The 55,733-nt window shown below is 65.3% G+C and carries 54 protein-coding genes and 1 pseudogene (1 of these 55 running past the window's edge); 31 read left to right on the forward strand and 24 right to left on the reverse strand.

The genetic code is table 11. From position 1 onward, the window contains the following. A partial coding sequence (locus B5X69_RS12205; RefSeq protein WP_139375771.1) for a transposase occupies positions 1-358 on the forward strand: 358 nt, incomplete at its 5' end. A gap of 82 nt (positions 359-440) precedes the next feature. Here B5X69_RS12205 and B5X69_RS12210 read toward each other — a convergent pair. From B5X69_RS12210 to B5X69_RS12230, 5 genes are all read right to left on the reverse strand, one after another. Beyond that, positions 441-1,874, reverse strand: a complete 1,434-nt coding sequence (locus tag B5X69_RS12210) for an aldehyde dehydrogenase family protein (RefSeq protein WP_079638986.1) — start codon at positions 1,872-1,874, stop codon at positions 441-443. Positions 1,875-1,984: 110 nt separating this feature from the next. Beyond that, positions 1,985-3,631: an acetolactate synthase large subunit gene (locus tag B5X69_RS12215; protein ID WP_079638987.1), complete on the reverse strand. Its 1,647-nt coding sequence runs from the start codon at positions 3,629-3,631 to the stop codon at positions 1,985-1,987. Positions 3,632-3,819: 188 nt separating this feature from the next. Beyond that, on the reverse strand, positions 3,820-4,113 hold the full coding sequence (locus tag B5X69_RS21980; RefSeq protein WP_079638988.1) for an OmpA family protein: 294 nt from the start codon (positions 4,111-4,113) through the stop codon (positions 3,820-3,822). 355 nt (positions 4,114-4,468) lie between these two features. Next, positions 4,469-5,020: a peptide-methionine (S)-S-oxide reductase MsrA gene (gene msrA / locus B5X69_RS12225; protein WP_079638989.1), complete on the reverse strand. Its 552-nt coding sequence runs from the start codon at positions 5,018-5,020 to the stop codon at positions 4,469-4,471. A gap of 53 nt (positions 5,021-5,073) precedes the next feature. After that, positions 5,074-6,009, reverse strand: a complete 936-nt coding sequence (locus B5X69_RS12230) for a M48 family metallopeptidase (protein ID WP_079638990.1) — start codon at positions 6,007-6,009, stop codon at positions 5,074-5,076. Between the two features lie 104 nt (positions 6,010-6,113). Between B5X69_RS12230 and B5X69_RS12235 the strand changes: the two genes are divergently transcribed. The 3 genes from B5X69_RS12235 to rpsI all read left to right on the forward strand — a co-directional run bounded on the left by B5X69_RS12235 (position 6,114) and on the right by rpsI (position 8,333). Beyond that, positions 6,114-7,145 (forward strand): COX15/CtaA family protein, encoded by a 1,032-nt coding sequence (locus B5X69_RS12235; protein ID WP_079638991.1) that lies wholly within the window; start codon positions 6,114-6,116, stop codon positions 7,143-7,145. Positions 7,146-7,356: 211 nt separating this feature from the next. Beyond that, a complete protein-coding gene (gene rplM / locus B5X69_RS12240) occupies positions 7,357-7,836 on the forward strand; it encodes a 50S ribosomal protein L13 (RefSeq protein ID WP_079639084.1) in 480 nt (159 codons plus the stop codon). Further along, positions 7,836-8,333 carry a 30S ribosomal protein S9 gene (gene rpsI, locus B5X69_RS12245; RefSeq protein WP_079638992.1) on the forward strand — a complete coding sequence of 166 codons (498 nt, stop codon included), beginning with the start codon at positions 7,836-7,838 and terminating at the stop codon, positions 8,331-8,333. The genes rplM and rpsI overlap by 1 nt, the downstream gene beginning before the upstream one ends. A gap of 163 nt (positions 8,334-8,496) precedes the next feature. Here rpsI and B5X69_RS12250 read toward each other — a convergent pair whose 3' ends face one another. Genes B5X69_RS12250 through B5X69_RS12265 form a run of 4 tightly spaced genes read right to left on the reverse strand, consistent with a single transcriptional unit; the run spans position 8,497 to position 12,359 of the window. After that, positions 8,497-9,540 (reverse strand): phosphotransferase family protein, encoded by a 1,044-nt coding sequence (locus B5X69_RS12250; protein WP_079638993.1) that lies wholly within the window; start codon positions 9,538-9,540, stop codon positions 8,497-8,499. Continuing rightward, entirely contained in the window at positions 9,537-10,628 is a 1,092-nt protein-coding gene (locus B5X69_RS12255; RefSeq protein ID WP_079638994.1) for an Rv3169 family protein, read from the reverse strand. The genes B5X69_RS12250 and B5X69_RS12255 overlap by 4 nt, the downstream gene beginning before the upstream one ends. Positions 10,629-10,677: 49 nt before the next feature. Then, positions 10,678-11,532, reverse strand: coding sequence for a metallophosphoesterase family protein (locus B5X69_RS12260; protein WP_079638995.1), 855 nt, complete (start codon positions 11,530-11,532; stop codon positions 10,678-10,680). Next, positions 11,529-12,359: a diacylglycerol kinase family protein gene (locus B5X69_RS12265; protein WP_079638996.1), complete on the reverse strand. Its 831-nt coding sequence runs from the start codon at positions 12,357-12,359 to the stop codon at positions 11,529-11,531. Before B5X69_RS12265 ends, B5X69_RS12260 begins: the two co-directional genes overlap by 4 nt. A 113-nt stretch (positions 12,360-12,472) precedes the next feature. On the opposite strand from B5X69_RS12265, the gene B5X69_RS12270 reads away from it, so the two are divergent. Together B5X69_RS12270 and B5X69_RS12275 are read left to right on the forward strand one after the other, a co-directional pair. Continuing rightward, on the forward strand, positions 12,473-13,396 hold the full coding sequence (locus B5X69_RS12270; RefSeq protein WP_079638997.1) for an alpha/beta hydrolase: 924 nt from the start codon (positions 12,473-12,475) through the stop codon (positions 13,394-13,396). 17 nt (positions 13,397-13,413) lie between these two features. Further along, positions 13,414-14,157 (forward strand): nucleotidyltransferase family protein, encoded by a 744-nt coding sequence (locus B5X69_RS12275; RefSeq protein WP_079638998.1) that lies wholly within the window; start codon positions 13,414-13,416, stop codon positions 14,155-14,157. Between the two features lie 97 nt (positions 14,158-14,254). Here the strand turns inward: B5X69_RS12275 and B5X69_RS12280 are convergent, their stop codons facing one another. The 3 genes from B5X69_RS12280 to B5X69_RS12290 all read right to left on the reverse strand — a co-directional run bounded on the left by B5X69_RS12280 (position 14,255) and on the right by B5X69_RS12290 (position 17,432). Beyond that, positions 14,255-14,944, reverse strand: a complete 690-nt coding sequence (locus B5X69_RS12280) for a nucleoside/nucleotide kinase family protein (RefSeq protein WP_079638999.1) — start codon at positions 14,942-14,944, stop codon at positions 14,255-14,257. A gap of 4 nt (positions 14,945-14,948) precedes the next feature. After that, entirely contained in the window at positions 14,949-15,689 is a 741-nt protein-coding gene (locus B5X69_RS12285) for a methyltransferase family protein (protein WP_079639000.1), read from the reverse strand. Between the two features lie 207 nt (positions 15,690-15,896). Further along, complete coding sequence (locus B5X69_RS12290) at positions 15,897-17,432, reverse strand: lipopolysaccharide biosynthesis protein (protein WP_079639001.1); 1,536 nt, start codon at positions 17,430-17,432, stop codon at positions 15,897-15,899. A gap of 117 nt (positions 17,433-17,549) precedes the next feature. Between B5X69_RS12290 and B5X69_RS12295 the strand changes: the two genes are divergently transcribed. The 3 genes from B5X69_RS12295 to zapE are packed head-to-tail and all read left to right on the forward strand — an operon-like array spanning position 17,550 to position 19,956. Continuing rightward, complete coding sequence (locus tag B5X69_RS12295) at positions 17,550-18,332, forward strand: succinate dehydrogenase iron-sulfur subunit (RefSeq protein WP_079639002.1); 783 nt, start codon at positions 17,550-17,552, stop codon at positions 18,330-18,332. Next, positions 18,329-18,820 (forward strand): PaaI family thioesterase, encoded by a 492-nt coding sequence (locus B5X69_RS12300; protein ID WP_079639003.1) that lies wholly within the window; start codon positions 18,329-18,331, stop codon positions 18,818-18,820. The genes B5X69_RS12295 and B5X69_RS12300 overlap by 4 nt, the downstream gene beginning before the upstream one ends. After that, on the forward strand, positions 18,817-19,956 hold the full coding sequence (gene zapE / locus B5X69_RS12305) for a cell division protein ZapE (RefSeq protein ID WP_079639004.1): 1,140 nt from the start codon (positions 18,817-18,819) through the stop codon (positions 19,954-19,956). Before B5X69_RS12300 ends, zapE begins: the two co-directional genes overlap by 4 nt. Here the strand turns inward: zapE and B5X69_RS12310 are convergent. After that, positions 19,909-20,952, reverse strand: coding sequence for a polysaccharide deacetylase family protein (locus tag B5X69_RS12310; protein ID WP_079639086.1), 1,044 nt, complete (start codon positions 20,950-20,952; stop codon positions 19,909-19,911). The two genes, zapE and B5X69_RS12310, sit on opposite strands and share 48 nt — an antisense overlap. Before the next feature lie 53 nt (positions 20,953-21,005). Then, positions 21,006-21,548 carry a phosphatase PAP2 family protein gene (locus B5X69_RS12315; protein ID WP_079639005.1) on the reverse strand — a complete coding sequence of 181 codons (543 nt, stop codon included), beginning with the start codon at positions 21,546-21,548 and terminating at the stop codon, positions 21,006-21,008. 307 nt (positions 21,549-21,855) lie between these two features. Between B5X69_RS12315 and mdh the strand changes: the two genes are divergently transcribed. From mdh to B5X69_RS12360, 9 genes are all read left to right on the forward strand, one after another. Continuing rightward, on the forward strand, positions 21,856-22,818 hold the full coding sequence (mdh, locus tag B5X69_RS12320; protein WP_079639006.1) for a malate dehydrogenase: 963 nt from the start codon (positions 21,856-21,858) through the stop codon (positions 22,816-22,818). Between the two features lie 81 nt (positions 22,819-22,899). Beyond that, positions 22,900-23,790, forward strand: a complete 891-nt coding sequence (sucD, locus tag B5X69_RS12325) for a succinate--CoA ligase subunit alpha (RefSeq protein ID WP_079639007.1) — start codon at positions 22,900-22,902, stop codon at positions 23,788-23,790. A 91-nt stretch (positions 23,791-23,881) separates the two neighbouring features. Beyond that, positions 23,882-26,695, forward strand: a complete 2,814-nt coding sequence (locus tag B5X69_RS12330) for a 2-oxoglutarate dehydrogenase E1 component (protein ID WP_079639087.1) — start codon at positions 23,882-23,884, stop codon at positions 26,693-26,695. A gap of 21 nt (positions 26,696-26,716) precedes the next feature. Next, entirely contained in the window at positions 26,717-27,952 is a 1,236-nt protein-coding gene (gene odhB / locus B5X69_RS12335) for a 2-oxoglutarate dehydrogenase complex dihydrolipoyllysine-residue succinyltransferase (protein ID WP_079639008.1), read from the forward strand. 96 nt (positions 27,953-28,048) lie between these two features. Continuing rightward, positions 28,049-29,446 (forward strand): dihydrolipoyl dehydrogenase, encoded by a 1,398-nt coding sequence (gene lpdA / locus B5X69_RS12340; RefSeq protein WP_079639009.1) that lies wholly within the window; start codon positions 28,049-28,051, stop codon positions 29,444-29,446. Positions 29,447-29,470: 24 nt separating this feature from the next. Continuing rightward, positions 29,471-30,808 (forward strand): amidohydrolase, encoded by a 1,338-nt coding sequence (locus B5X69_RS12345; RefSeq protein ID WP_079639010.1) that lies wholly within the window; start codon positions 29,471-29,473, stop codon positions 30,806-30,808. A gap of 8 nt (positions 30,809-30,816) precedes the next feature. After that, positions 30,817-31,446 carry a trimeric intracellular cation channel family protein gene (locus B5X69_RS12350; RefSeq protein ID WP_139375772.1) on the forward strand — a complete coding sequence of 210 codons (630 nt, stop codon included), beginning with the start codon at positions 30,817-30,819 and terminating at the stop codon, positions 31,444-31,446. A gap of 36 nt (positions 31,447-31,482) precedes the next feature. Beyond that, positions 31,483-32,811, forward strand: coding sequence for an oxygenase MpaB family protein (locus B5X69_RS12355; RefSeq protein WP_079639012.1), 1,329 nt, complete (start codon positions 31,483-31,485; stop codon positions 32,809-32,811). A gap of 13 nt (positions 32,812-32,824) precedes the next feature. After that, a complete protein-coding gene (locus B5X69_RS12360) occupies positions 32,825-33,727 on the forward strand; it encodes an alpha/beta fold hydrolase (RefSeq protein WP_079639013.1) in 903 nt (300 codons plus the stop codon). Positions 33,728-33,757: 30 nt separating this feature from the next. Here B5X69_RS12360 and sppA read toward each other — a convergent pair whose 3' ends face one another. The 3 genes from sppA to proB all read right to left on the reverse strand — a co-directional run bounded on the left by sppA (position 33,758) and on the right by proB (position 37,858). Further along, entirely contained in the window at positions 33,758-35,743 is a 1,986-nt protein-coding gene (gene sppA / locus B5X69_RS12365; RefSeq protein WP_079639014.1) for a signal peptide peptidase SppA, read from the reverse strand. Positions 35,744-35,834: 91 nt separating this feature from the next. Further along, positions 35,835-36,749: an SDR family oxidoreductase gene (locus B5X69_RS12370; RefSeq protein ID WP_245798727.1), complete on the reverse strand. Its 915-nt coding sequence runs from the start codon at positions 36,747-36,749 to the stop codon at positions 35,835-35,837. A gap of 2 nt (positions 36,750-36,751) precedes the next feature. Beyond that, positions 36,752-37,858 carry a glutamate 5-kinase gene (gene proB, locus B5X69_RS12375; protein ID WP_079639089.1) on the reverse strand — a complete coding sequence of 369 codons (1,107 nt, stop codon included), beginning with the start codon at positions 37,856-37,858 and terminating at the stop codon, positions 36,752-36,754. Positions 37,859-38,001: 143 nt separating this feature from the next. On the opposite strand from proB, the gene B5X69_RS12380 reads away from it, so the two are divergent. Beyond that, a complete protein-coding gene (locus tag B5X69_RS12380; protein ID WP_079639015.1) occupies positions 38,002-39,063 on the forward strand; it encodes a class I SAM-dependent methyltransferase in 1,062 nt (353 codons plus the stop codon). Here the strand turns inward: B5X69_RS12380 and obgE are convergent, their stop codons facing one another. Beyond that, entirely contained in the window at positions 39,064-40,107 is a 1,044-nt protein-coding gene (gene obgE / locus B5X69_RS12385; RefSeq protein WP_079639016.1) for a GTPase ObgE, read from the reverse strand. It abuts the gene before it with no gap. Positions 40,108-40,273: 166 nt separating this feature from the next. Beyond that, a complete protein-coding gene (locus tag B5X69_RS12390) occupies positions 40,274-40,882 on the reverse strand; it encodes a TetR family transcriptional regulator (protein WP_079639090.1) in 609 nt (202 codons plus the stop codon). Positions 40,883-40,957: 75 nt separating this feature from the next. Between B5X69_RS12390 and B5X69_RS12395 the strand changes: the two genes are divergently transcribed. After that, positions 40,958-41,833 (forward strand): metal-dependent hydrolase, encoded by an 876-nt coding sequence (locus B5X69_RS12395; RefSeq protein WP_079639017.1) that lies wholly within the window; start codon positions 40,958-40,960, stop codon positions 41,831-41,833. A gap of 80 nt (positions 41,834-41,913) precedes the next feature. Then, positions 41,914-42,444: a GNAT family N-acetyltransferase gene (locus B5X69_RS12400; protein ID WP_079639018.1), complete on the forward strand. Its 531-nt coding sequence runs from the start codon at positions 41,914-41,916 to the stop codon at positions 42,442-42,444. Positions 42,445-42,509: 65 nt separating this feature from the next. On the opposite strand, the gene B5X69_RS12405 is transcribed toward B5X69_RS12400, so the two are convergent. Together B5X69_RS12405 and B5X69_RS12410 are read right to left on the reverse strand one after the other, a co-directional pair. Next, positions 42,510-42,956: an NfeD family protein gene (locus tag B5X69_RS12405; RefSeq protein ID WP_079639019.1), complete on the reverse strand. Its 447-nt coding sequence runs from the start codon at positions 42,954-42,956 to the stop codon at positions 42,510-42,512. Position 42,957: 1 nt separating this feature from the next. After that, the gene (locus B5X69_RS12410; protein WP_079639020.1) at positions 42,958-43,875 is read right to left on the reverse strand and encodes an SPFH domain-containing protein; all 918 of its coding nucleotides are present in this window, start codon (positions 43,873-43,875) and stop codon (positions 42,958-42,960) included. An 81-nt stretch (positions 43,876-43,956) separates the two neighbouring features. Here B5X69_RS12410 and B5X69_RS12415 point away from each other — a divergent pair, with 81 nt between their 5' ends. Together B5X69_RS12415 and B5X69_RS12420 are read left to right on the forward strand one after the other, a co-directional pair. Next, complete coding sequence (locus tag B5X69_RS12415) at positions 43,957-44,769, forward strand: HpcH/HpaI aldolase/citrate lyase family protein (RefSeq protein ID WP_079639021.1); 813 nt, start codon at positions 43,957-43,959, stop codon at positions 44,767-44,769. 91 nt (positions 44,770-44,860) lie between these two features. Then, on the forward strand, positions 44,861-46,369 hold the full coding sequence (locus tag B5X69_RS12420; RefSeq protein ID WP_245798723.1) for a M28 family peptidase: 1,509 nt from the start codon (positions 44,861-44,863) through the stop codon (positions 46,367-46,369). 54 nt (positions 46,370-46,423) lie between these two features. Here the strand turns inward: B5X69_RS12420 and B5X69_RS12425 are convergent, their stop codons facing one another. Beyond that, positions 46,424-47,797, reverse strand: coding sequence for a class II 3-deoxy-7-phosphoheptulonate synthase (locus B5X69_RS12425; RefSeq protein WP_079639091.1), 1,374 nt, complete (start codon positions 47,795-47,797; stop codon positions 46,424-46,426). A gap of 262 nt (positions 47,798-48,059) precedes the next feature. Here B5X69_RS12425 and B5X69_RS12430 point away from each other — a divergent pair, with 262 nt between their 5' ends. From B5X69_RS12430 to B5X69_RS12445, 4 genes and pseudogenes are all read left to right on the forward strand, one after another. Beyond that, a complete protein-coding gene (locus tag B5X69_RS12430; protein ID WP_079639023.1) occupies positions 48,060-48,734 on the forward strand; it encodes a Crp/Fnr family transcriptional regulator in 675 nt (224 codons plus the stop codon). 9 nt (positions 48,735-48,743) lie between these two features. Next, positions 48,744-49,094, forward strand: a complete 351-nt coding sequence (locus B5X69_RS12435) for an ArsC family reductase (RefSeq protein WP_079639024.1) — start codon at positions 48,744-48,746, stop codon at positions 49,092-49,094. After that, entirely contained in the window at positions 49,091-50,167 is a 1,077-nt protein-coding gene (locus B5X69_RS12440) for a glycerophosphodiester phosphodiesterase (RefSeq protein WP_079639025.1), read from the forward strand. The genes B5X69_RS12435 and B5X69_RS12440 overlap by 4 nt, the downstream gene beginning before the upstream one ends. 68 nt (positions 50,168-50,235) lie before the next feature. Then, positions 50,236-51,095 (forward strand): annotated as a pseudogene (locus tag B5X69_RS12445) (aldo/keto reductase). Here B5X69_RS12445 and B5X69_RS12450 read toward each other — a convergent pair. Next, positions 51,092-51,877 carry a dienelactone hydrolase family protein gene (locus B5X69_RS12450; RefSeq protein WP_079639026.1) on the reverse strand — a complete coding sequence of 262 codons (786 nt, stop codon included), beginning with the start codon at positions 51,875-51,877 and terminating at the stop codon, positions 51,092-51,094. The pseudogene B5X69_RS12445 and the gene B5X69_RS12450 overlap by 4 nt on opposite strands. Before the next feature lie 62 nt (positions 51,878-51,939). Continuing rightward, entirely contained in the window at positions 51,940-52,155 is a 216-nt protein-coding gene (locus B5X69_RS12455; RefSeq protein ID WP_079639027.1) for a helix-turn-helix transcriptional regulator, read from the reverse strand. A gap of 121 nt (positions 52,156-52,276) precedes the next feature. Here B5X69_RS12455 and panB point away from each other — a divergent pair, with 121 nt between their 5' ends. From panB to der, 4 genes are all read left to right on the forward strand, one after another. Further along, entirely contained in the window at positions 52,277-53,140 is an 864-nt protein-coding gene (gene panB / locus B5X69_RS12460) for a 3-methyl-2-oxobutanoate hydroxymethyltransferase (protein ID WP_079639028.1), read from the forward strand. A 120-nt stretch (positions 53,141-53,260) separates the two neighbouring features. Next, positions 53,261-54,025, forward strand: a complete 765-nt coding sequence (locus B5X69_RS12465) for a tetratricopeptide repeat protein (protein ID WP_079639029.1) — start codon at positions 53,261-53,263, stop codon at positions 54,023-54,025. A 1-nt stretch (position 54,026) separates the two neighbouring features. Beyond that, positions 54,027-55,358: an outer membrane protein assembly factor BamB family protein gene (locus tag B5X69_RS12470; RefSeq protein WP_079639030.1), complete on the forward strand. Its 1,332-nt coding sequence runs from the start codon at positions 54,027-54,029 to the stop codon at positions 55,356-55,358. A 47-nt stretch (positions 55,359-55,405) separates the two neighbouring features. After that, a protein-coding gene (gene der, locus B5X69_RS12475; protein ID WP_079639031.1) for a ribosome biogenesis GTPase Der crosses the window boundary here: on the forward strand, positions 55,406-55,733 show its 5' portion. It continues 1,040 nt past the right edge of the window; only the first 328 of its 1,368 coding nucleotides appear in the window; it begins with the start codon at positions 55,406-55,408; its stop codon lies beyond the right edge, outside the window.

A 55,733-nucleotide genomic window follows, 5' to 3' on the forward strand; every position in this document is an offset into this window, starting at 1 on the left:
GCCAGCGACAATCAAACACACCAAAACGGAACTGTCGCGGTCAGAATCTTCTCATCCTGATTGCCGCAACTTCTCATCCAGTTTGTCGCGCTACAATCTGGTCGCCGACAAGGGCTATGACAGCAATGCCTTGCGCTCCTGGCTGATCGAGCGCGGTACCACGCCAGTCATCCCGGCAAAGTCCAACCGTAAGGTCCATATCGAACACGACCGCCAGATTTACAGACAGCGCAACGTCGTCGAGCGCATGTTCTGCCGCTTCAAGGACTGGCGGCGCGTAGCCACACGCTTCGACCGCCATATCAAGACCTTCATGGCCACCATCGCCATCGCCGCCTTCGTCACATGGTGGCTCTAATGAGTCCGGACCCTAATATGCTTGCCCGAAAAGGGGGGTGATTACCCGCAGAAACAAGCGAAGGCGCTTGCGGGCGGGTGGATCAAACCCGCCGGATCACCAGGTTGCGGATTTCGCTCATATCTTCCATCGCAAAGCGGATGCCTTCGCGTCCGAGACCCGAATCCTTCACTCCGCCATAGGGCATGTTGTCGACGCGGTAGGAGGAGATGTCGTTGACGACCACCCCGCCGACATCGAGTCGGTCCCACGCTTCGAGCACCTGGTTGATGTCGCGCGTGAACAGCCCGGCCTGAAGCCCGAACTTGCTGTCGTTGATCTCGGCGAGCGCGTCGTTCCAGTCGGTGAATTTCGACAGGATTGCGAGCGGGCCGAAGGCTTCTTCGCGATAGGCTTTGGCGCTGCGGTCAACCTCTTCGAGCAGAGTGGCCTCCAGCATCGCGCCCTCGCGCTTGCCGCCGACGAGCAGCGTGGCGCCGTTCGCCACCGCTTCCTCGATCCAGCCCCCTAAGCGCGCGGCTTCCTTTTCGGAGATCATCGGGCCGATGAAGGTCTTGCGGTCCTTGGGATCGCCCGCGACCAGCGTCTTGGTTTTGGCGACCAGCATGTCGCGGAACCTGTCGTAGATATCGGCGTGGATGATGATCCGCTGCACCCCGATGCACGACTGGCCCGACTGGTAGAAGGCGCCGAAGATGATCCGCGCGAGCGCATGGTCAAGGTCGGCGTCCTTGTCGACGATCACCGCTGCATTGCCGCCGAGTTCGAGGATGACCTTCTTCTTCCCCGCCTTCGCTTTCAGATCCCAGCCGACGCCGGGGGAGCCGGTGAAGCTCAGCAGTTTCAACCGCTCGTCGGTAGTGAAGAGGTCTGCGCCATCGCGGGTGGCGGGCAGGATGCTGAACGCGCCCTCGGGCAATATGTCGCATTCGGCGAGCACTTCGCCCATGATGATCGCGCCGAGCGGCGTCATCGAGGCCGGCTTCATCACAAAGGGGCAGCCCATCGCAATCGCGGGCGCAATCTTGTGCGCGGCGAGGTTGAGCGGGAAGTTGAACGGCGAGATGAAGCTGCACGGTCCGATCGGTACGCGCTTCCACATGCCCATATAGCCTTTCGCGCGTGGGCTGATATCGAGCGGCTGGACCTCGCCATAGTTGCGTACGGCTTCTTCTGCGGCGATGCGAAAGGTGTCGATCAGCCGTGTGACCTCGCCCTCGGCATCTGCAATGGGCTTTCCCGCCTCGACGCACAGCGCATAGGCAAGCTCGTCGAAGCGTTCCCGGAACCGCCCGACGCAATGTTGGAGTACGTCCTGCTTTTCGAAGCTTGCGAGCCGCGCCATCGGTTCGGCCGCGTGCACCGCGCCCGCAATCGCCTTGTCGATGACCTCCGGGGTTGCAAGCGCAGTGCGGAAGGCGACCTTGCCTGTGAACTTGTCGGTGACGGCAAGGTCGGTGTTGGGCTGCACCGCCTTGTTATTGAGGTAGAGCGGGTAGACGTCCTTGAGTTTCATATCAAATCTCTCCGTATCCCGGCGAAGGCCGGGATCCAGGCTGGGTCGCGCTATGGTGGCGCAGGGACGCTCTGGGCCCCGGCCTTCGCCGGGAAGCAGCGAGCTATAATTTAAAGCTCCTTCGACAGCTTCTTGATGTCGATGTTCAAAATCTGGTCATTCTCCGAATAATCGACCGGGCAGTCGATGAGGTGCACACCCGGCGTATCGCGCGTGTGGGCGAGAAGTTCCTTCAGATGCGCCGCGCTTTCGACCCGGTAACCCTTTGCGCCATAGCTTTCGGCATATTTGACGAAATCGGGATTGCCATAGGTCAGCCCCCAATCCTTGAATCCCATGTTCGCCTGCTTCCAGCGGATCATGCCATAGCTGTTGTCGTTCAATATCAGCACGGTGAAATTGAGGCCGAGGCGCACCGCGGTCTCCATTTCCTGGCTGTTCATCATGAATCCGCCGTCGCCGCAGATCGCCATGACCTTGCGGTCGGGATAGAGCATCGACGACATCATCGCCGAGGGCAGGCCAGCGCCCATCGTCGCCAGCGCATTGTCGAGCAGCACGGTGTTGGGCCGGCACGCGGTATAGCCGCGCGCGAACCAGATTTTATAGACGCCGTTGTCGAGGCAGATGATTCCGTCGTCGGGCATCGCGTCGCGGACCTGCTGCACCAGATGCGGCGGAAATATGGGGAAGCGCTCGTCCTTCGCCAGCGGCGCATTATGCTCGACCTCGGCCTTGCGATAGGCAAGCAGGTGGTCGAATTTCCAGCCGCCGTTGGGAACAATGTCTTCCTTCATCTGCCAGATCGCGTTGGCGATATCGCCGATGACCTCGATGTCGGGGAAATAAACGGGGTCTACCTCGGCGGTCTTGGTTGACACATGGATTACCGTCGGGCCGCCGCGCTGCATGAAGAAGGGCGGTTTTTCGATCACGTCGTGCCCGATGTTGACGATGCAGTCCGACGCCTCGACCGCGCGGTGGACGAAGTCGCCCGCGCTGAGCGCTGCGCAGCCCAGGAACTTGGGATGCCGTTCGTCGATGACGCCCTTGCCGAGCTGAGTGGTCAGAAAGGGAATGCCCGTCTTCTCGATGAATTGCAGCAGCATGCGGCTGGTCATCGTGCGGTTCGCGCCCGCGCCGATGACGAGGACCGGCGATTTCGCATTTTCCAGCGCCTTCACCGCCTCGCGAATCGATTTGACGTCGGCGGTCGGGCGCCGCGAATGGCTGCGCTTCAGCGGCGTGCTCTCGGTATGCTCATCGGCAATATCCTCGGGCAGCTCGATATGCACCGCGCCGGGCTTCTCCTCTTCGGCGAGGCGAAAGGCCTCGCGCACCCGGCTCGGGATATTATCCGCCGAGGCCATCTGATGCGTATATTTGGTGATCGGCGACATCATCGAACAGACGTCGAGGATCTGGAAACGGCCCTGTTTCGATTTCTTGATCGGCTTCTGGCCCGTGATCATCATCATCGGCATCCCGCCGAGCTGGGCGTAGGCGGCCGCGGTGACGAAATTGGTCGCGCCCGGTCCTAATGTCGCGAGGCAGACGCCTGTCTTGCCCGTATGGCGGCCATAGGTTGCAGCCATGAAGCCGGCGCCCTGTTCGTGCCGGGTCAGGATCAGCTTGATCTTTTTCGACCGAGATAGGCTGTCGAGAAAGTCCAGATTTTCTTCGCCCGGCACGCCGAAAATATACTCGACGCCCTCTTCCTCAAGACATTCGATGAACAGGTCGGATGCTTTATTCATGCGCCGTCGCCCCCTCCTTGCAACGCACCCTTGGGGTGCAGCCAAAGCCCGTGCCGACGACCCGGCAGCACCTGCTGCGGTGCGGCGGCTCTCGTCATTGGTCGCGAGTCCCTGCTGCACCGAGCCAAGTTGTAACGATGGGCGAGGGGGTTGTCACCCGCGCCGGCGCACTGCCGGGTTCAGCGGATTCAGGGCGTTACGATCACTATGACACGGCGATTGTCCTGGTGTCCCACGGCGGTCGCGTTAATCGACTGGGGGCCTGCTTCGCCGCGGCCCACAATCTGATCGGGCGTGAACTGCATGCCGCTCGCCCGCATCGGCTCGGCGACCGCCTCGGCGCGCGCCTGCGACAGCTTCGGATTATGGGCGGCGGTCTCCGTCGAGTCGCTATGCCCCTCGAGGCGCGCGGTGGTGATGCCGACCGAAACCCGGCCATAGCGCCGCCAGGCGCACCCATGCCTGGCCAGTCCCCGGCATATCGGGCGCGATTGATCCGGTGAGGCGCGGGTGTGCCCACGAGGTACATGTTATGCGGAGCGGTGCTCCGCCCGTTCGGCCAGCGGACATAGGCGATGATGCCGCCGACCATTGGGTTCACGGCCCGTGCGAGGCCCGCTTCGCCATTTCTCGACGATTGCCTGGCTTGCGGTCTGGACCGACACCTGCGGCGTCGCAAATATCGCCCGGAACAGGAAATAACGACGCCGACAATCCGGCGATCCCTACCTCGCTGCGGGGATCACGCTGCCCCAATACGGCCGGGTCCGCTAGTCAAAACCGCTTGAAAGTCAATGAAAAGTGACGTCATGGGGGCCAATAGGAAACACCGGCTGTTCAGGAGGCCGCCGCCTCGTCGCTGCGCAGCCGGTCGGCAAATCCTTTGCGCAGCTTGGCGAGCTTCGGAGGAATCGTGGCGAGGCAATATGGGTTGCGCTGGCCTTCGCCTTCCCAATAGGCCTGATGATAATCTTCGGCCGGATACCAGTCCGACAGCGGTTCGATCGCGGTCACGATCGGGTCGGCGCGGTCCTCCTGCGCGCGCTTAATCGCGGCGCGCGCCGCGGCCTCCTGCGTGTCGTCGAGCGGGAAAATCGCGCTGCGATACTGCGTGCCGATATCGTTGCCCTGGCGGTTGAGCTGCGTCGGGTCGTGCGTTGCGAAGAAAACGTCGAGTAGATCGTCATAGGAAATGACCGCCCTATCATAGCCAATGCGGATCGCCTCGGCATGACCGGTGTCGCCGGAGCAGACCTGCTTGTAGGTCGGATTGACGGCGTGGCCGCCCGTGTAGCCGCTTTCGACGCTCTCGACGCCGGCGAGCGACTGGAACACCGCCTCGGTGCACCAGAAGCAACCCCCGGCGAAAATGGCGGTCTCTTTGGTCATGGCGTCGATCCTTCGCAAAAGGGGAGGGGCTCCCAAGATAGGCGGGCGCGCCGCTATTCCAAGGGTGGTGGCGCGACCGCAAGAGGGGGGCGTGCGCTGGGATCGGCGGCGCGTGCCGACGCCATCGCCGTCATTTCCGCTTCGATCGCGGCAATGCGTTCCTTGCGCGGCGGATGCGTCGCGGCACGAATCAGCGGCCGCTTGTGCCGCGTCCAGAAGCGCACCGCCGCCGCCGGGTCATAGCCTGCATCGGCCATGAGCCACACCGAGAGCCGGTCGGCCTCGAGTTCGGTGGCGCGGACAAGACGCGCCGAGCGACCATCGGACGCAGCTGCGAGCCGCGCCCGGTGCCGCAAAATATTGTGGGCAAGCTCATGCGCAACCACTGCCGCCAGCTCGGCCTCGTCGGTGACGTCGCGCGCCAGATCGAAGCGCAGGCGTACCAGCACGCCGTTGGCGGCCGCCTGCGCGCCCTTGCGCTCGACGCGGAAGGCGCTGGCGCATCCCGGGGCGGCGCCCAGCCGATAGCTGCGCCCCGCGCCGTCGGTGACCGTCAGCGGCGCCGCAGGGTCGAGCGCCGCGAGCATGACGATCACGGCGTCGATGCGGATCGTCTCGTCGTTGCTCGGCGTTTCGATGGGCTCGCCATTGATCGCGGCGATAACGGTGCCGCGCACAAGGCCCGCGCGCTCGGCGGCCGACCCGGGCACGAGTGCGGCGATGAAAGGACCGTCGCCCGTCGCGCCATAGACCCGCTGCGCGTCGCTCCAGTCGTCGTCGCCAAACCGCCGCCGGTCCTCGAGCAGCCAGCCGGGCTGGGGCATGGTAGCGGGGCACCAGTCGGCGCTCGCGGTGGTCAGACGGTGCGAAACCGCCACCAGCCGCGCCTCCTGTGCCGCGAATTCGGCAAAGTCGGCCCGGCTGCGCGCGCCGGCGGGGGCTGCGAGCATGCCGACGAGCACGGGCGTCAGGAGAAGCGGCCACCGCATTGCGGGTCTGTTAGCAGCGGGCACATGTCGCGGCCATGACTTTCGACTGCGCGGCGCCTTTCGCCCCCTTGCCTATCGCCCGGCGAGCGACGATAGGGCGGCGCATGACCCAGGTCGCCAATCCTCGCCCCGCGGCGCTTGCGCGCTGGCTGTGGGCCGTCGCCTTGCTCGTGATCGCAGTGGTCGCGGTCGGCGGCATTACCCGCCTCACCGAATCGGGACTGTCGATTACCGAATGGAAGCCGGTAGCGGGCGTGCTACCGCCGCTCACCGACGCGGCGTGGCAGGCGGAGTTCGAGAAGTACCAGCAGATCCCGGAATATAAGGAGATCAATGCGGGCATGTCGCTCGCGGCGTTCAAGGGCATTTTTTTCTGGGAGTGGCTTCACCGCATTCTCGGCCGGCTGGTCGGCATGGCGCTGCTCGTGCCGCTTGCCTGGTATATGCTGCGGCGCGCGGTTCCGACAGGCTATGGCTGGCGGCTGTTTGCGCTCGCCGCGCTCGTCGGACTGCAGGGCGCAATCGGCTGGTGGATGGTCGCCTCGGGCCTTGTCACGCGCACCGACGTCAGCCATTTCCGCCTCGCCGCGCATTTGCTGACCGCGCTTTTCCTGCTCGGCGGTCTCGTCTGGACGGCGCGCGACCTTGCGGTGCTGGCCGACGAGCCTGCGGCGCGTCCCGCGCGGCTTAGCTTTGCCGCGGCGGGGGTCGTCGCGATCCTCTTTGTCCAGCTTCTGCTCGGCGCTTGGACTGCCGGGCTCAATGCGGGCTATGTCGCGAGCAGCTGGCCATTGATGAACGATCATTTCGTCCCGGAGGGGATCGACTGGTCGCGCGGAATCTGGCTGGCTATCACCAACGATCCCTTCCTCATCCATTTCCTTCATCGCTGGTGGTCGTGGGCGGCAGCGCTCGCGCTGTTGCTGCTCGCGCGGACGCTGCGGCAGCGCGGCGCGCGGACCGAGGCGCGGGGGCTGTTGCTGGTCGTCGCAGCGCAGATGGCGCTTGGCATCCTCACGGTGATCACCGGCGTTTCCATGTGGATCGCTGTGCTGCATCAGGTGACCGGCGCGATTCTCGTCGCCGTCGCGGCGGCGGGGCTTCACCATTTGGGCCGGCCGCACGCGTCGGATTGAGGCTGGCCGACATCCTCCTTTGCGCCCCAGAGGACGCGAAGGTATTATAATACCCGTCAGCAAAGCCGCGCAGAGCTTGACTTTCAGCCCACTTATCGTCATTGGCCCGCTCCGAAGCGCCGCTTCGTCCGATAAGGACTGGCGGCGCGGCTTATTTGGGGCGGCGGATCCTGATCCTGTCACCCTCGTCCATCTCTTCAAGGAGCGTGCCATGAAGGCGCTGACCAAGACGACCCAGTCGGCGAATGCCGCAACGGTCGAAAAGAAATGGGTGCTGATCGACGCCGACGGCCTGGTCGTGGGCCGGGTTGCTTCGATCATCGCCAACATCCTGCGCGGCAAGCACAAGCCGAGCTTCACCCCGCACGTCGATTGCGGTGACAATGTCATCGTCATCAACGCGGAGAAGGTGGCCTTTACCGGGAACAAGCTGGCCGACAAGCGCTACTACAAGCACACTGGCTACGCCGGCGGCATCAAGGAAACCAGCCCTCAGAAGGTTCTGGAAGGCCGCTTTCCCGAGCGCGTGCTCGAAAAGGCCGTTGAACGCATGATCCCGCGCGGCCCCCTCGGTCGCCAGCAGATGCGCAACCTGCGCATCTTCGCCGGCAACGAACATCCGCACGCCGCGCAGAACCCCGAAGTGCTCGACGTCGCGTCGATGAACCGCAAGAACAAGGTGGGTGCATAATGGCTGACGAACAGACCATGACCGATCTCAAGGACCTCGCTGGCGCCGTCGAAGGCACCGTCGCTCCGGCGGCCCCGACCGCTCCGCTCCGCGAAAAGCAGGTCGACAAGCAGGGCCGCGCTTACGCGACCGGCCGCCGCAAGGACGCTGTCGCGCGCGTGTGGGTCAAGCCCGGCACGGGCAAGATCACCGTCAACGGCCGCGACCAGGAAGTTTATTTCGCGCGTCCGACGCTGCGTCTCGTGATCAACCAGCCCTTCGGCCTGACCGATCGCGTTGGCCAGTATGACGTTGTCGCAACCGTCAAGGGCGGTGGCCTGTCGGGCCAGGCCGGGGCGGTGCTGCACGGCATCGCGCAGGCGCTCACCCGCTTTGAACCTGCACTCCGCGGCACGGTGAAGTCGGCCGGCTTCCTGACCCGCGACAGCCGCGCAGTGGAGCGTAAGAAATACGGTAAGGCCAAGGCTCGCCGCAGCTTCCAGTTCTCGAAGCGCTGATCATTTCCGCCGACGGGTGGAACAGAGAGGGGCGGTCCGGCAACGGGCCGCCCTTATTCTATGGGGGCGCATCGGAAGATCGGGGCGCGGCGGCTCGATCCGCACACGGCCCGCGGCCTTTGCTCGTCCAAGCGCACTGGCACCGCCGCGCCGTGACAGCCTCCTAAAGCAGATCGAGGCTCCCCAGGGCGAGCGCCTGGCGCGCCGGGCGTTCTGCCATCACGGCGAACATCTCGTCGCCGCGCTCGGTGCGCTCGACATTCATCGAGGCGAACACCGCCATGAAATAGCCGCTAAGCGCGCCGATCCGGTAATCGGTCCATAGCCCCTCGGCGTCGGGGTCGACGCCGCGGGCGCTGAGCGCGGCGAGCCAGCGGTCGAATGCCGGGCGGTCGGCAGCAGCGCGATCGCTGGGATCGGCGATACTCGTTCCGACCAGATAGGCGAGGTCAGTCGCCCCGCTGCCCCGGCCGAGCGTCTGCCAGTCGACGAGCCAGCACCGGTCGCCATCGGGGGCAAAGAGGATGTTGTCGACACGCAGGTCGCCATGGACGATCGTCCGCGCAGCGGGCGGGCGCGTCAGCCATGCTTCGAGGCGCTCGACGAGTCCCGCGCCGAGGTCGAGTACTTCGGGGGCGAGGCGCGCCGCGTAGCGTTCGCGAAAGCCGAGGTAGAGCTGAGGGAAAAGTGCGCGAACGAGGTCGCCGCTGTCGCGGGCGAGCCAGGGGAGGATGTCGAGCCGTGTGTCATTCCACAGCAGCGCATGAAGTCCCGCCGCGGCGTCGATGCATGGATCGAGCGCGCACGGCCCCAGTCCGGCGAGCTGGTCGCCCTGCTGCGCGGGGGCGAGGTCGCTGAGCAGGAGGATGAAGTCGACCTCATCGGCGGCGATGTCGGCATAATGGCATTGGGGCGCGGCGACGCCGCTGCCCTTCGCCAGTTCGCGATACCAGCTCACCTCCTTGATGTAGGTGCTCGTGAGCTTTGCGATATGGCGGCTCGCCTCATCGTGGCTCGGGCATTTGGCGATGACCGTTGCGGGCGCGTCGACGCGGTGCGCCCAGTCAAGCGTGAGGCGGAAACTGTCGCACATCTGCCCAGTGCCGACCTTGGTCGCGGTGAAGCCTTCAAGCGCCGACGCTTCCTGTCCCAGTGCCTCGGCAAGCCACGCCGGGGTCATCGCGTCCGGCGACGTCGGAAAGCTCATTGCACGGGGTCCATCAGACCTGACAGGCCGGTCGGGGCGTGCGCGCCGACGAAGAGCTGTTCAAGGACGCCGATGCCGCGGTGCACCGCGCTGCCATCGCTGAGCTCGGCCGCGACGAGCGCCTGGATATGCATCGCCAGCGGACTACCCCAGCCGCGCTCGGCCTCCGACAGGCTGTCATGCGCCACCGCGAGCTCGGCGCCATGGTCGAGCCCGTGGCCCCAGGCAGGGTGAGTGTAGCCGAGCCCACTCATCGCGAAAATCGGCCCGAACGGCGCCAGCGTCAGCGCGCGCCGAGCGCCAAGCTCTGCGGTCATCCTCGCTATCCGCCGTGAACCCTTCTGCCATTCGACGGTAAAGGCCGCGCGATCGAAATGCTGCTCGGTTCCGCCGTCGCCCACGATCACCCCGCGCCGGTTCCAGGCGTCCCCGGCAGCGTCGTCGTTGCTGTGGAAGAAAAGTGAATGCCCTTCGAAATTGCATGGTGACCACAGCCAGAAGAACTGGCTGAAATTGCCCCCGGGCGGCGGCTGCGGCTCGCTGGCCCCCACCGGCCGAAGGCCCCAGCTCCGGTCGCGCGTGCCGGTCCAGCCGTCGCCGACCGCGACGCGCTCGCCATCGACCGACAGCCACCCCGACCAGCGCCCGTTCTGCGTCATGCGTGTGTAGTCCATGAACAGTCGTGTGCCATTGCGGCGGACGAAGCGGGGTTCCTCAATAGGAAAGTGGCGGCCGGTAAAGGTCAGTTCGCCGGCGAGCGGACCCTCGCCCGGCGAGATCTTCAGCGTGAGCACCTCCAGCGGCATGTCGATATCGACCGCGATCGGGCCGACGCTGAGCTCGAGACGCTCGCCCGCTGAGCGCCGGCTCGCGCGCAGATTGTGCTGAACCCCGTCAACGATGACGCAAAAGCTTGCGTCGACGATACCGAGCTGGGGATAGAAACCCATCGCCGCAGCGAAGAAAACCGAACCGTCCGGGCTATAGCCGTTGAAGAAATATCGGTCGTAGAAGTTGCGGTCGGTCCCGGCGAAGGCGACCGGCTCGCTCGTCTGGTGCAGCGGATAATCGTCGCCTTTTGTCAGCATCTTCCCTCATCCCGTTTTCTCTTGCAACCTAACGGGAAGATGCGCGGCGTCAATGGACTGGCGGGTCGAACGGGGGCACGGCGCCAATTGGTGCGACGGGATCCCCGGGGTCGCGCGGTGGCAGCGCGTCGGGCGGGATCTGGCGTATCTGCATGTCGGCCGTGGGAACGGCTGCGAGGTTGCGCACACGCACGTCGAGCGCGCCCGTCGCAGGGTCGAGGCGCAGCGCGTTGAAGCTCGGCGGGGTCGACCGGATGCGCTGCGACAGGGTTCCAGCGCCAATCATGCGAATGGGTCCCGCCGGCGTCGGCTGGATGAGGTCGAAGGCATCGTGGACATGGCCGGTCAGCACAGCTGCCACCCCGCGGGCCGCGAGTTCGCGCAGCGCGGCCGCGCCGCCGCGCGTCAGCGCCCGGCCTTTCGTTCCGGCCTCGACCAGGGGGTGATGCGCGGTGACAATGATGCGGCTGCCCGGCGGCGCGTCATCGATCAAGGCGAGCGTGTGGGCGAGGGCCTTCGGCGCGACGCGGCCCTTTGACCAGTCGAGCCGCCACTGCGCGCGCGCCGTCGTCTTGAGCGGCACGATCGCAACGCCGGGCAGATCGAGCTCGCGTTCGAGTAGCGACCGGATCCCCCGGATTCGCCGATACGGGTCAAAGAAACGCTCAATGGGGTTGAAATAGGGTAGATCGTGATTGCCGACCTCGACCGTCACGGGCACATCGAGCGCGCTGATCCACGTGCAGGCGGCGGCGAACTCGCGTCTGCGCGCGCGCATCGTAAGATCGCCGGTGATCAGCACCGCATCGGGACGCTCGCGCGTGACGCAATCGGCGAACCAGGCGAGCGCGGCAGAATCTTCGAGCCCGAAATGGAGGTCGCTGATGTGGAAGAGAAGCGTCATGCCGTCGCGACGAAATCGACCTCGCTGGCGCCGAGCGCAAAGCGCGCGGGCGAGGAAATCTCGCGAAGCTCGCCGTCATATTCAAGGCTGATCGGGGTCTCGCTTTCGAGGATGATCGTTTCGCTGCACGTGATCGCCTCGCTCGGCCCTTCGCGAAAATCGCCGCTGAGCCAGGCGAGGCCGTGACGCAGCACGTCGGCGGTCCCTTCGGTCAATATGCCGTCAGCGCGAACGCCGGCTTTGGTCGGGGTCAGAACGATCGCGGGATAGGCCGCGCCCTCGCCGGCGACGCGGACACCGGGCGCATTCAGCATTTGGTCGAGCGCCTCGGGAGCGGCGCGGCTCGCCTCGACAATCCCGTCCTGCCGCATGGTCTCGCGCACTTCGGCCCAGCGGGTCGCGGGTCCCGCTACAATCGTAATAAAGGCGTTGCCCTCCTCGCTGCGAATGATCGGAATGGCTTGCCGTACTCCCTTGCCGGCGAGCGCGTCGGCGAGAATCTCGGGCGCGGGCCGGTCGCCGTGAAGTATTTTCGACAAGAGGTTGAGCGTGCCGCCGGGAAGCGGCAGCAAGGCGCCGTCCCAGCCAGCCGCTTTGCTTGCTGCCGCGTTGATCGTCCCGTCGCCGGTCCACACGAGCAGCAGGTCAATTGCTTGCGCGCGCAGCGCTGCGGCGGCCGGTACCTCATCTTCGGGGAGCATGAAGGTGGCCGCGAGCGGCACGCCGGCCTCGGCGCAGACAGCAACGAGGGCGTCGTAAATCGCCGGTTCGTGGCTGCCGCTCTGGCTGTTGCAGACGAGGGCGGGGCGAGAGAAAGCGTTAGTCATTCCTCTCCTACGCCCGAGGGCGAAAAAGGTCGCGCGCCATGGCGCTTGTTCGCGAGCGCGGGCGCCTGTAGGGCGCGGTGGGTGGGACGGGTCACGATGTCAGGGAATCGCGGTTGATCAAATTCCTTTTACTCGCCGTCCTTCTCCTCCTGCTGTTCGGCGGCGGCGCGAAGGCCGTTGCCGCGGGCGGCGCTCGTTCGCTCGAAATCGCCGACAGGCTGCTCGGAGGGCGGGGTGCGCGCCGGGTGGCGGCGGGTGAGCCCTATGGCGATGGTCCGCGTCACCTTCTTGATATCTGGGCGCCTCAAGGGATCGGGGCAGACGAGCGCCTTCCGGTGGTCATCTTCTTCTACGGCGGCGGCTGGAACAAGGGCGAGCGCGAACATTATGGGTTTGCCGGCCGTGCGCTCGCCGAAGCGGGGTTCGTGACCGTCATTCCCGACTACCGGCTCGCTCCCAGGGCGCATTGGCCCGATTTCCTCCACGACAGCGCAGCGGCGGTGGCGTGGGCCGGGACGCACATCGGCAGCTTCGGGGGCGATGTCGACCGCATCGCGCTGATGGGTCATTCGGCGGGAGCTTATAATGCGGTGATGCTCGCACTCGATCCGCAGTGGCTGCGCGGCGCGGGGAGCGACCCCGCGGCCATTCGCGGCGTTGCGGGCCTCGCGGGTCCCTATGATTTTCTGCCGATGGAGAAGGGCGGCCACGCCGACCAGGCGATGGGCAAGGTCCGCCCCGCCGAAAAAACCCAGCCGATCGCCTTTGCCCGCGGCGACGCGCCTCCGCTGTGGCTCGCCACGGGCGACGAGGATGAAACGGTGCGGCCGCGCAACAGTCAAAATCTCGTCGCCGCAGTTCAGGCAGCGGGAGGGTCCGCGTGCCTTCGCATCTATCAGGGCGTCGGCCACACCGGCATTGTCATGGCACTCGCAGCGCCCTTCCGCGCGAAGGGACCGGTGCTCGCCGACGCGAGCGATTTCCTGCGCGGGGTCACCGCGCGGCGCGTCGCCCCGCCGGCGGAGGCGGCACGGTGACGATCCCCGCCATCGTCATGGCCGGCAGCCGGCCCGGCCCCGATTCGCTGCTGACCGGCAGCGGCGTGTCGACCAAGGCGCTGCTTCCAATCGCTGGCCGGCCGATGCTTGCGCATGTCGTTGGCGCGCTCCGCGCGTCGCCGCTCGTGGGGCGGATCACCATCCTCGCGCAGAACAGCGCCGAGCTCGCTGCCGAGGCGAGCCTTGAGGGCTTTGCAGACCTGTATTTCGCGGATTCCGGGCAGGGGATCAGCAGTTCGCTCGCTGCCGCGCTGCCCGAGGGCGACGCGCCGCTCCTGGTGACGACCGCCGACAATGTACTGTTGACCCCGGCGATGATCGCCGACTTCCTGGTCGGCGCCGAGGATAGCGACGTCGCGGTGGCAATGGTTGAACATAATGTGCTGCTCGCAAGCTATCCCGAATCGAAGCGCACCTGGCTCAAGTTCCGGGGCGGCTGGTGGTCGGGCGCGAACCTTTTTCGCCTGCGCGGGCGCCGCGTGCTGCCCCTTCTCGACTTCTGGGGACGGATCGAGCGCGACCGCAAGAAGGGGCTGAAGATCATCGCCGCTTTTGGTCCGGCGTTGCTGCTTGCCGTGGTGCTGCGGCTGATCACCATCCATCAGGGCGTGGCGAGGGCCGGACAGCGCTTCGGATTGACGGCGAAGGTGGTTCCGATGTCAGCGGGCGAGGCGTGCATCGACGCCGACAAACCCGCCGATATCGCGCTGATCGAGACGATCATGGCGGGGCGGGGATGAAGCCGCGTCCCAAGCTTGGCGACGGGCGCTCTTTCAGGGCGGAGGAAGAGGACAGCAGGGGTTTGGGCCGGCTCCGCATGAGCGGGATCGCGGCTCGTCAGGGCGAGGCCAGCGCCTTGTCGACCGCTGCCATCGCCAGCGCAAGTTCCTCTTCATAGGGAATTGTCGCGTCGATATCGACGATCGGCGCCCCGCCCATCGTAAGCAAGGGGACCGTCTCGACCTTGCGCGTGATCAGCGCGCGGTCGTGGTCGGGCTTGCGCGCCATGACAGTGTCGACGTCGATATGAAGGCGGATGACCAGCGTCGGGACATAGGCCGCCATTTCGGCGTAGATCGCACGCTCTTCGGCCTGGACCGCTGCAACGCGCGGGCTCGCTGCCCGGCCTGCGAGGATCGGGCCGTCGTGAAGACCTGGGACCTCTTGCTGCGGATAGCGGTCGGTGACGACGGTAATGCCGGCGCGGCGCTGCGCGACCAGTGCGTCGAACTTTGCCCGCCGCCGCTTCGACCGCCGGAGCGCGTAGCGCGCCGCGAGCAGGCCCGGGATTGGCGCCTCCGGATCGCGCAGCCTGTCGGCGATGCCGTCGAGCCAGCGGTGGAGTGGCGGACCAATGATCGGCCAGCGCCCGATCCGCCGGCCCTGCTCGCCCGACCCGAGGCCGAGGTAGCCGGCCTCGGCGCGGCGGGTCTTCCGGATATGCGCGAGCAGGTCCGCCGACAGGGTCGATTTTCCCGACCCGTCGCTGCCGACCACGGCGATCAGGGGAGCAAGCTGCTCCCCCATGCGCTCAGCTCAGTTCCTTGAAGAAGCCGATCATCTTGAGCCCGCCGATGAAGAAGCGGACGGCGACGAGCGCGGCAAAGGCATAGGCCCAATTCCACTGCGCGGGTGTCAGCGCCTCGAAACTGAAATCGAGGCGCGCAAACCAGGTCAGGAAGACCGTCGTTGCGAGGAGGAACAGCTTGTTCTGTTCGCGCCAGATCATGCGCTTCCACCAGAAGGGGTATTTCGGCTTCACCCAGCCCGTCAGACGGGGGAGAAGCGCCGGAACGTCCTTCGCCCATTCGGCATGTGCGGCGCCGAATTTTTCGCGCAGGAATTCTTCCTCATAAATCGAGATGCGCTCGTAGATCAGGATGGCGAGGAGAAAGACGATCGCGCCGAACGCCCAGCTTCCCGAGAGCATCGCGAGACCGGTGAAGTTGAGGATGCGTCCGACGTAAAGCGGGTTGCGTACCAGGCTATATGGGCCGGTCGTGTTGAGTTCGCTTGCCTCGGCGGCGACCTTGGCGCGGCCCGATGTGCCGAGCGCGGCCCAGCCGCTGGTGAAGACGCGGATGATCGCACCGGCGCTCGCAACGGCCAGCGATACCCAGAACCAGGCGCAGTCGCCGGCAGCGGATTGGAACGGTCCCCAGTCCTTTGAGCACCAGGCGATCAGCACCGAGATCGCGATGGTGATGTAGATATAGGTGCCGCGAATGAAGAAAAGGCGCTTGCCGCTGCGGGCGAGTTCTTGCTGGTACATAAAGTTCCGCCTGTTGGCCGCGATCGCGGCGTAAAAAAGTGGCGACCCCTCTACCAGAATTTGCGGCCAAAATAAGACCGTGGATGAAGGAACTTGCCATCCATTTCGCTCGCCCCCGCTATGCTGGACGTGCTGGCGGTCTTTTCTGCCGGAAGTAAGGGCAAGGCTTCGGCTTGCGCCTTGCGAGCAGCGGGTAAGGGCTCGCTCTCATCCAACAAGGCGCAGTCGCCGCGCGGTCTTGCCGAGCGAGGCGCGGTCGGCTCGGGGCAGGGCGAAGCGCAGCGAGAGCCAGCTCGCCCCTGCGGCGATGATAGCGATCAGCGGAAGCGCAAGCGGATCGGGCAGGCGGCTCGCGAGCAGTGCGATGGTGCCTGCACCAAGGGTGATTCCAAGGCCGATCGATGCGACCTTCGGGAATTGATGGTCGAAAGGATGGAGGCGCTCGCCCGTGGCGAGCTGGATCATCGGAATGCCCGCCATCACGACGAGACCGATCGACATGGCGAGGGTGACCCCGGTCAGCGCGTCCATGTGGCCGACAATCACCCAGCCCGCGCCGACCGCGACGATTACGCCGAGGATGCTCGCAGTGAGCTGGTGGCGGAAGGCGGCAACGACCTGAAGTACCGGTAGCGAAATCCCGAGCACGGCCTCGAGAGCACGCGCAAAGAGCAGGATGATGACCGCGGCCTGCGCGACATGCGCCTGTGCCCCGAACAGGCCAAGCAGTGACGAGCTGCCCGCGGCGAGCACTGCGGCGAGCGGCAAGGCGATCGCGAAGATCAGGCGTGTCGCATAGGCGTAGATGTCGGCGACCTGCGTGCGGTCGGACCGCTCGGCACTCGCCGCGAGCGGGGCAAGGACATAGACAAAGGCAATGCGAACGAGCTGGACGACACTCGAGAGCTTGCGCGCGATGGTGAAGAGTCCCGCCGCTGCCGCGCCCGCAGCGCCTGGGAGCAGCAGGTTGAGAATCAGCGCGGGGGCATCGCCGAAGAGCCGCGCGATGATGTTCGAGGGCAGAATCGAGAGACCCGCCCAAAAAGTGCTGCGCGCACTGTTGCTGGCCCACGGACCGCGCCAGAGGTCGGCGAAGCTGTAATAGCGCGCAAGCAGACGAACGCAGAGGAAGGCGGTGACGGCGAGCGAGCAGAGATGCGCGATGAACAGCCCCTTGAGGCCGAGGCCGCCGGCGAAAAAGAGGCCGGCGAAAACCAAACGCATGATCTGTTCCCACACGATGCGCAGGCGGATCTCGGCTCCGAACACCATGCGCGCGCGCATCGCCGAGGTCGCGATCTCGACAAAGGCCCAGAGCGGCAGTGCCCAGACAAAGAGCTGAATCGCGGGAACGACGAGCGGCCGGTCCTTCTCGGCGACGTTGAGCAGCGGCGCCAGATCGGCGGCGAAAGCTGCGATCAGGGCCGCGACGATCAGGCACGGGCCCACGCCGAAAATCATTGCGGTGCGCAGTGCCGCTGCAGCTTCCCCGTCGCTCGCCGATTGGGGCACCGTGCGCTGCATGGCGCTCGTCATCCCGGTGTCGAAGATATTCTCCAGAAGGTTGATTGTCGCCCAGAGCACGGCATAGAGGCCGTAGCCCGCGAGCCCGAACATCAGCACATAGAGCGGCTGCGCGACGATTTCGACCACCGCCCCCAGCCGCGCGAGCACCGTCGTGCCGAGGCCGCGCGCGACGTGGCGGCTGGTGACGGCAGGGGCGGCGGCGGCTTCTTCGCTCATCGCAGCGCCCCTAGCGACTTGCTTCCTCGCTCGCCAGCAGCTTTCGCGCTTTGAACCCCTTGTCGACTCCGTCAATCGGGTCTAGGCAGCCCGCGATTGCACAAGGGAGCCCGCGACATGGCCGAATTTCGCCTGCCCAAGAACAGCCGTATCGAGAAGAACGGCACGATCCACAAGGCCGAGGGGGCGACGAGCGTCAAGAAGTTCAAAGTTTATCGCTACAATCCCGACAGCGGCCGCAATCCGCATTTCGACACCTTCGAGATCGACACCGAAGCATGCGGTCCGATGGTGCTGGACGCGCTCATCAAGATGAAGAGCGAGCAGGATTCGACGCTGACCTTCCGCCGCTCGTGCCGCGAAGGCATCTGCGGCAGCTGCTCGATGAACATGAACGGCAAGAACGGCCTTGCCTGCACCACCGCGATCGAGGATCTGAAGGGCGATATCACGATCACTCCGCTGCCGCATATGGAAGTGATCAAGGACCTCGTTCCCGACTTTACGCATTTCTATGCGCAATATGCCTCGATCGAGCCGTGGCTGAAGACCAAGACCACGACGCCGAGCGGCAAGGAGCGACTTCAGTCGCCCGAAGAGCGCGAAAAGCTCGACGGTCTTTACGAATGCATTCTCTGCGCCTGCTGCTCGACCAGCTGCCCGAGCTATTGGTGGAACAGCGACAAGTTTCTCGGCCCGGCGATCCTGCTCCAGGCCTATCGCTGGCTCGCTGACAGTCGCGACGAATATACCGGCGAACGGCTCGACGAGCTCGAAGACCCGTTCCGCCTCTACCGCTGCCACACGATCATGAATTGCGCCAACGCCTGTCCCAAGGGGCTGAGCCCGGCGCGCGCGATTGCCGAGATCAAGAAGCTCGAGGCCGAGCGGCAGGTGTGAACGACAGTATCGAGGAACCGAAGCGCCGCGAACATTTCAGCGCGGAAGCGCTGGACGATGGCTGGGTTAGCTGGAACCTCAATGACCCCACGCGGTTCAACGCCTATCTTGAACCTTTGTCGGTCCGCGTCGAACCTCCGACCCCGGACGGCCGCGCGCGTGCCCGCGTGCGCATGCTTCCCGAGCGCAAGCACAGCAATCTCGGCGACAATGTCCATGGCGCCGTGTCGCTCGGGCTCGTCGACATTGCGCTATTCGCGGCCGCGCATCAGTTCGGGTCGCTCGATGCCGGCCATTCGGTGACGCTAGACCTTTCAACGCAGTTCGTGGGCGCCGGGCGGATCGGCGAGCCGCTCGATGCCCTTGTTGAACTGGTGCGCGAGACCGGCCGGCTCATCTTTCTGCGCGGACTGGTCGTGCAGGGCGCAAATGACGATCATATCGTCTTGAGCTTTGCGGGCACGATCCGAAAGGCGAGCCCCAAGTGACATCGGTCCTTGCGGCCTATGATGCGCTCGTTGCCGCCGGTGAACTCCAGTCCGACCCCGAACAGCGCGCCGCCGCCGAGCGATTGAACCGGCTGCAGGCGGAGCTCGAGGCATCGCCGCCGCGCGGCAGCCTGTTGCGGCGGCTTGCTGGCCGCAAGGCCGAATCCCCGCGCGGTATCTATCTCTGGGGCGCGGTCGGGCGCGGCAAGTCGATGCTGATGGATCTCTTCTATGATCAGCTCGGCATCCAGCGGAAGCGGCGCGTCCATTTTCATGCCTTCATGCAGGACGTTCACGCCCGGATGCGCGAGGCGCGAAAAAGCGAGGCGGGCGACCCGATCCCGGTCGTCGCCGCGTCGCTCGCGCAGAATGTCCGCTGCCTCGCCTTTGACGAAATGGTGGTGAACAACAGCGCCGACGCCATGATCCTCTCGCGCCTGTTCACTGCGCTGATCGGGTGCGGGGTCACGGTGGTCGCAACCTCGAACCGGCCGCCTTGCGACCTCTACAAGGACGGGCTCAACCGCGAACATTTTCTGCCTTTCATCGCGCTCATCGAGGGGCGGCTCGACATCATGGGTCTGAACGGCCCGACCGACTATCGCCGGCACCGGCTCGGCGATGGCAAGCGCTGGTTCGTCCCTGCCGACGCCGCGGCGACCGAAGCGCTCTCGGCCGCCTTCTTTCGCCTTACCGACTATCCCCCCGAGGACCGCGCCCATGTCCCATCGCTTGACCTTGACGTCGGCGGGGGACGGACGCTTCATGTGCCGAAGGCGCTGAAGGGCGTAGCGGTCTTCTCGTTCAAGCGCCTGTGCGGCGAAGCGCGCGGTGCGGCCGACTATCTCGCCGTCGCGCGGCATTTCCATGCCGTGATCCTCGTCGGCATCCCGCGCATGGGGCCTGAAAACCGGAATGAGGCCGCGCGCTTCGTCACGCTGATCGACTCTCTTTACGAATATAAGGTCAAGCTGCTTGCGAGCGCGGCGGCCGAGCCCGACGCGCTCTACGTCGCGGGCGATGGGGCCTTCGAGTTCGAACGCACCGCGAGCCGGCTTGCTGAGATGCAGTCGGATGACTATCTCGCGCTAGGCCACGGTCAGGATGATGCCGCTGATCGCGCCGCCCCAGCGTGATGAGTTGAGCGCCACATAAATGAGGCTGCGCACATAGCGCAGTTCATGGGCGACATGCCCGGCCGCCTGCTCGATCCGGCGGCGAACGGTACGCAGCATGCGGGGCTTTGCAACATGGATGCGGCCCGGCTCGGCTGGCGGCAGGGGCAGCCCGGCAAAGCCGCCGCTCATGACCCGCGGGTCTTCGGCGACCGTGCGGCACAGCGCCTCCATTCGCGCGATCGCAAGCCGGTTGGGGACGGCGCGGTCCCGGCTGAGAAGCTCGAAGCTGTGGCTGAAGGCGGAGAATTGGATCGCACCGCGCGCCGCGACATGGTCGAGCGCGTCGCGCATCTCCTCCTCCGACATCGCGCACAGCTGCGCGGGGCGAAAGCGTTCGGCGTCCTCGAGCAGGCCGCTTATGGGCACCTCGCAGACGCCGTGGTGAAAGCGCATGCCAAGGTTGTCGGGGTCGAGCGTGATCGCGCAGCCCCGCCCTACCCAGGCCGCGTTGAAGCTGCTGTCATACTGGAAGCCGAGCGCTGCGAGCGCTCGCAAAGTGTCGTCGTTCGCGCCGAAATTCCCGGCGCGAAAAGCGATGGGGCGCGGCGCGCCCGACCGGGTCAACATGTCGCTTGCGAGCCCGATCAGTCTTTTTTGCGCTGCGAGCGGAAAATCGCCGATATTGCGTCCCGTCATTCGGCCCACCGGGTTCAGCCGCGCAAACCGCAGCCATTCGGTATGAATGTGGAGCTGAACCTCATGCCCGCGGCGGATGATCGGCTGGACGATCGCTTCGACGATCTTCGGGCCGAGCACGAGGGCGGGCATCGGATCGACGAAGAACACACCCTTGAGACCGAAGCGGTCGAGCATGTCCATCTGGAAATGGATGCCGAAATCGCCGTCGCGGCAGCGGCCAAGAATCGAGCTTTCGAAATTGGCTCGCGCATCGAACCCCCGCTGGTGGAGGCCGGCCGACATTTCGGTATCGAAGCTGATGATCGCCCGCGTCATGACGCGAGCCATAGCAAGGCCGGGATAAGGGAGAGTTAAGCGCCTTTTTCCCGTTAGAAGCGCAAGGTCACATCGACGCCTGCGCTCTTCGAATCCCCCCAGGGAAGGATCTGGACGCGCGCGTTCGCCCTTGTCGTGACGAGATGTCCCGTCGCAGTGCCGATCACCGCGCCTGCGAGCACGTCACCGACCCGGTGCCGTCTCGCCTCGACGCGGCTTAATCCGACAAAGGAGGCGACGATATAGGCAGGCAATCCCGCTTCCCAGCCATAGCGATTGTGAAGAGTCGCCGCGGCAGCGAAGCTCGTCGATGCGTGGCCTGAGGGAAAGCTCTTGTTGTCACTGCCGTCCGGGCGGCGCGACGGGAAGGCTTCCTTCAGGCCCTGGGTGATCAGGATCGTGCCGCCGACGCTCCCGCCAGCCTCGAGCACGCCTTCCCAGTCGCCTTGCACAGCCGGCACGCCAAAGGCGGCGACGACCAGGGCATTTTTCGCGATCGTGCCGGCGTCGTCCCAGCCCTTCTCGCTGGCCTGGGTCGGCGCGGCAATGCTAAGCGAGAGAGCGAAAGCCAATCCGGCGGCGCTGCATCTGATCATGTTCCAGCTCCCTTCTACCGTGCGCGAGACGAAGACTTATCTTCCTCCTCCGCTAAGGCCAAGACAAAGCTCGGACCTTGTGCCATGCGCTCGTCATGCCGATGCTCCACGCTTGATAGATGGCCGATTATTGTTATTGCGAACTATTTGCAGAAAAAGGCGGATTTTCGGCCTTTTGCCTGTTGTTTCCTTAAGGGAATCGGCGTAGGGGCGTCGCCAGTCTTTGGCCGGCTCGGTGGTAATGGCCCGTGCCCCCGCCGGTCCCGTGAAGCATAGCCGGGCTTGCCAGAAGGGAGTGCCGCGCGCCATGGGACGCAAGAAGATCGCTTTGATCGGAGCCGGGAATATCGGCGGAACACTGGCGCTGCTCGCCGCGCAGAAGGAACTCGGCGACGTTGTGCTGTTCGATGTGGTCGAAGGCGTGCCGCAGGGCAAGGCGCTCGATCTGTCGCAGGTCGGTCCGATTGCCGGCTTCGACGCGAAGATCACCGGCTCGAACGATTATAAGGACATCGCCGGCGCCGACGTGATCATCGTCACCGCCGGGGTCGCCCGCAAGCCGGGGATGAGCCGCGACGACCTGCTCGGCATCAATCTCAAGGTGATGAAGGCCGTGGGTGAGGGCATCAAGGTCAACGCTCCGGACGCCTTCGTCATCTGCATCACCAACCCCCTCGATGCCATGGTCTGGGCGCTGCGCGAATTTTCAGGGCTCCCGCACAACAAGGTCGTCGGCATGGCTGGTGTGCTCGATTCGGCGCGCTTCAGCCACTTCATCGCCGACGAGTTCAACGTGTCGGTGAAGGATGTAAACACCTTCGTCCTCGGCGGCCACGGCGACACGATGGTTCCCGTCGTCCGCTACTCGACCGTCAATGGCATCCCGGTCCCCGATCTCGTGAAGATGGGCCTTTCAAGCCAGGAAAAGATCGACGCGATCGTCAAGCGCACCCGCGGCGGCGGCGGCGAGATCGTCGCGCTGCTGGGCACCGGTTCGGCCTTCTACGCGCCTGCCGCATCGGGCATCGCGATGGCGGAGGCCTATCTCGGCGACCAGAAGCGCATCCTGCCCTGCGCCGCCTATGTCGACGGCGAATATGGCGTTGAGGGTCTTTATGTCGGCGTGCCGGTCCTGATCGGTGCAAATGGCGTCGAGAAAGTCATCGAGATCGAACTTGATGAGGCTGACAAGGCGGGCCTCAAGGTCTCGGTCGATGCGGTGAAGGAACTGCTCGAGGCGTGCAAGGCGCTCGACGCCAGCCTCGCCTGATTTCTTCTCCCCGGCCCACGCCGGGGATCTCCTTGATGGACCCCGGCTTCCGCCGGGGAAATGCGAAACGGAAGCCAGACTATGTCCATTCTCATCGACAAGAATACCAAGGTCATCACGCAAGGCATGACCGGTGCAACCGGCACCTTCCACACCGAACAGGCCCTCGCCTATGGCACGCAGATGGTCGGCGGCGTGACGCCGGGCAAGGGCGGGACGACGCATATCGGCCTGCCGATGTTCGACACCGTCGCGGAAGCGAAGCATGCGACCGGTGCGAGCGCATCGGTCATCTATGTGCCGCCGCCGTTCGCCGCCGACTCGATCCTCGAGGCGATCGACGCCGAGATCGAGCTCATTGTCGCGATCACCGAGGGCATTCCTGTGCTCGACATGGTAAAGGTCAAGCGCGCTCTTTCGGGTTCGAAATCGCGCCTGATCGGCCCCAACTGCCCGGGCGTGCTGACGCCTGACGAGTGCAAGATCGGCATCATGCCGGGTTCGATCTTCAAGAAGGGCAGCGTCGGTGTCGTCTCGCGCTCCGGCACGCTGACCTATGAAGCGGTGTTCCAGACCTCGAACGTCGGGCTTGGCCAGACAACCGCCGTCGGCATCGGCGGCGACCCGGTCAATGGCACCAACTTTATCGACGTACTCGAGCTCTTCCTTGCCGACGATGAAACCAAGTCGATCATCATGATCGGCGAGATCGGCGGCGACGCCGAGGAGCAGGCGGCGCAGTTCCTGATCGACGAGGCGAAGCGCGGCCGCAAGAAGCCGATGGTCGGCTTCATCGCGGGCCGCACCGCGCCTCCGGGGCGTCGCATGGGCCACGCCGGCGCGATCGTGTCGGGCGGCAAGGGCGACGCCGAGAGCAAGATCGCCGCGATGGAGGCTGCGGGCATTACCGTGTCGGCGAGCCCGTCCGAACTCGGCACCACGCTCGCCGAAGTGCTGAAGGAACGCGTCTGAGGACCTGCGCCCGCGGGCGGCTTTGCATTGCCGGCGGGCGCGGATCCCCCTATCCTTCGCCTGCCATTCCTCCCCGAGAATGGAAACGACGATGAACCTCGAACGACAGAGCTTTGACATCGACGAGCCGCAGCCCGGTCCGAGCTGGGCGCCTAAGAACTGGCCCCTGATCGACGCCGACGATCTGACGGCCGCACTCGATCCGCAGCAGATGCAGGTTGCGGTAAAGGCTGCCGCCGCCAAGGCCGGTCAGCCGCTGTCGAACGCCGAGGTCGAGCGCGCCGCCGACGAGGCGATCCGCGCGATGATGCTGATCCGCACCTATCGTGTGCGCGGCCACCTCGCGGCAACGCTTGATCCGCTTGGTCTGTCGAAGCACGAGCTGCCCGCCGACCTCACGCCGGAGTATCACGGGTTCGTCGGCGCAGACCAGGACCGGCCGATCTTCCTCGGCGGAACGCTCGGCCTTGAAAAGGCGAGCGTGCGCGAGATCGTGGCGATCTTGCAGGCCAATTACTGCGGTCATGTCGGTCTTGAATATATGCACATCTCCGATGTCGAGGAACGGCGCTTCCTGCAGGATCGGATGGAGGGCGCCGACAAGCGCGTCGAGTTCACGCCCGAGGGCAAGCAGGCGATCCTCAAGAAGGTGATCGACGCCGAGGAGTGGGAGAAGTTTCTCGCCAAGAAATATGTCGGGACCAAGCGCTTCGGGCTCGATGGCGGCGAGGCGATGATTCCCGCAATGGAAGCCATTATCAAATATGGCGGCCAGTACGGCGTCCGCGAAATCGTATATGGCATGGCGCATCGCGGGCGGCTCAACATGCTCGCCAATGTGATGGCGAAGCCCTACCGCGTCATATTCCACGAGTTCCATGGCGGGAGCGCCAACCCCACCGACGTGGGCGGGTCGGGCGATGTCAAATATCACCTCGGCACCTCGACCGACCGCGAGTTTGACGGGATCAGCGTCCACATGTCGCTCGTCCCCAACCCCTCGCACCTCGAGGCGGTCGATCCTGTCGTGCTGGGCAAGGTGCGCGCGCAACAGGTCCACCGCGACGACCTCGGCAAGCATGAGCAGGTGCTGCCCGTGCTGATCCATGGCGACGCCGCCTTTGCCGGGCAGGGGATCGTCTGGGAATGCCTCGGCTTCTCGGGCGTGCGTGGATACAATACTGGCGGCTGCATCCATTTCATCGTCAACAACCAGATCGGCTTCACGACGAGCCCGCAATTCGCGCGCTCCTCGCCCTATCCCTCGGACGTCGCCAAGGGCGTCCAGGCGCCGATCCTTCACGTCAACGGCGACGACCCCGAGGCCGTGACATTCGCATGCAAGCTCGCGATCGATTTTCGCCAGCAGTTCAAGCGCGACATCGTCATCGACATGTGGTGCTATCGCCGCTTCGGCCACAATGAGGGCGACGAGCCGAGCTTCACCCAGCCGCTGATGTACAAGACGATCCGGCAGCATCCGCCGGTCAGCGAATTATTTGCCGCGCGCCTCGTCGACGAAGGCGTGATCGATGCCGATTTTGTCACGCGGCACCGCGCCGAATTCATCGCGCACCTCGAAGAGGAGTTCAAACTCGGCGCCGATTACAAGCCCAACAAGGCGGACTGGTTCGCTGGCCGCTGGTCGGGCCTTTATGCGCCCAAGGATGATGGCGGCAACCGCCGCAACGTCGAAACCGGGGTGACAAGCAAGCTGTTCGATGCGGTCGGCCGCGCCATCACCACCATCCCCGAGGATGTCGACGTCCATAAGACGCTCCGCCGCGTGATCGACGCGCGCGCGGAGATGTTCAAGTCGGGAGAAAATTTCGACTGGGCGACCGGCGAGGCGCTGGCGTTCGGCACGCTGCTGAGCGAGGGCTATCAGGTCCGCCTGTCGGGTCAGGATTCAGGGCGCGGTACCTTCAGCCAGCGTCACGCCGTCTGGGTCGACCAGACGACGGAGGCCAAATATGTGCCGCTGAAGACGCTCCCGCACGGCCGCTTCGAGGTGCTCGACAGCCCCTTGAGCGAATATGGCGTGCTCGGCTTCGAATATGGCTATGCGATGGCCGATCCCAAGAGCCTCGTGCTCTGGGAGGCGCAGTTTGGCGACTTTGCGAACGGCGCGCAGATCATGATCGACCAGTTCATCGCGAGCGGAGAAGCCAAATGGCTGCGCGCCAACGGCCTCGTGATGCTGTTGCCGCATGGCTATGAAGGACAGGGACCCGAGCACAGCTCGGCGCGTCTTGAACGCTTCCTTCAGCTGTGCGCGGGCGACAATATCCAGGTCTGCAACATCACGACGCCGGCCAATTACTTCCACGTACTGCGCCGCCAGATGCTCCGCGACTTCCGCAAGCCGCTGATCATCATGACGCCCAAGTCGCTGCTTCGGCACAAGCTCGCGGTCAGCAGCCGCGATGAGTTCCTCGGCGACAGCCATTTCATGCGCATCAAGTCCGACATGGCGCCGCCCGCCGACGACAAGATCCGGCGACTGGTGCTCTGCTCGGGCAAGGTCGCCTACGATTTGATGGAGGCGCGCGACAGCGCTGGCCTCGACGACGTCAGCGTGGTGCGCATCGAACAGCTCTACCCCTTCCCCGGAGAAGCGCTTGCCATCCGTCTCAAGCGGATGACAAATCTTCAGGAGGTGGTGTGGGCGCAGGAAGAACCGCGCAACAATGGGGCCTGGTTCTTCGTTGAATCGCTGATCGAGGAAAGCCTGAATGCCGCGGGTCACAAGGGGATGCGCCCGCGCTATGCCGGCCGTGCCGCCGCGGCATCGCCCGCCACGGGTCTGATGAGCCGCCATCAGACCGAGCAGGCCGCGCTCGTCGCCGATGCGCTCGACCTCAGCGTTCGCGCCGAAATCCGCCGTACCAAGAACAAAGCCTGATCTCCCGCAAGGAATGACCCCATGAGCACCGAAGTCAAAGTACCCACCCTCGGCGAAAGCGTCACCGAAGCGACGATCGGCGAATGGCTGAAGCAGCCGGGCGATGCGGTCGCGGTCGACGAGCCGATCGCGAGCCTCGAAACCGACAAGGTCGCGGTCGAGGTGCCCTCCCCGGTCGCGGGCGTGATGGGCCAGCAGGTCGCCGCGGTTGGCGACACGGTCAATGTCGGCGCGGTGATTGCGACGATCGAGGCGGGCGAGGGCAAGCCCGCCGCGGCAGCTCCATCGCCCGCTTCTGCGGCAAAGGCCGAAGCCGCCGCGCCCGCCCCCGCCGCAACGGGCGAGGCGGCCGACACTGTCCCGACCCTGTCACCGGCGGTACGGCGACTGGTGCTTGAGCATGGCCTCGATCCGAGCAAGATCAAGGGGACGGGCAAGGACGGCCGGCTGACCAAGGAGGATGTGCTCGCCGCCGCCAACGCTGCGCCCGATGCGTCCGCGGCCGCTCCGGCATCTGCCGCCGCCGCGCCGACCCCCGCTGCGAGCGGTTCCCCGGGTCGCCGCGAAGAACGCGTCAAGATGACGCGGATGCGCCAGACGATCGCCAAGCGGCTGAAGTCGGCGCAGGACACCGCCGCGATGCTGACCACCTTCAACGACTGCGACATGTCGGCGGTGATCGAGACGCGCGAGAAATATCGCGAAAGTTTCGAGAAGAAACATGGCGTTCGCCTCGGCTTCATGAGCTTTTTCACCAAGGCGGTCGCGCTTGCTGCGCACGACATTCCTGCGGTCAATGCACGCATCGACGGCGATGAGATCATCTATCATGATTATCTCGACGTGTCGGTCGCGGTCAGCGCGCCCAACGGCCTCGTCGTGCCGATCGTCCGCAATGCCGAAAGCCTGTCCTTCGCCGAGATCGAAAAGGCGATCGCTGACCTTGGCAAGCGGGCCAAGGAAGGCACGCTGACCATGGAAGATATGACGGGCGGCACCTTCACCATCTCGAACGGCGGCGTCTTCGGCGGCCTCATGTCGACGCCGATCATCAACCCGCCGCAGTCGGCAGTTCTTGGCCTCCACCGCATCGAGGACCGCCCGGTCGTCCGGAACGGCGAGATCGTGATCCGCCCGATGATGTATCTGGCACTCAGCTACGACCACCGTCTGGTCGACGGCCGCGAGGCGGTGACCTTCCTCAAGACGATCAAGGAAGCGATCGAGGATCCCACGCGGCTGCTCATCGATTTGTAAAAGACGTCGCCCCGGCAAAGCCGGGGCCGCTACCCGCTGGCGCCGCCGTCGACGCCAGCGATCCCGGCGCCGCCGGGATGACGAATGGAGTTGATAATGGCTGATTACGACTACGACGTCCTTGTCATCGGTGCCGGCCCGGGTGGCTATGTCGCGGCGATTCGCGCGGCGCAGCTGGGGCTCAAGACCGCTTGTGCCGAAGGGCGCGAGACACTGGGGGGCACCTGCCTCAACGTCGGCTGCATCCCGTCGAAGGCGATGCTGCATGCGTCGGAATATTTTGAAGCCGCAGCCGGCGGCGCGATGGAGAAAATGGGGATCAAGGTGAAGCCCCAGCTCGACCTCGACGCGATGCACGGCCAGCGCAAGGATGCAGTGAAGGGCCTGACTGGCGGCATCGAGTTCCTCTTCAAGAAGAATAAGGTCGACTGGCTTAAGGGCTATGCCAAGTTCACATCGAACGACACCGTCGAAGTGGCGGGCAGGGCCGTGAGCGCGAAGAATATCATCATCGCGACCGGCTCGTCGGTCACGCCGCTCCCGGGCGTCGACGTCGACAATGCAAAGGGCACAATCGTCGATTCGACCGGTGCACTCGAACTGGCGAAGGTTCCTGGGCATATGGTCGTGATTGGCGGCGGCGTGATCGGGCTCGAACTCGGCAGCGTCTGGCGCCGTCTCGGCGCCAAGGTCACCTGCGTCGAATTCCTCGACCAGATCCTGCCCGGCATGGACGGCGACGTTCGCAAGGAAGCGAACAAGATTTTCAAGAAGCAGGGCATTGAGTTCAAGCTCAAGACCAAGGTCACGAAGGCCGAGGTCAAGGGCAAAAAAGCCGTGCTGACACTCGAACCCGCGGCCGGCGGCGAGGCGGAAACGCTCGAAGCCGATGTCGTCCTCGTGTCGATCGGGCGCCGTGCGAACACCGACGGGCTTGGCCTCGACAAGGCAGGGCTCGAAGTCAACAAGCGCGGCCAGATAGAAATCGACCATGAATTCCGCACCGCGGTCAGCGGCATCTGGGCGATCGGCGATGTCGTTCCAGGTCCGATGCTCGCGCACAAGGCCGAAGACGAGGGCATTGCCTGCGCCGAGAATATCGCGGGGCAGACCGGCATCGTGAACCACGATGTCATCCCGTCGGTCGTCTACACCTGGCCCGAAATCGCGGGCGTCGGGCTCACCGAGGAAGCGGCGAAGGAAAAAGGCGAGGTCAAGATCGGAAAATTCCCGATGCTCGCCAACAGCCGCGCCAAGACCAACCATGAACCCGACGGGTTTGTGAAGATTATTGCCGATGCAAAGAGCGATCGTGTGCTCGGCGTCTGGTGCATCGCGAGCGTTGCCGGCACGATGATCGCGCAGGCCGCGCAGGCGATGGAATTTGGTGCGACCAGCGAGGATATCGCCTACACCTGTCATGCGCATCCGACGCATAGCGAGGCAATCAAGGAAGCCGCGATGGCGGTGACGGGAAAACCGATCCACATCTGACGGCAGGCACAGGGGGAACAGATTATGGCGAAGCGCGGACTTTGGTGGGCGGCTTCGCTGGCCCTTTCGCTGGCGGCAACAAGCGCACAGGCGGCGCCCGACGTTGGGGCCGCCCATGCGCGGCTGTCGGCGCTTCTCGACGAGAAGTACCCTGCGCTCGAGGCGATCTACAAGGATCTCCACCGTCACCCCGAACTTGCCATGCAGGAGGTGCGCACCGCCGGGATTCTGGCGCAGCAGCTGCGCAAGGCGGGCTTTGCCGTGACCGAGAAGGTCGGCGGCACAGGCGTGGTCGGCGTGCTCAGAAATGGCGATGGCCCGACCATCCTCGTGCGCGCCGACATGGACGGTCTGCCCATGGAGGAGAAGACCGGCCTCGCCTGGGCGAGCAAGGCGCGCGCGACCTATGAGGGCAAGGATGTGCCCGTGATGCACGCCTGCGGCCATGACACCCACGTCGCTTATCTGGTGGGCGTCGCCGAGGCGCTGTCGGCGATGCGCGACAGCTGGTCGGGCACCATCGTCTTGATCGGCCAGCCTGCCGAAGAAACGCTGAAGGGCGCGCGGGCGATGCTCGACGATGGGCTGCTCAAGCGCTTTCCAAAGCCTGACTTCGGCTTCGCCGCGCATGTGAGCAACCTTCCCTCGGGCGTTGTGGCGGTCAAGGCGGGACCGTCCTCGTCGGCATCGGACAGCTATTCGATTGTCTTCCATGGCCGCGGCGGCCACGGGTCGATGCCCGCGGCGACGATCGACCCGATTCCGATTGCCGCGCGCTTCGTGACCGATGCGCAGCTGCTCATCAGCCGCGAGACGGATCCTGCGGCGTTTGGCGTTCTGACGGTCGGCGCGATCCACGCGGGCAGCGCTCCCAACATCATCCCGGACAGCGCCGAAGTGAAGGTCAATCTTCGCTCGCAGTCACCCGAGATACGCGAGCATTTGCGCACCGGAACCGCGCGCGTTGCCAAAGCTGCAGCGGCGATGGGCAATGCTCCTGAACCCACGATCACCTATCTTGGCGGCACCGGCGCGCTGACGAACGATGAGGCGATGGCGTCGGCGGCCGCCGCGCTGCTCGGGTCCGTGTTCGGCAAGGGGCTGGTCTTCGCACCCGCGAGCGCGGCGCCGCTATCGGGCAGCGAGGATTATTCGGAATTTGTCGAGGCGGGCGTGCCCTCGGTGTTTTTCGGCATCGGCGGCTATGACCCCGCGCTGCTTGCGGAGCTCAAGGCCAAAGGCGAGGCCGCGCCCACCAATCATTCCCCCTTCTTCGCGCCGCAGGCCGAGCCTGCGATCCGCAACGCGATAACCGCCATCACGCTATCGATCATCGGCGGCGTGCGCCCGGCGGCGGAATAGCGGCGGAGATGCCCGGCGTCGACAAAGCGCTGATCATCTGGCTGCTCGATCTGGTCGGCATCGGCGTTTTTGCGCTTTCGGGTGCCCTCATGGCGGTGCGGCTGCGGCAGACGCTGGTCACCGCGAGCTTTTTTGCCCTCGTCACCGGGGTCGGGGGTGGCAGCGTGCGCGACTTGCTCATCGGCGCGCCGGTGTTCTGGGTACATGACGGCGCGATCGCGGCGATGTGCATTGCGATCGCGGTCGTCGTCTGGGTGACGCCTGAGCGCTGGTGGCGCGGGCAATTGCTTGAATGGGCCGACGCTGTCGGTCTTGCAGGCTATGCGGTGTTCGGCACCGCCAAGGCGATCGCCTGGGGCGTGCCCCCTGCGCCCGCCTTGCTGATGGGCGTGATTACCGGCTGCGTCGGGGGAACGATCCGCGACGTGCTCGCGGGCGTGCCCTCGATCATCATGCGGCCCGAAGTCTATGTCACGGCCGCGGCGCTCGCGTCGGGGCTTTTCCTGCTGCTGGAGTGGCTCGGAACCGGAACCGCCGTCGCGGCGATTGTGGGTGCACTCGCCGGTTTTTCACTGCGCGGCGCGGCGATCCATTGGTCGTTGGGACTCCCGGCCTATCGCGGGGCGAAAAGCGGATAGGCTTGCCAAATCGCGAATCTGTGGCAGGTTCGCCTTATGAACAATGATGTCAGCGCGATCGCCCACCGGGTGCGCGGCCAGGCCGAGGCCCTTCCCGATCTTTTCGGGCGCTTCGATTTCGACAGAGCTCCCGAACGCTGGGCCCCCGAAGCCGAAGCGGTTAGCGAACTCGGCCGGGTTCGAGGAGCCAAGCGGGCGGCCTATCTTGAGGATCCGGAGCTCCTCGCGCGCATCCGCGAATATACGATGCTCGGCGACCGCACCGGTGACGCTTATGCCGCCCTGATGCCGCGCTATGGCTTTCAGCGCACCGTCGCGATGCTGGTCGAGGCCTGCGACAGCGGGGTCGAGGCCGTTGAGGATGCGCCGGCTGAACTGGTGGCGCTCATCCGGGAAATGGAGCAAAGACCCGCATGGCTCGATATGGATCTTGTCGAGGAGGGCGCGGCCTATGAGCGTAATGCGACCGCAAATCTTTCCCCCTTCCTGATCCGAGGGGCGTTTATCGCGACTTTCCTCAACAAATATTCGGCGCTGCCGATGGCGCTCACGGGCACGCTCGGCCACGCAACCGCGGCGCGCCGGGTCAAGGAGACCGCGACCTTCTTTGCAACGACCGCGCTGCCCGGAGCGCTCGAACGCTTCGGACCTGGCTTCAAGGCTGCCGCGATGGTGCGGCTGATGCACGCGATGGTGCGCGTCAACGTCCTCTCGCGGCCAGGCATGTGGGACGCCAAGACCTACGGCGTGCCCATACCGCAGCTCGACCAGATGCCGGCGGGGCTCATTCCCGTCTATTTCCTCGCGCAGGAGGTGATGGCAAAGGGGCGCACCCGCTTCACCCGGCTCGAGCGCGCGCGGGTCGAGCTTGCGCGCTATCGCTGCTATCTCCTCGGCCTGCCCGAGGATCTGCTCGCCGACACGCCGCAGGAAATTGTGCGCATCTGGCGCACGCGCAGCGCAACATTGCGCTACGAATATGATGACCGCATCTGCGGCGGCCTGCTGCGCGCGACGATGGAGGCGGAGCTGTCGGCTGACCTTTCGCCCAAGGGGCGCATCAAGCGGCGGCTCGAACGTTCGGTCAGTCGCGTCTTTTTCGTGAAGGCCTTTCTGAGCGGGGACGAGGAGCGCGCCGCAGAGGTGGGCGTGCCGGTCTCGCGGCGGGACCATCTGATCTACGGCGCGACGATGCTTGCCGTCGCGGGGCGCATGGCGGCCTACCGCGCCGCATCGCGCTTGCCGGGCCTTCGCCGCCTTGCCGACCGGCGGCTCGTGCGCCGGATCGAGCGTCAGCTAGCAGGTTATGGACGCGCCGAATTCACCAGCGATTCCGCCCGCTATCGCCCCGCAATCGCCAGCTGACGGATATGCACATATGACGAGCGATCAGACGAACGCTAACGGCCTTTCGATCGCCTTTGAGGACAAGGGACCGCGTGACGCGCCGGCGATCCTGTTGGTAATGGGGCTTGGCGGACAATTGACGCTCTGGCCGGACGAATTCGTCGAAGCGCTGAACGCGCACGGGTTCCGGACCATTCGCTACGACAATCGGGACGTCGGCCTGTCGACGCGCTTTGAGGCGGCGGGGGTGCCGAACCTCAAATGGATGTTCGTCAAGGCGGCGCTGGGTCTGTCGGTGCGCCCGGCCTATACGCTCGCCGAGATGGCGGCCGATGGCGTGGCGCTGCTCGACCAGCTCGGTGTCGAGCGCGCCCATATTGTCGGGGCGTCGATGGGCGGAATGATCGCCCAGCATATCGCCGCGCTTTATCCCGCGCGCGTGCTTTCACTCACCTCGATCATGTCGACGACGGGCAACCGCCGCCTGCCACGCGCCCGAAAGGAAGCGATGCGGATGCTTGCGAACCGGCCAATGGGCGGCGACCCCGAGGAGATGATTGCCTATTCGGTTCGTGCAGCGCAGCTGATCGGCAGCCCCGGTTATCCGCCCGATGAAGCGCGGCTGCAGCGCCGGGTACGCGCCGATTATGAGCGCGGCTTTTATCCCCAGGGCGTCGCGCGCCAGATGGCGGCGATCATTGCCGACGGCGACCGGCGCTCTATGCTGAAGACGATCAGGACGCCTACGCTCGTCATCCACGGTGAAGATGATCCGCTCGTGCCCCTCGCTGGCGGGCGTGACACCGCTGCCAGCATCGCCGGTTCGCGGCTGATGACGATTCCGGGAATGGGGCACGATCTGCCGCTTGCCCTCGTCGACAGATTGACGGGCGCGATCGCGCAGCATGCGAAGGACGCTCTCGTCGCCGCCTGACCGCCGTCAGGCTGCGAGCGGGGGCCTTCATCATTTCAGCAGAAGCGCAAGCCTCGCCAGAAAGCCACTGGTTGCGGCACTTTGCGCGCGGGGGAGGGAAGGCAGGTAGGCGCGGCAGTCCAGACACGCAGCCTGCACCGACCCCGCCTCGGTCAGCAGCGCGAGGTCCTCAGCGAGCCGCCGCTCGGTGAGCTGGCGCTTCATCGCCGCAATGCCGAACCAGCCGCGCGGCGCAGTGGCCGCCTCATCCTGCTCAGCGCCGAACAGTCCCGCGAGCATCTTTGAAAATTCGCTCGGTTCGTCTTCAAAATATTTGGCGTGGTAATCGCCGTCGACCTTGGCGATCTTCGCAGCCGCCGCGAGCGCGTCGGCGAGACCGCCGAACTGGTCGATGAGGCCGAGTTGGCGCGCGGTGCCGCCCGCCCACACGCGGCCTTCGGCAATGGTCTTTATCGTCTCCACCGGCTGCCTGCGGCTCTTGGCGACGAGCCCGGTGAAGCGCGCGTAGATATCCTCGACACTCGCCTGTGCGAGCTGGTTGAACGCGTCATTCACGCCGCCGAGCAGATCCGGCTGACCCGACAGCGGCGTCGTCGCGATGCCGTCAGCGGTGATGCCGATCTTGGCGAGCGCCTGGTCAAAGCTCGGGAGGATGCCGAAAACGCCGATCGAACCGGTGATCGTGTCAGGCTCGGCGAAAATGCGGTCGGCAGGGGTTGCCACCCAATAGCCACCCGATGCCGCGACATTCGCCATCGAGACGACGATCGGCTTTTTCTTGGCCTTTGCAGCGAGCAGCGCCTGGCGGATTTCTTCCGAAGCGAGCACCGATCCCCCGGGGGAGTCGACCCGCAGGACGATCGCCTTGACCTTTTCGTCGGTCGCGGCGTCGAGGACATGCTGCGCAATCGTCTCGCCGCCTGCTGTGCCGTTCGAGGCCTCGCCATCGACGATTTCGCCGATCACCGGGACGACAGCGATTGCGGCGCCCTTCGTTTCGGGAGGGTTGGCGGCGACCCAATTGTCGAGCGGGATCGCATTATAGTCCCAGGGCCGGCTGTCGTCATAGGCGCCGCTGATTTCAGCGATGCGCCTCTGGAATGCCATCCGGCTGCCGATCCTGTCGACCAGTCCCGCGTCGAGCGACGCTTTCGAAAGGTCATTCCCGGCGGCTTTGACGAGGCTAGGCGTGTCGGCGATAAAGAGGTCGATCTTCGCCGCCGGCCGCGCCCTTTTGACGTCGCTTCTCCATTTGTCCCACAGCACCGAGGCGTAGGCAAGGTCGGCCTCTTTCGCCTCGGGTGACTGGTCGGTGCGTAAAAAGGGTTCGACGGCGCTCTTGAAGGTGCCCACGCGGTAGATGTGCGCGGTGATGCCGAGCCGGTCCATCAGTCCCTTGTAATAAAGGTGCGAGCCGCCCGGTCCCGCGAGGGCGACGCCGCCGATCGGGTCGGACCAGATTTCGCTCGCATGCGAGGCAATCTGATAGCTGTCAGTGGTGTAGGCTGTCGCGAAGGCGAGCACAGGCTTTTTCGTCGCGCGGACCTTGTCGATCGCAGCGCCAATTTCGGCGAGCGAGACCTGGCCGCCGCCAAGAAAGCGGTCGAGGTCGAGCACCACCGACGTCACTCGCTTGTCCTCAGCGGCGCTCTCGAGCGCGTGCACGACGTCGCGAACGCGATATTCCTTGAAATCCTGTCCGCCAGACAGCGCCGCAAAGGGGTCGATTTCCGCCGGCTGTTCGGTGACGATGCCGTCAAGCTCCAGGAGCAGCGCGCCCTCGCGAACCGGGAGCGCCGCGTTGGGGCGGCTCGAGAGCAGACCGAAGAGGAGCGCGAAGAACATGAGGAGGAATATGAGCGCGAGCCCGTCCTTGATCGCGACGAGGAGATGCCAGACCTTGCGCGGGAAACTTGTGGTCGATTGGGGCGCGTCGTCGCCTGGCAGCGGGCGGCGGACGGGGATGGCCCACGGGCCTTGGGGACTATTGGGCGGCGTGACGGTGCTGTCGGTCATGCCCCAGACCTAGTGACGGTGCCCATCCTTGGCAATGCACGCTTCGACCGGAGGATCATAAGGGGCCATCGGCAACGGGGGGTCCCTCCCATCAAAGCCAGCCTTCGCGGCGGTACCAGCGCACCGTTTCGGCCAGAGCGTCGCTGGTCGCGATTTCGGGCCGCCAGATCTCGGGAGGCGGCAGGGCGCCTGCGGCAACCACCCAGTCGGGATGCGCAATATAGCGCGCGCGGTCAGGGGTCAGCTTGGCGCGGCCCCGGCGGACCAGCGTGTCGAGCCGGCCGCCCGCCTTCAAGACCATGCGGGGCACAGCGAGCGTCGAGACATGGCCGCGTCCGACCGCGCGGCCGATAGCTCGCGCAAAGCTGCGATGCGACCAGCCGTTCGGATGGCCATCGTCGGGCTCGTAGGTGGCGCCGATGCTCGCGTCACGGTCGGCAAGCAGGGCAACGAGGAGGCGCGCAAGCTCATCGACATAGATCGCTGACATGCGCCCTCGGGGCGGGAGCAGCGCAATCCCGCGCCGGGCCATGCGGAAGAGGTCGAGCATCTCGGTGTCAGCGGGTCCGAAGACCGCGGGCGGACGCACGATCGTCCAGTCTAGTCCGCTCGCGCGCACAATCGTCTCGGCGCGCGCCTTCGACCAGCTATAGTCGGAAATCTCCGGTTCGCGCGCTGCAAGCGAGGAAACATGGACGAAGCGCGCGATGCCGGCGGCGCGCGCGGCGTCGATGACCTGTCCTGTCGCCAGCGCGTTTCCGGCCTCGAATGCGGCGCGCGTGGGCACGTTGACGACTCCGGCGACATGGAGCAGCGCGTCGCTGCTCGCCGCCATCGCGGCGAGCCTGTCCGGCTCATCGAGCGCGCCCTTGATCCATGTCACGCCTTCGCGTTCGGGCTGCGGGCGGCGCGTGAGCGCGCGCACGTGCCAGCCCGCCGCCAGGGCCTGGTTCAAGGTTGCGCCGCCGACGAAGCCGGTCGCGCCGGTCATCGCAAGCGTGGGCATGGTCACAACAGCACCAGATGGTCGCGGTGGACGACGGCGCTGCGGGGGGCATAGCCGAGCGCCGCCTCCTGCGCTTCACGGCCAAGACCCAATATCGCGGCGACGTCGGCCGCGGGATATTCGGAGAGACCGCGCGCGACGACGCGCCCCTCGGGGCCTGCGATGTCGAGAATGTCGCCGCGCTGGAAGTCGCCGCTCGCGCCTGTCACCCCCGCGGCGAGCAGGCTTGCCCCGCCGCCAAGCGCCTTCACCGCCCCCGCGTCGATCGAAAGCCGGCCCTTGGCGGTCAGACCGCCGGCGAGCCATGCCTTGCGGGCGCTTGCCCCTTTGTCCGCGACGAACAATGTGTGACGCGCCTCGCCCGACAGCGGCCGGGGAGTACGACCCGACGCGATGGCGAGATTTGCACCCGCAGCGCCGGCGATCCTAGCAGCCGCGATCTTCGACACCATTCCGCCCGAGCCCATGCCCGAGGCAGAGCCTGTGTCGGCCATCGCCTCGATCGCAGCGTCGATGCGGTCGACCCGCGCAACATGACGGGCGCCCTCGAGCGAGGGGTTGCGGTCGTAGAGTCCGTCTATGTCGGAGAGCAGGATGACCCCGCCTGCGCCCGCTGCCTGCGCAACACGGGCGGCGAGCCGGTCGTTGTCGCCAAAGCGGATTTCGGCGGTCGCGACGCTGTCATTTTCGTTGATGACTGGCACGACGCCCAGGCTCAGCAGCCGATCGAGCGTCGCCGCGGCGTTGAGATATCGGCGGCGATGTTCCAGATCGTCGAGGGTGACGAGCATCTGCGCGGCGGTCAGTCCCTCCGCGCCTAGCACCTCGGCCCAGACCTGGCTCAGTGCGATCTGGCCCGTGGCGGCTGCGGCCTGTGCATCTTCGAGACTGGCACGCCCGCCCTTGGCTAGTCCCAACCGCCGCGCGCCGAGCGCGATAGCGCCCGAGGAGACGACCGCGACCTGCTGGCCCTCCTTCGTCCTCGCCGCGATATCGGCGGCGATCCCCGTGAGCCACTCGCGCCGCACCGCGCCGTCGGTGTCGATGAGCAACGCCGATCCGATCTTGACGATGAGGCGTGCGCAGGAGGCGGGTGGGAACAGGCTCATGATGCCGCCGATAGCGCGCACGCGCATGGGTGCCAATGCGAATATCCGTGCCCCGCGTGCCGCATGGAAGGCAATATGTTATGCTTTCCTTCTCATCGAGCGCTTCTGGAGAGTCGCACACCCCCTTTTTCGGGAGAGGACAGATGGCGACAAGAATCGATGAAGACAGGCTCAACATGTTCGTCGGCAAGATGCTCGGCGATCTTGGCGGCGGAATGAGCGTGCCGACGGTGCGGCTGGGCTTGCGGCTCGGTCTGTTCGATGCGCTTGCGGAGGGAGCGGCGACCGCGTCCGAACTCGCGTTGCGCGCGGGCTCACTGCACGAGCGCTATGTGCGCGAATGGGCACTCGCGCAGGCGGCGAGCGGCTATATTGACTATGACGCAGCGTCGGACCGGTTCAGCCTGTCGCCCGAGCAGGCGATGGTGTTTGCCGACCGCGACAGCCCCGTGTTTCTCGCCGGCGCCTTCGACCTTATCGCGGCGATGATCGAGGCTGAACCCAAGGTTGAACGATGTTTTCGCCGCGGCACGGGCGTGCGCTGGGGCGATCATGCGGCCTGCCTGTTCTGTGCGACCGGGGCCTTTTTCCGGCCCGGCTATGTCAACAATATCGTCCAGAACTGGATTCCCGCGCTTGCTGGCGTCGAGACGAAACTGCGCCAGGGGGCGAAAGTCGCCGATGTCGGCTGCGGGGTCGGCTTTTCTACCTTGTTGATGGCCGACGCCTATCCGCAGAGCGCGTTCGTCGGGTTCGACTTCCACGCGCCGTCGATCGAAGAAGCGCGGCGTCATGCGGCCGGGCATGGCTATGGCGAACGCGTGCGGTTCGAGGTTTCTTCCGCGAAGGATATTGCGGAGGAGGGCTTCGATCTCATTACCATGTATGACTGCCTGCACGATATGGGCGACCCTCGTGGCTGCGCGGCGCATATGCGGCGCATATTGGCTCCGGGCGGCCACTGGATGATCGTCGAGCCGATCGCAGGCGACACGCCCGCCGAGAATATGAACCCGGTCGGGCGTCTTTATTACAATGCCTCGACGATGATTTGCGTGCCTACCTCGCTCGACCAGGAGGTCGGCGAGGCGCTGGGGGCGCAGGCGGGCGAGGCGCGGCTATCGAATATTATCCGCGAGGGCGGCTTCGAGACGGTACAGCGGGCGAGCGAAGGCCCGTTCAATATGGTGCTCGAGGCGCAGTGATCAGATCGGCGACCAGTCTCCGCCCGCCTCCTCGTCTTCATCCTCGCCCGGTTCGGGGTGGCCGATGGCTTCGAGAAGCTTGTCGAGGACCGCGTCCACGCCCGCGCCGCTCGCTCCCGACAGCGCCATGACGGGAAGGCCGCTTGCGGCGGCGAGCTCGGCCGAAAGGGCCGCGATCAGCTCGTCGTCGAGCGTGTCGATCTTGTTGAGCGCGACGATGACCGGCTTGTCGATGAGATCGGCGCCATAGGCCTCAAGCTCGTCGCGAACGATGCGATAGCTTGTTGCGACATCGGTATCGTTCGCATCGACGAGGTGAAGCAATACGCGGCAGCGCTCGATATGACCCAGGAAGCGGTCGCCGACTCCGGCCCCCTCGGCCGCGCCCTCGATCAGGCCCGGGATGTCGGCGATCACGAATTCCTGGCCTTTGTGGCTGACGACGCCGAGCTGCGGGCGAAGCGTGGTAAAGGCATAGGATCCCACCTTTGCCTGCGCATTGGTCACCGCGTTGATGAAGGTCGACTTGCCGGCATTGGGCAGCCCGACAAGTCCCGCGTCGGCAAGCAGCTTCAGTCGCAGCCACACCCACATTTCCTCGCCTGGCCATCCCGGCCCGTGCTGGCGGGGCGCGCGGTTGGTGCTTGTCTTGTAGCTCGCATTGCCGCGCCCGCCATCGCCGCCACGCAGGAAGACAATGCGCTCACCCGCTTTGGTGAGATCGGCGAGCAGGCTGCGTTCCTCATCGTCGGCGAGGATCTGGGTGCCGACCGGCACCTGGATGACCAGATCGGGGCCGCCCGCGCCGGTGCGGTCGCGCCCGGCGCCGGGAGAGCCGCGCTTTGCCTTGAAGTGCTGGGTGTAGCGAAAATCGATCAGCGTGTTGAGCCCGGCAACCGCCTCGAAGATCACGTCGCCGCCCTTGCCGCCATTGCCGCCGTCAGGTCCGCCATATTCGATATATTTTTCGCGCCGAAACGAAACCGCGCCGGGACCGCCGTCGCCGGACTTGATGAAAATCTTGGCTTGGTCGAGAAAGTGCATGAAAAGCTGCTTTCGGGGCGGACGCCGGAAGAGAGACGGGACATTCGTGTCGAGCCACGCCGATTGCCCCCCGCCGCGCGGCGGCCGACGGGAATCACGCCTTCGCTCGTGCGACGGAATGGAGAGATGGCGTCCTCTAGCTTGCGCAGCGGACGATTGCCAGCCTTTATCCCTCGCTCTTCCCGCCCTGCTCGGCCCAGAAGGCGGCGATACGGCCGGTGATCAGTTCGGTCGCGAGGGCGCGGGCGGTATCGCGCGGCAAGCCGAGAGCTTCGGCCATGGTGCCGCCAAGCTGCGCATCGCCCATCGCCATCAGGACGAGCGCGAGCGTATCTTCATGCATCAGGCGCTTCTCATGCGCGTCGGGCGCCATGCCGTCGATCAATCGGTGGATCGCTGCGACGATCGGGTCGAGGGCGTCGTCGTTGCCGGTCGCGGCCATCCAGGTCGCGAGCGCACCCGCGCCGCCGCTGTCAAAGGCGTCGAAGGCAAGATCGACGATCTCGCGCACATCGCGCTCGCCCGGCGGCGAGGCGGTCATTCGAGCCGCGATCGTATCGCACACCGTTTCGGCAAGATAGGCGGCGAGCGCTTTCTGGAGGCCCGCCGCGCTGCCGAAATGATGGAGAAGATTGGCGTGGGTGCGGTCGATGCGCGATGCGACGGCTTTCAGGGTGACGGCCTGCGGTCCCATCTCGATCAGGATCTGCCGCGCCGCTTCGAGCGCGACCGACCGGCTTTCCTCCGGGCTGAGCCGCTTCTTTGCAATTGACACCACTGTAAGTAATTCCTACTTATAGGCCCCTTGCGGCACCGCCGCTTACACCCCCTATTCGCCGGTGAAGAAGATATGTCCAGCCTTTCGCTCTCCCCGACTCCCGCCGATCTTTCCATTACGCCGCGCGACCGCCGCTTCGGCCGCGACGACCGGCAAGGGCGCTGGTGGCTGAACGGCGATCCCATCGCTTCGACCTTTCACACCGCCCTGTCGGTGACATTTCCCAAGGGCGAGGCGATGTTCGTCGAGGCGGTAAAGGCGCACCGCGGCGGGGTGCCCGACAAGCTCGCCCACGAAATCCGCGCCTTCACGCAGCAGGAGGTCATCCATAGCCGCGAGCATGTCGTTTTCAACCGCAAGGCGGCCGAGGCGGGCTATGACCTCTCCGAGCTCGAGGCGGATGTCGACAATGTGATGGATCTGATCCGCGAGCGTCCGCCGATCGTCAACCTGATGGCGACGATCGCGCTCGAGCATTATACCGCGATGCTCGCCGCGATCATGCTCCGGAATCCCTCGATGTACGAAGGCGCCGAACCCGAGTGGGGCGAGCTGTGGAAATGGCACGCCATCGAGGAGATCGAGCATAAGGGCGTCGCCTACGACACCTGGCTGCACGCGACGAAGGACTGGAGCCGCTGGCGGCGCTGGAAGGCCAAGTCGCTGATGATGCTCGCGGTCACCTCCCGCTTCTGGCCGAGGCGGGTCCACGGGATGAAGGTGCTGCTCGCGCAGGACGGCCTCGTCGGATGGCGCGTGACCGCGCGCATCTGGTGGTATCTGCTCGGCAAGCCGGGGATCCTGCGCAAGAGCTTCCTGCCCTGGCTTGCCTATTTCATGCCGGGCTTTCACCCGTGGAACCACGACGACCGCGCGCTGATCGCCAAATATGAAAGCGATTATGCGGACGCCGTGACGCGAACCGACGAGGTGGCGGCCGCTGCCTGACGGCGGATCGCAAGAAGGGCCGCCGAACCAACGTTTCGGCCGCTCTTGTCGTCCGCTGGCGGCGCTGATAGCGCTGCCTGATGATCGCATCTTTGCCCGTCATCGACACGCCGCGTCTGCGCCTGCGCGAGCCTCGCCTGGCCGACAAGGATGACCATATCGCGATGTGGGCTGATCCGCGCGTGACCCGCTTCATCGGGGGCGAGGCGCGCACCCCCGACGTGAGCTGGGGCAAGTTTCTCGCTGCCGCGGGGCTCTGGCCGGTGATGGGCTTTGGATATTGGGTGTTCGCCGATCGCGCTACCGACCGTCTGATCGGGATGGGCGGGCTCAGCTATTTCTGCCGCGGCATGGCCGAACTCGAACGCGTGCCCGAGGCCGGCTGGGCCCTCGACGCCGACCATTGGGGCGCAGGTTACGCGACCGAGGCGATGACTGCCGCGCTGGGCTGGGCCGACACCTGTCTGCGCGCTGCCGAGGTGCGTTCCATAATCAACAAGGGGCATGCGGCGTCGGAGCGCGTGGCAGAAAAACTTGGGTTCAGGCCTATCGGCGAGAGCGACGCGCTCGGCGAAACGGTCGCGGTCTATTCGCGGCCGCGGGGCGGCTGACCCTCCCTATGGAGCCAGAAAAGATCGCCGCTTGCCGATTTTAGCCGGTGCGCGGGGCGGTTGACTCAAGCCGGTTCCACCACCAGCACGCCGCCGTCGGCGCTGACCACCCGGACCTTCGCGCCCTCGGCCGCATCGGGGCCGCGCACGGGCCATTCGCCGTCGCCAACCTTGGCGCGGCCGCGGCCGTCCTCGATCGCCTTCGTCACCGTGAGCACCTCGCCCACCAGCCGCCCGGCACGCTGATTGAGATGCGGATCGGAAGAGGTGATCGGGTTCGCCCTCAGCCAGCGCCGCCCGCCATAGAGGGCGACGAAGGACAGAATGGCGAAGATGCCGAGCTGGAGCGGGACGCCGAACGGCAGAATCCAGACTACCACACCCGTGACGATGGCGGCGGCGCCGATCCAGATCAGGAAAAAGCCCGGAGCCACAATCTCGGCCGCAGCAAGCAGCACGCCGAGCGACAGCCACGCCCAATGCGGCTCAAGGTCGGCCAGCCATTCCGGCATGTCAGGCGCTCCCGTCGCGTTTTGAAAGGGCGTCTTTTGCGAGGTCACCGATGCCGCCCAGCGTGCCGATGAGCTGCGTTGCCTCGACCGGGAACAGGATGGTCTTGCTGTTCGGACTGGTCGCGAACTGGCTCACGGCTTCCACATATTTCTGCGCAATGAAATAGTTGATCGCCTGGGCGTTGCCGCTCGCGATCGCGTCCGAAACCATCTGAGTTGCCTTGGCTTCGGCTTCAGCCTCGCGTTCGCGCGCCTCGGCGTCGCGGAACGCGGCCTCGCGGCGACCCTCCGCCTGCAATATCTGGCCCTGCTTCTCGCCTTCGGCGCGCAGAATCTCGGAGGCCCGCATGCCTTCCGCTTCGAGGATGGCGGCGCGTTTCTCGCGCTCGGCTTTCATCTGGCGGGCCATCGCGTTCGAAATATCGGCTGGCGGACGGATGTCCTTGATCTCGACGCGCGTGATCTTCACGCCCCAAGGCGTGGTCGCGTCGTCAACAACGTGCAGCAAGCGGCTGTTGATCTCGTCACGCTTCGACAGTGTCTCGTCGAGGTCCATCGAGCCCATCACGGTCCTGAGGTTGGTGGTCGTCAGGTTCATGATCGAGAGGTAGAGGTCGCTGACCTCGTAGGCGGCCTTCGCCGCGTCGAGAACCTGAAAGAAGACGACGCCATCGACCGCGACCATCGCATTGTCCTTGGTGATGATCTCCTGCCCTGGAATATCGAGCACCTGCTCCATCATGTTCACCTTGCGTCCGACGCGGTCGAAGATCGGCATGATGAAGTTGAGGCCGGGCTGTGCGGTATGCGTGTAGCGGCCGAAGCGCTCGATCGTGTAGGCATAGCCCTGCCGGACCGGTGTCAATGCCCAGATCAGGAAGACGAGCGCCAGCACAACCAGCGTGATCGCGAAATACATAGACCATCCCCTCCCGCAAATCGTCCGTGCAAACTCTCTTCCTTATTGCGGCTATGGTGCGGTTGCGCCAGACAAAAGCGCATGACACAGGCCGAATTCGCTCCCCGCTCGCTCCTCTATGTTCCCGCCTCCAACGCGCGCGCGCTCGAAAAGGCGCATGCGCTTGCCGCCGACATGCTGATCATTGACCTTGAGGATGCGGTACCCGCGGATCGCAAGGCCGAGGCGCGGGGTGCGATGCGTGCCGCCGTGACCGCGGGATTTTCGGGCAAGCGCATCGCGGTGCGGATCAATGGCACCGGCAGTCCGCACCAGGCAGCCGACCTTGCCGCAGTGTCGGGGCTGGCGCTCGACGGACTCGTCCTTCCCAAGGTCGATGCGCCCACCGATCTCGACCCGGCGCGCGCGCTGGGGGTGCCCCTCTTCGCTATGATCGAAACGCCCGCTGCCATCTATGCGGCTCGTGCGATCGCGGCAGACCCTGCGACGCATGGACTGATCGCAGGACTGAATGATCTCGCGCATGAGCTCCGATTGCCGGATGGAGCCGGCCGAGGCGCAATGAGCCATGCGATCCAGGCGATCGTCCTTGCGGCCCGCGCCGGGGGCATCTGGTGCTTCGACGGCGTCTATAACGCGATCGACGATGCGCCGGGCTTTGTCGCCGAGGCCCGAGAGGGGCGGGCGCTGGGCTTTGATGGCAAGACGCTCATTCATCCCTCGCAGGTCGAGGCGTGCAACAGCGCCTTTGCGCCATCGGAGCGCGAGATCGCCGCTGCCGAGGCCCTGGTTGCTGCCGCGACGGGCGGGGCGCAGCGGTACGAAGGCCGGATGATCGAGGACATGCATGTCGCGGCGGCGAAGGCGCTTCTGGAGCGGGCGGACCGGGGATAATCCGTCTCGCTGGCAGCAAGGCTGAGACTCCATTCGTCGTTCGACGAACGCGCCTTGCCTCCCCAGACGGTCCATGCCATGCGGCCGGGCCATGCAGAAGACAGCCTTTCGCGCCGCCGTCGCGGCATTCGCTTTCACCGCTTTTGCGGCCCCAGCAGCCTTCGCCAAGGGGCCCGACGCTCCCGTCACCGAAGCGCAGCTCGCCGAGCATATCCGCATTCTGGCGGGCGACGCCTTCGTAGGGCGGGCGCCGGGCACGGACGGCGAGGATCGCACCATCGCTTACATCATCGGCGAATGGGCAAAGGCTGGTCTTGAAGCGGTTCCCGGCAGCGCGACCCCATGGCTGCAGCCGGTTCCGCTCGTCGAAAGCGCCGCGATTTCGGGCGATGCCAAGCTACGCGTCCACGGCCGCGATTTCGCGCTCGAGGATGACGGCATCATGCTGACGGGTCGCGACCCCTCTGTCGCGCTGAAGGACGTCCCGGCCGTGTTCGTCGGATATGGCATCGACGGCACGGGAAAGGTCGCCACCGACGTCAAGGACAAGCTCGCGATCATGCTGTTCGACAATCCGCCCTTTGGTGACAAGCCGCCGCGTTATCGCGAGCGGCGCCAGATGCTTGCGAAGGCCGGCGCGGCGGCCGTGCTGGTGGTCGCGACCGACGCTGTACCCTGGGCGCAGCTTCGCAGCGCGTTGGGCGGCAAGACGGTGCGCCCGGCCCAGGAAATGAGCGAGGGGCCCGCGATCAGCGGATTCCTATCGCTCGAAGCGGCGGACGCGCTGTTCGCGCGCGCAGGGCAGGACGGCGGTGCGCTGCGCGAGGCGGCCAAGGCGCCCGATTATCGGGGCATTTCGCTGCCCGTGACCGCCGATTTTACCGCGACCTCGGCGGTCCGCCCCTTTGTCAGCAACAATGTCGTAGCAAAGCTGCCCGGCGCGGCGCCCGACGGAAAGGCGGTGCTGTTCCTGGGTCACTGGGACCATCTTGGCATTTGCGGCCCTCAAGGAGCGGCAGACCGCATCTGCAATGGCGCGGTCGACAATGCGAGCGGGATCGCGGTGCTGATCGAGGTCGCAAAGCGGCTTTCCAGCGGGCCTCGTCCCGACCGCGACATCTATTTCCTCGCCACCACAGCTGAAGAAAAGGGCCTCCTCGGCGCCTCCTACTTCGCCGACCACCCGGTCCTTCCTCTGAGCGATATCACCGTGGCGCTCAATATCGACACGATCGCCATCTCGCCCCGGGGCACGCCGGTCGCGACGATCGGGCGCGGTCGTCCCGCCTATGACGCGATGGTGCGCGAGGTGGCGACCAGTCTTGGACGCGGGATCGACGGCGACGGCGAAGCGGACGCATTTGTTCAGCGGCAGGACGGCTGGGCGCTCGGCGCGAAAAATGTGCCCTCCTTGATGGTCGGAGGTAGCTTTTCGGATATGGGGCTGCTCGAGACGTTCCTCAGCAGCGATTATCATGGGCCGGGCGACAATTTCACCGACAAGGTACCGCTCGGCGGTGCGGCGGAGGATGCAGACCTCCACGTCGCGCTGGGGCGGGCCTTTGCCGATACCAAACGCTGGCCGGGCGGTAACCGGTAGGAAGTGCATCCCCGCCCCAGCGCAGCGAGGGCGGAGGATCCGGCAAGCCGACGATTAGGCTGCCTGCTTGGAACGCTCGCTCATTTCCTGATTGAGCATTTCGGCGAGCAGGAATGCAAGTTCCAGGCTCTGCCCCGCGTTAAGACGCGGGTCGCAGTGGGTGTGGTAGCGGTCAGCGAGATCCATCTGGGTCACGTCCATTGCGCCGCCGGTGCATTCGGTGACATTCTGACCTGTCATCTCGATATGAATGCCGCCGCCATGCGTGCCCTCCGCGCGGTGGACGGCGAAGAACCCCCTAACCTCGGCGAGGATTCGCTCGAACGGGCGCGTCTTGTACCCGGTCGAGGTCTTGATGACATTGCCGTGCATCGGATCGCATGACCAGACGACAGGATGGCCCGATTCCTTCACCGCGCGGACGAGCTTTGGCAGATGCGCCTCGATCTTGTCGTGGCCGTAGCGGGTGATCAGCGTCATGCGCCCCGGGACATGATCGGGGTTCAGCGTGTCGAGCAGACGGAGCAAGACGTCGGGCTCAAGACTGGGCCCGCACTTCATCCCGACGGGATTGCCGATGCCGCGCAGATATTCGATATGCGCCGAGCCTTCGAAACGGGTGCGGTCGCCCACCCACAGGAAATGGCCCGAGGTGTCGTACCAGCCGCCCGTCAGGCTGTCCTGCCGGGTCAGCGCCTGCTCATAGGGAAGGAGCAGCGCCTCGTGGCTGGTGTAGAAGCTGGTGCCCTTGATTTGCGGGACGGTTTCGGGCGTGACGCCGCAGGCTTCCATGAAAGCGAGCGCTTCGGAAATCCGCGCGGCGGTTTCCTGATATTTCTTCGCCCACGGGCTGCGGTCCATGAAGTCGTGCGTCCAGGCATTGACCTGATGGAGATTGGCATAGCCGCCATTTGCAAAGGCGCGCAGAAGGTTGAGCGTCGCCGCGGACTGGTTGTAGGCCTTGACCATGCGCGCCGGGTCGGGCTCGCGGCCTTTCGCCTCGAAGCCGATATCGTTGATGATGTCGCCGCGATAGCTGGGAAGCGACGTGCCGTTCACCTCCTCCATGTCGGCCGAGCGCGGCTTGGCGAACTGGCCCGCCATGCGGCCGAGCTTCACCACGGGCATTTTCGAGGCAAAGGTCAGCACCACAGCCATTTGCAGGAGGACGCGGAACGTGTCCCGGATATTGTTCGGATGGAATTCGGCAAAGCTTTCGGCGCAGTCGCCCCCCTGAAGCAGGAAGGCCTTGCCTTCCGCCACCCGCGCAAGCTCGCTTGTCAGCTCGCGTGCTTCGCCCGCGAAGACCAGCGGCGGATAGCTCGCAAGTTCGCGTTCGGCCGCTTCGAGCGCGACACCGTCAGCGTAGGTTGGAAGCTGGCGTGCTTCGTGCGAGCGCCAGCTATGCGGTTGCCATATTTTCGTCATCTCTATCGTCTTCTGCATCAAAATCCGAATCGCGCGCTGCCTTGGCGCGGACGCACCGGGGAAGCAAGAGCAAGGAAATTAGCATCCTCCGGTCGTTCACGCACCTACGCTTTTCTTGGGCGGTGAAAACTGCTAATTTGCGACTGTTTCGGCGTTTCGATGATATGTGAGCGGATCGCAGCTGCCGCGCTCGCGTTCGGCAATCGGTAACCTTATATGCATAGTGTCCTAACGAACAGGACGACGCGAAACGATACAGTTTATGGCGAATTTCAGCCCCGCCTTGCTCGGGTATGGCGCCCTGCTGCTGCTGCTGGCAACTTGCTTTGCCACGCGCGCTGAGCAAGTGCGTCTCGGCATCGCCGCCGCGGCGCTGCTTGTGCTGCCCGTCGCGGTCATCCACTCGCAGCTGGGTTATGGGCTGCTGCTGCTGGCAATTCTTGTGGTGAACGGCGTGCTTGCGACGCGCGGCCGGCTGCGCGATGCCGCAATCCGTTTCTCGCCCGAGGAGCAGACGCTTCGCACCTTGCACCTTGCTGATCTTGGCGCCGCCAGCGTCCGGCGCCTCATCGACCAGGGCCACTGGATTTCGGCAAAGCGCGGCGAGGTGCTTATTCGCGAGAATCAGGCGGCACCCAGTCTCTTCTACCTTGCCGAGGGCCGCGCGCTGATCCAGCGCGACGGGACTGAGGTGGGAACGCTTACCGACGGCGCGCTGATCGGCGAGGCGACGGTGCTCGATGGGGCTCACGCGACAGGGACTGTGACGCTGACCACCAATGCGCGGCTTTGGTTCGTTCCTGCAGCGGCGCTGCGCGCCTATCTTGCCGCCAATCGCGACATAGCAGCGGCGCTCCATCAGGGGTTTGCACGCGCGCTGCGCGGCAAGCTCGCGAGCGCCAACACGCGCATTGCCGACATGCCGCCGCTCTCCTAAAGTCGATGGATGGCACTTACTCTTTATGGAATTCCGAACTGCGACACGGTGAAGAAGGCGCGGCGCTGGCTGGACGGCGCCGGCGTTTCTTACCGCTTCCACGACTTTCGCAAGGACGGGCTCGAACCCACAAGGCTGCAGCAATGGATTGACGCAGTCGGCTGGGAAAGGCTTCTCAACAAGAGCGGGACGACCTTTCGCAAACTGCCCGACGCTGACAAGGCGGGGCTCGACGCTGCGAAGGCGAAGGCGCTGATGCTTGACCAGCCCGCGATGATCCGCCGCCCGGTCGTCGAGGCCGATGATGGTATTAGCGTCGGATTTTCCGAAAGCGATTGGCAGGCCCGCTTTGCCGCATGAAGCGCCGGCTCGCCGCTTGGCTGGCGCTCGCATCGCTTGCGGGCTGCGGCGCTGAGCCGATGGTGGCAACGCCGACACTCGACGGCCGGCCGCCGATCGTCATTGCGCATCGCGGAGCCTCGGGCGAGCGCCCCGAGCACACGCTTGCGAGCTATGAGCTGGCAATTGAGCAGGGCGCCGATTATATCGAGCCCGACCTGGTGCTGACCAGGGACGGGGTGCTTGTTGCGCGGCACGAGAATGAGATTTCGGATACCACCGACGTCGCCGCGCACGGCGAGTTTGCCGGCCGAAAGACAAGCAAGCGAATCGACGGCAAGGAGGTCACGGGCTGGTTCACCGAGGATTTCACCCTCGCTGAACTCAAGACCCTGCGCGCGAAGGAGCGCATTCCGAGTCTGCGGGGCACTGCCAACGACGGCAAATTCGAGGTTCCGACCTTCGAGGAAATTCTGGCGCTTCTCGCCCGTATCAACAAGGGGCGGGCGCACCCGGTGGGTGTTTATCCCGAAACCAAGCATCCAAGCTATTTCGCGGCCATCGGCCTGCCGCACGAAGGCCCCTTGCTCGTGCAGCTTGAGCGATATGGCTATCGCGGCCCAGACGCACCCATATTCATCCAGAGCTTCGAAGTAGGCAATCTGAAGGCGCTGCGGGCGAAGAGCGAACTTCCGCTGATCCAGCTGGTCGATGGCGAGGGCGGTCCCGCCGATGCTCCCGCCGTGACCTACGCCGAAATGGTATCGCCCCCGGGCCTCAAAGCGATCGCAGCCTATGCCAACGGGATCGGTCCGGCAAAGACGATGATCATCCCGCGCAGCGCGCTCGGGACGCTCGGCGAGGCGACGAGCCTCGTGCGCGACGCACACGCTGCGGGACTGAAGGTGCATCCCTGGACCTTCCGCCGCGAGAATTATTTTCTGCCGCTCGCCGACAAGCGCGGGATCAATCCGGCGGGCCACGGTGACCTCGAGGCCGAGATCCGCACTTACATGAAAACCGGCATTGACGGTCTGTTCAGCGACAATCCGCGCGAAGCCGTCCCGGCCGTGAGACGAGGGGAAATGCAATGACCGAGCGTGCTCTGGGCAACAGCGGTCTTTTGATCCGCCCCTTCGTGCTCGGCGGCAATGTCTTCGGGATGACCGCCGATCGGGCCGCAAGCTTTGCGGTGCTCGATCGCTTTGTCGAGCGGGGCGGCGGGATGATCGATACGGCCGACGTCTATTCGGCCTGGGTGCCGGGGAACAAGGGCGGCGAATCGGAAACCATGCTCGGCGAATGGCTGAAGGCGAGCGGCGCGCGCGATCAGATACTGATCGCGACAAAAGTCGGGAGGGCGGGCTGAAGCCTGAGCGCGTGCGCGCGGCGGTGCAGGGTTCGCTCGACCGGCTCGGCGTCGATGCGATCGACCTTTATTTTGCGCACAAGGACGATCCCGACGTGCCGCTCGATGAAGTGCTTGGCGCGTTCAGCGAACTCATCGACACAGGCACCGTAGGCGCGATCGGTGCATCTAACTATTCGGCCGCTCGGCTCGCCGAGGCGCTCGAGCTATCGGACAAGACCGGTCTGCCGCGCTTCACGGTCGTACAGCCTGAGCTCAACCTCCTCGACCGCGCCCAATATGAAGGACCCCTGCAGGCGCTGTGCACCGCCGAGGGGCTGGGGGTCATCACCTATTTCAGTCTCGCGTCGGGCTATCTGTCGGGCAAATATCGCGATGCTGCTGATCTCTCCAAGAGTCCGCGCGGTGCGCGCGTTCAGCCCTATATGACGGGGCGCGGGCCGGACGTGCTCGCAGCGATGGAACGGATCGCGGAGGAGACGGGCGCGACGCTGCCCCAGATCGCACTCGCCTGGGTGGCGGCGCAGCCTGGCGTGACCGCGCCGATCGCCAGTGCAACCAGCGTCGCGCAACTCGACGAGATCATGGCAAGCGAGGCGGTGACCCTTACGCCCGAGCAAATCGCGGCATTGACCGAGGCAGGCAGAGCCTAGTCGAGCGCGCAGCTTGCGCCGCTGATTGCGCGCTCGGTGAGGAAGCCGTCGATCGCTTCGAGCGCCGCTGCGTGCGCGGTCGCATTAAAGTCGCGGGGCGCCGCGGCGCTGCCGGGGTCATCGACCGGATGCGCGACGTCGAAGCGGTGGCCGGCGCCGGGATAGAGCTTTATGATGAACGGATATCCGGGGTTCTGGACGCGGGTAGCTGCAAGCGCTTCGAGCCGCTTCAGGGGCGCAGTGTCGTCTTGCGTACCCTGCAGCGCGAGTACCGGCATGCGCTGGGGCCAGGGTGAGCGTTGCGAGCGAACCGAGGGATAATAGACGATCGCCGCGCGAAAGCCGCTTTCGGAACCATCCGGCGTCGAGGCAAGAGTCAGCGCGCCCTCGCCGCCGCGCGACCAGCCGATCGCGAGGCCCGGGCAGCGCCGGTCAAAGCGGTGCATGGCGCGCAGACGAGCGAGCGCGTCGATCGCGATCGCCGCACGCTTCTCGCCCGCTGAGCCAGGCGGTCTCAAACGCTCGAGCGCGGCGTCGTCGTCAACAACCAGAACATCGATCCCGCGCTGGTTCAGAAAAGCGGCGAGGTCGGCATATTGATTGCCGGGTGCAAGCCTCCCGATCCCCTCGGCGCGCGGAAAGAGAATGGCCCATGGGCGGGGTTTCGTATCCGTCGCCACGGGTATCAGATGGAGATCGGCGGGGAGGGTATCGCGCGCCGCGGCCGGGGCGGCTGAGGCGGCGAGCAGGAGTGCGAGGCAGAGGAGGGACAGCGCGCGCATGAACGGGGTACCTTTCGCTATGCCGGTTTACGCCCGATTGCTGCAGCGGCCAAGCTGCGGCTTCACCTTTCCTGCCACTGGAATACGGTCTCGATCGGTTTGCCAAAGACGCGCGCGATGCGGAATGCGACCTCGAGCGAAGGTGAGTATCTGCCTTGCTCGACCGCGGCGATGGTCTGGCGCGTGACGCCGACCTTTCGTCCCAGTTCGCCCTGCGTCATCTCGCCGGCCAGAAAGCGCAGCGTCCGGATGTCATTGGTGAAAGGCGGTCTGGTCACGTCGGATTTCCTGGAGCGAGCGAGAATTTATGTTAATCAAATCTGACATGAAGTAAAAGATACACGACACAAACCGCGGAACCGCTTTTGCGCTGCAACATTAAGGTCTAAGCCGCGCGCCATGTCCACGCTCCCCAAAACGCTCACCCTCGACACCTCCACCAGCCGCGCCAATCCGACGCCGCAGCCGATGAAGCGCCTGACGGTGCCGCGGATTCGCCAGCGAAAAGGCGGTGAGCCGCTGGTTATGCTGACCGCTTACACGGTCCGCATGGCGCAGCTGCTCGACCCGCATTGCGACATGCTGCTCGTCGGCGATTCGCTCGCGCAGGTGATCTATGGCCTGCCGCACACGGTCGGGGTGACGATGGATATGATGTCGCTGCACGGCGCGGCCGTCGTGCGCGGCAGCTATCATGCTGCCGTCATCGTCGACATGCCGTTCGGCAGCTACGAAGGGAGCCCGCAGCAGGCGTTCGACAATGCCGCGCGGCTGCTCAAGGAAACGGGCGCCGCCGCCGTCAAGCTTGAGGGCGGGAAGGTGCTCGCCCCGACGATCGAGTTTCTGACCCAGCGCGGCATCCCTGTGATGGGCCATGTGGGTCTGACGCCGCAGGCGGTCAATATCCTCGGGGGCTATGGCGTGCGCGGCAAAAGCGAGGAGGAAGCGCGCTCGATTGTCGACGATGCCCTAGCGGTTGCGCAGGCCGGCGCCTTTTCCATCGTCATCGAAGGGGTACTCGAATCGATCGCGGTAGAAATCACCAACAAGGTTGCCTGTCCAACGATCGGCATCGGCGCATCGGCGCAGTGCGACGGACAGGTCCTCGTTACCGACGACATGCTCGGCATGTTTGAACGGGTCCCCAAATTCGTGAAGCGCTACCAGGACATGGCCAGCATCGTCAGCGGTGCCGTCAAGGAATATGCGGACCAGGTCAGGTCCCGTTCATTCCCGACCGAGGATCAGATCTACGCCGGCTGACGACCGCTCTGCCGCCCGGCAGGGGGCAAGTGAATCGCTTGGCCTTTTCCGGCGCCCCCGCTAAGGAGGCGGCCGGTGGGACGCGTGTGCGAAAGCCGGATGGACGAGATGGAGGTTTGATTGGCGCTGAGCCCGACCAATAATGCTGCGCTATTGCAGGAAGTCGACGAAGCCGTCCGCAAGGATCGGCTCGATTCGATCTGGACGAGTTATGGGCGCTGGATCGTCGCTGCGGTCATTGCAGCGCTCGTGGCGTTTGGCGGCTATCTTTTCTGGAACCATCAGCAGGAAACCAAGCGCGGCGAACAGGCCGAAGCGCTGCTCGCCGCCTTTGACAAGGCGAAGACCAGCCAGCCGGGTGCAGCCGCCCTCGAGCTTGACAAGCTGATCGCGGAAGGTGGGCCTGCGTATCGCGCGGCTGCGCTCGTCCAGCAGGCGAACCTCAAGGCTCAGACCGGGGACCTTAAGAGTGCCGCCGCGCTGATGGCGAAGGTAGCAAGCGACACGAAAATCGATCAGGCGCTGCGCGACCTTGCCCTGATCCGCCAGACCGCGTTTGAATATGACACGCTTAAGCCCCAGACCGTGATCGCGCGCATGAAGCCCCTTGTCGATGCAAAGGATTCAAGCTGGTTTGCCAGCGCTGCTGAGTTGAGCGCGATCGCGCATTATCAGCTCGGCCAGTTCGATCAGGCGGGCGAGCTTTATGGCCGTATCGCCAAATTGTCCGATATTCCCCAGTCCCTGCAATCACGCGCTGTGCAGATGGCGGGGATGCTGGGCGTTGATGCGGTAGCAGATCGCGCGAGCGACAGCGCCGCAGCCGAAACGAAAGGCGAAGCCGCGCCGAAGGCAGCGGCCGCGAAAAGCGAGGAAGCCAAATAGGATGAAAAGCCGGTATGTATTCTACGCGGCGCTGCTCACGCTGCCGCTGGCAGCTTGCGGCGCGCTGAAGGGCAACGGCGGGCCGAAAACCCCGACCGTCGGCGAACGCGTCTCGATCCTGTCGAATGACAATAGTGTGAAGGTCGACCCCGCGCTGGCCAGCACGGCGGTCGTGCTGCCCGAGCCGGTGGTCAATGCCGCATGGTCGCAATCGGGCGGCAATGCGTCGAAGTCGATGGGCCACCTTGCCCTCGCCGCCTCGCGCCGCCAGGTCTGGAGCGCCACAATTGCGGGCAGCACCAAGAAGCAGCGCCTCGCCTCCTCTCCCGTCGTCGCTGACAACCGCCTCTTCGTCGTCGACACCGACGCGGTGGTCACGGCCTTTAGCGCCGACACGGGCGCCAAGCTCTGGACGGTGTCGATCGGGAGCTCGGGCAAGGATTTTCAGGATTCATTGTTCGGCGGCGGCGCGGCGGTCGACGGCAATGTCGTCTATGCGACGAGCGGCGTCGGCGACGTCGCCGCGCTCAATGCGAGCGACGGATCGATCATCTGGAAGGTCAAACCCGCAGGGCCGCTGCGCGGCGCGCCGACGATTGCCTTCGGCGGCGTCTATGCGATCACGCAGGACAATCAGATCATCGCCCTCAACGCCGCCAATGGCGCGGTGCTGTGGCAGGCGACCGCTTCGCTCGAAGCCGGCAGTGTTTTCGGCGCAGCGTCGCCGGCGGCGGGCGAAGCAACGATCGTTGCGGGTTTCTCGTCGGGCGAGGTTCAGGCCTATCGGTACGAGAACGGCCGCGACCTTTGGGAAGATGCTCTTGCGCGCACGTCGATGGCGCTGTCGGTTTCGACCCTGACCGACGTCGATGCCGATCCGGTCATCGACCGGGGCCGCGTTTTCGCTCTTGGTCAGGGCGGCCGCATGGCGAGCTATGAGCTCAATACCGGCCAGCGCGCGTGGGAAATATCGATCGCGGGTATTTCGACCCCCTATGTGGTGGGTGAATGGGTCTTTGCGATGACCGACGATGCGAAGCTGCTCTGCGTCGCACGCGGATCGGGGAAGATTCGCTGGATCCAGCAACTCCAGCGCTACCGGGTCGAGACCGAAAAGAAGAAGAAAGATCCGATCCGCTGGACCGGCCCGATCCTGGCTGGCGGGCGGCTGATCGCGGTGAACAGCGAGGGGCAGCTCGCCGAATTTTCGCCGACGGACGGATCGACGCTCGCGACGAGCGAGTTCAAGACGTCGCTGTCGCAGACCCCGGTGGTCGCGAACCGGACGCTTTACATTCTCGCGGACGACGGACGCATCACCGCTTGGCGGTAACAGGGCAAGGCTGCGCGCGCGGCCGGGCCGACGGATAGGAACGAAGCATGGCGCGATCCGCGACGATCGCCATAGTCGGTCGGCCCAATGTCGGCAAATCGACGCTGTTCAACCGGCTGGTCGGCAAGCGCCTCGCGCTCGTCGATGACCAGCCGGGGGTGACGCGTGACCGGCGCGAGGGCGATGGCAAGCTGCTCGGGCTCGAGTTCCGGATCGTCGACACGGCGGGGTTCGAGGATCACGACGCCGCGACGCTGCCAGGCCGGATGCGCTTGCAGACCGAAAAGGCGGTCCGCGAGGCCAATGCGGCCCTTTTCCTGATCGATGCGCGCGCGGGCGTCACCCCGCTCGACGAAGAAATCGCGCGCTGGCTGC

The organism is Sphingopyxis flava (assembly GCF_900168005.1).
In the GTDB taxonomy this organism is placed as follows: Bacteria; Pseudomonadota; Alphaproteobacteria; order Sphingomonadales; family Sphingomonadaceae; genus Sphingopyxis; species Sphingopyxis flava.

What these genes read in the sequence shown, in the direction of transcription:
- obgE (WP_079639016.1), bottom strand. Translation starts at nt 40,107, where the DNA reads ATGCACTTTCTCGACCAAGCCAAGATTTTCATCAAGTCCGGCGACGGC.
- sppA (WP_079639014.1), bottom strand. Translation starts at nt 35,743, where the DNA reads ATGACCGACAGCACCGTCACGCCGCCCAATAGTCCCCAAGGCCCGTGG.
- B5X69_RS12425 (WP_079639091.1), bottom strand. Translation starts at nt 47,797, where the DNA reads ATGACGAAAATATGGCAACCGCATAGCTGGCGCTCGCACGAAGCACGC.
- panB (WP_079639028.1), top strand. Translation starts at nt 52,277, where the DNA reads ATGTCCACGCTCCCCAAAACGCTCACCCTCGACACCTCCACCAGCCGC.
- B5X69_RS12235 (WP_079638991.1), top strand. Translation starts at nt 6,114, where the DNA reads ATGACCCAGGTCGCCAATCCTCGCCCCGCGGCGCTTGCGCGCTGGCTG.
- B5X69_RS12410 (WP_079639020.1), bottom strand. Translation starts at nt 43,875, where the DNA reads ATGTATTTCGCGATCACGCTGGTTGTGCTGGCGCTCGTCTTCCTGATC.
- B5X69_RS12395 (WP_079639017.1), top strand. Translation starts at nt 40,958, where the DNA reads ATGTCCAGCCTTTCGCTCTCCCCGACTCCCGCCGATCTTTCCATTACG.
- B5X69_RS12440 (WP_079639025.1), top strand. Translation starts at nt 49,091, where the DNA reads ATGAAGCGCCGGCTCGCCGCTTGGCTGGCGCTCGCATCGCTTGCGGGC.
- B5X69_RS12230 (WP_079638990.1), bottom strand. Translation starts at nt 6,009, where the DNA reads ATGCGGTGGCCGCTTCTCCTGACGCCCGTGCTCGTCGGCATGCTCGCA.
- B5X69_RS12360 (WP_079639013.1), top strand. Translation starts at nt 32,825, where the DNA reads ATGACGAGCGATCAGACGAACGCTAACGGCCTTTCGATCGCCTTTGAG.
- B5X69_RS12405 (WP_079639019.1), bottom strand. Translation starts at nt 42,956, where the DNA reads ATGCCGGAATGGCTGGCCGACCTTGAGCCGCATTGGGCGTGGCTGTCG.
- B5X69_RS12255 (WP_079638994.1), bottom strand. Translation starts at nt 10,628, where the DNA reads ATGCTGACAAAAGGCGACGATTATCCGCTGCACCAGACGAGCGAGCCG.
- B5X69_RS12280 (WP_079638999.1), bottom strand. Translation starts at nt 14,944, where the DNA reads ATGGGGGAGCAGCTTGCTCCCCTGATCGCCGTGGTCGGCAGCGACGGG.
- proB (WP_079639089.1), bottom strand. Translation starts at nt 37,858, where the DNA reads ATGAGCCTGTTCCCACCCGCCTCCTGCGCACGCCTCATCGTCAAGATC.
- B5X69_RS12435 (WP_079639024.1), top strand. Translation starts at nt 48,744, where the DNA reads ATGGCACTTACTCTTTATGGAATTCCGAACTGCGACACGGTGAAGAAG.
- B5X69_RS12420 (WP_245798723.1), top strand. Translation starts at nt 44,861, where the DNA reads ATGCAGAAGACAGCCTTTCGCGCCGCCGTCGCGGCATTCGCTTTCACC.
- B5X69_RS12450 (WP_079639026.1), bottom strand. Translation starts at nt 51,877, where the DNA reads ATGCGCGCGCTGTCCCTCCTCTGCCTCGCACTCCTGCTCGCCGCCTCA.
- B5X69_RS12210 (WP_079638986.1), bottom strand. Translation starts at nt 1,874, where the DNA reads ATGAAACTCAAGGACGTCTACCCGCTCTACCTCAATAACAAGGCGGTG.
- B5X69_RS12470 (WP_079639030.1), top strand. Translation starts at nt 54,027, where the DNA reads ATGAAAAGCCGGTATGTATTCTACGCGGCGCTGCTCACGCTGCCGCTG.
- rpsI (WP_079638992.1), top strand. Translation starts at nt 7,836, where the DNA reads ATGGCTGACGAACAGACCATGACCGATCTCAAGGACCTCGCTGGCGCC.
- B5X69_RS12265 (WP_079638996.1), bottom strand. Translation starts at nt 12,359, where the DNA reads ATGACTAACGCTTTCTCTCGCCCCGCCCTCGTCTGCAACAGCCAGAGC.
- B5X69_RS12275 (WP_079638998.1), top strand. Translation starts at nt 13,414, where the DNA reads ATGGCCGGCAGCCGGCCCGGCCCCGATTCGCTGCTGACCGGCAGCGGC.
- sucD (WP_079639007.1), top strand. Translation starts at nt 22,900, where the DNA reads ATGTCCATTCTCATCGACAAGAATACCAAGGTCATCACGCAAGGCATG.
- B5X69_RS12330 (WP_079639087.1), top strand. Translation starts at nt 23,882, where the DNA reads ATGAACCTCGAACGACAGAGCTTTGACATCGACGAGCCGCAGCCCGGT.
- B5X69_RS12430 (WP_079639023.1), top strand. Translation starts at nt 48,060, where the DNA reads ATGGCGAATTTCAGCCCCGCCTTGCTCGGGTATGGCGCCCTGCTGCTG.
- B5X69_RS12290 (WP_079639001.1), bottom strand. Translation starts at nt 17,432, where the DNA reads ATGAGCGAAGAAGCCGCCGCCGCCCCTGCCGTCACCAGCCGCCACGTC.
- B5X69_RS12350 (WP_139375772.1), top strand. Translation starts at nt 30,817, where the DNA reads ATGCCCGGCGTCGACAAAGCGCTGATCATCTGGCTGCTCGATCTGGTC.
- B5X69_RS12415 (WP_079639021.1), top strand. Translation starts at nt 43,957, where the DNA reads ATGACACAGGCCGAATTCGCTCCCCGCTCGCTCCTCTATGTTCCCGCC.
- B5X69_RS12315 (WP_079639005.1), bottom strand. Translation starts at nt 21,548, where the DNA reads ATGATCAGATGCAGCGCCGCCGGATTGGCTTTCGCTCTCTCGCTTAGC.
- B5X69_RS12400 (WP_079639018.1), top strand. Translation starts at nt 41,914, where the DNA reads ATGATCGCATCTTTGCCCGTCATCGACACGCCGCGTCTGCGCCTGCGC.
- odhB (WP_079639008.1), top strand. Translation starts at nt 26,717, where the DNA reads ATGAGCACCGAAGTCAAAGTACCCACCCTCGGCGAAAGCGTCACCGAA.
- B5X69_RS12380 (WP_079639015.1), top strand. Translation starts at nt 38,002, where the DNA reads ATGGCGACAAGAATCGATGAAGACAGGCTCAACATGTTCGTCGGCAAG.
- B5X69_RS12370 (WP_245798727.1), bottom strand. Translation starts at nt 36,749, where the DNA reads ATGCCCACGCTTGCGATGACCGGCGCGACCGGCTTCGTCGGCGGCGCA.
- rplM (WP_079639084.1), top strand. Translation starts at nt 7,357, where the DNA reads ATGAAGGCGCTGACCAAGACGACCCAGTCGGCGAATGCCGCAACGGTC.
- B5X69_RS12355 (WP_079639012.1), top strand. Translation starts at nt 31,483, where the DNA reads ATGAACAATGATGTCAGCGCGATCGCCCACCGGGTGCGCGGCCAGGCC.
- B5X69_RS12345 (WP_079639010.1), top strand. Translation starts at nt 29,471, where the DNA reads ATGGCGAAGCGCGGACTTTGGTGGGCGGCTTCGCTGGCCCTTTCGCTG.
- B5X69_RS12260 (WP_079638995.1), bottom strand. Translation starts at nt 11,532, where the DNA reads ATGACGCTTCTCTTCCACATCAGCGACCTCCATTTCGGGCTCGAAGAT.
- B5X69_RS12295 (WP_079639002.1), top strand. Translation starts at nt 17,550, where the DNA reads ATGGCCGAATTTCGCCTGCCCAAGAACAGCCGTATCGAGAAGAACGGC.
- lpdA (WP_079639009.1), top strand. Translation starts at nt 28,049, where the DNA reads ATGGCTGATTACGACTACGACGTCCTTGTCATCGGTGCCGGCCCGGGT.
- mdh (WP_079639006.1), top strand. Translation starts at nt 21,856, where the DNA reads ATGGGACGCAAGAAGATCGCTTTGATCGGAGCCGGGAATATCGGCGGA.
- B5X69_RS12310 (WP_079639086.1), bottom strand. Translation starts at nt 20,952, where the DNA reads ATGACGCGGGCGATCATCAGCTTCGATACCGAAATGTCGGCCGGCCTC.
- B5X69_RS12250 (WP_079638993.1), bottom strand. Translation starts at nt 9,540, where the DNA reads ATGAGCTTTCCGACGTCGCCGGACGCGATGACCCCGGCGTGGCTTGCC.
- B5X69_RS12285 (WP_079639000.1), bottom strand. Translation starts at nt 15,689, where the DNA reads ATGTACCAGCAAGAACTCGCCCGCAGCGGCAAGCGCCTTTTCTTCATT.
- msrA (WP_079638989.1), bottom strand. Translation starts at nt 5,020, where the DNA reads ATGACCAAAGAGACCGCCATTTTCGCCGGGGGTTGCTTCTGGTGCACC.
- B5X69_RS12215 (WP_079638987.1), bottom strand. Translation starts at nt 3,631, where the DNA reads ATGAATAAAGCATCCGACCTGTTCATCGAATGTCTTGAGGAAGAGGGC.